This is a genomic window from Halomonas sp. GXIMD04776, assembly GCF_049808615.1.
Lineage (GTDB): Bacteria > Pseudomonadota > Gammaproteobacteria > Pseudomonadales > Halomonadaceae > Modicisalibacter.
On the sequence record NZ_JBNCAN010000023.1, the window covers coordinates 1 to 57671 of the forward strand.

The 57671-nt window shown below is 60.7% G+C and carries 51 protein-coding genes and 1 riboswitch (1 of these 52 running past the window's edge); of the genes, 41 read left to right on the top strand and 10 right to left on the bottom strand.

Annotation, left to right across the window (positions count from 1 at the left end; translation table 11 throughout):
• Window positions 1–140: 140 nt before the first annotated feature.
• Entirely contained in the window at window positions 141–2147 is a 2007-nt protein-coding gene (tkt, locus tag ACPF7Z_RS15030; protein WP_425194068.1) for a transketolase, read from the bottom strand.
• 368 nt (window positions 2148–2515) lie between these two features.
• On the opposite strand from tkt, the gene metK reads away from it, so the two are divergent.
• From metK to ACPF7Z_RS15090, 12 genes are all read left to right on the top strand, one after another.
• Window positions 2516–3736 carry a methionine adenosyltransferase gene (gene metK / locus ACPF7Z_RS15035; RefSeq protein ID WP_425194069.1) on the top strand — a complete coding sequence of 407 codons (1221 nt, stop codon included), beginning with the start codon at window positions 2516–2518 and terminating at the stop codon, window positions 3734–3736.
• Between the two features lie 211 nt (window positions 3737–3947).
• Window positions 3948–4331, top strand: coding sequence for a hypothetical protein (locus tag ACPF7Z_RS15040; protein ID WP_425194070.1), 384 nt, complete (start codon window positions 3948–3950; stop codon window positions 4329–4331).
• A gap of 183 nt (window positions 4332–4514) precedes the next feature.
• A riboswitch (S-adenosyl-L-homocysteine riboswitch) is annotated at window positions 4515–4599 on the top strand.
• Window positions 4600–4615: 16 nt separating this feature from the next.
• Window positions 4616–6025: an adenosylhomocysteinase gene (gene ahcY, locus ACPF7Z_RS15045; protein ID WP_425194071.1), complete on the top strand. Its 1410-nt coding sequence runs from the start codon at window positions 4616–4618 to the stop codon at window positions 6023–6025.
• Between the two features lie 116 nt (window positions 6026–6141).
• A complete protein-coding gene (locus tag ACPF7Z_RS15050) occupies window positions 6142–7383 on the top strand; it encodes a cation:proton antiporter (protein WP_425194072.1) in 1242 nt (413 codons plus the stop codon).
• Between the two features lie 118 nt (window positions 7384–7501).
• Window positions 7502–9043, top strand: a complete 1542-nt coding sequence (locus ACPF7Z_RS15055) for a phospholipase D family protein (protein ID WP_425194073.1) — start codon at window positions 7502–7504, stop codon at window positions 9041–9043.
• Window positions 9044–9114: 71 nt separating this feature from the next.
• A complete protein-coding gene (locus ACPF7Z_RS15060) occupies window positions 9115–10857 on the top strand; it encodes a copper resistance system multicopper oxidase (RefSeq protein ID WP_425194074.1) in 1743 nt (580 codons plus the stop codon).
• 13 nt (window positions 10858–10870) lie between these two features.
• Window positions 10871–11638 carry a copper resistance protein B gene (locus tag ACPF7Z_RS15065; protein WP_425194075.1) on the top strand — a complete coding sequence of 256 codons (768 nt, stop codon included), beginning with the start codon at window positions 10871–10873 and terminating at the stop codon, window positions 11636–11638.
• A gap of 52 nt (window positions 11639–11690) precedes the next feature.
• Window positions 11691–12179, top strand: coding sequence for a cupredoxin domain-containing protein (locus ACPF7Z_RS15070; protein ID WP_425194076.1), 489 nt, complete (start codon window positions 11691–11693; stop codon window positions 12177–12179).
• A 1-nt stretch (window position 12180) separates the two neighbouring features.
• Window positions 12181–12846, top strand: a complete 666-nt coding sequence (locus ACPF7Z_RS15075; RefSeq protein ID WP_425194077.1) for a response regulator transcription factor — start codon at window positions 12181–12183, stop codon at window positions 12844–12846.
• Window positions 12827–14167, top strand: a complete 1341-nt coding sequence (locus ACPF7Z_RS15080; protein ID WP_425194078.1) for a sensor histidine kinase — start codon at window positions 12827–12829, stop codon at window positions 14165–14167. Before ACPF7Z_RS15075 ends, ACPF7Z_RS15080 begins: the two co-directional genes overlap by 20 nt.
• Window positions 14168–14214: 47 nt before the next feature.
• Window positions 14215–14571, top strand: a complete 357-nt coding sequence (locus tag ACPF7Z_RS15085) for a copper-binding protein (RefSeq protein WP_425194079.1) — start codon at window positions 14215–14217, stop codon at window positions 14569–14571.
• A gap of 96 nt (window positions 14572–14667) precedes the next feature.
• A complete protein-coding gene (locus tag ACPF7Z_RS15090) occupies window positions 14668–15408 on the top strand; it encodes a TVP38/TMEM64 family protein (RefSeq protein WP_425194080.1) in 741 nt (246 codons plus the stop codon).
• Between the two features lie 59 nt (window positions 15409–15467).
• Here ACPF7Z_RS15090 and ACPF7Z_RS15095 read toward each other — a convergent pair whose 3' ends face one another.
• Both ACPF7Z_RS15095 and ACPF7Z_RS15100 read right to left on the bottom strand, forming a co-directional pair.
• Window positions 15468–15893, bottom strand: coding sequence for a hypothetical protein (locus tag ACPF7Z_RS15095; RefSeq protein WP_425194081.1), 426 nt, complete (start codon window positions 15891–15893; stop codon window positions 15468–15470).
• Between the two features lie 166 nt (window positions 15894–16059).
• Window positions 16060–16479, bottom strand: a complete 420-nt coding sequence (locus ACPF7Z_RS15100; RefSeq protein ID WP_425194082.1) for a c-type cytochrome — start codon at window positions 16477–16479, stop codon at window positions 16060–16062.
• A gap of 396 nt (window positions 16480–16875) precedes the next feature.
• Between ACPF7Z_RS15100 and ACPF7Z_RS15105 the strand changes: the two genes are divergently transcribed.
• The 24 genes from ACPF7Z_RS15105 to ACPF7Z_RS15220 all read left to right on the top strand — a co-directional run bounded on the left by ACPF7Z_RS15105 (window position 16876) and on the right by ACPF7Z_RS15220 (window position 42564).
• Window positions 16876–17601: a cytochrome c biogenesis CcdA family protein gene (locus ACPF7Z_RS15105; RefSeq protein WP_425194083.1), complete on the top strand. Its 726-nt coding sequence runs from the start codon at window positions 16876–16878 to the stop codon at window positions 17599–17601.
• Window positions 17602–17752: 151 nt separating this feature from the next.
• Complete coding sequence (locus ACPF7Z_RS15110) at window positions 17753–18364, top strand: RNA polymerase sigma factor (RefSeq protein ID WP_425194084.1); 612 nt, start codon at window positions 17753–17755, stop codon at window positions 18362–18364.
• 180 nt (window positions 18365–18544) lie between these two features.
• On the top strand, window positions 18545–19000 hold the full coding sequence (locus tag ACPF7Z_RS15115) for a YHS domain-containing protein (RefSeq protein WP_425194085.1): 456 nt from the start codon (window positions 18545–18547) through the stop codon (window positions 18998–19000).
• Window positions 19001–19009: 9 nt separating this feature from the next.
• A complete protein-coding gene (locus tag ACPF7Z_RS15120) occupies window positions 19010–19654 on the top strand; it encodes a methyltransferase family protein (RefSeq protein ID WP_425194086.1) in 645 nt (214 codons plus the stop codon).
• Window positions 19655–19841: 187 nt separating this feature from the next.
• Window positions 19842–20300, top strand: a complete 459-nt coding sequence (locus tag ACPF7Z_RS15125; protein ID WP_425194087.1) for a hypothetical protein — start codon at window positions 19842–19844, stop codon at window positions 20298–20300.
• A 194-nt stretch (window positions 20301–20494) separates the two neighbouring features.
• A complete protein-coding gene (locus tag ACPF7Z_RS15130; RefSeq protein WP_425194088.1) occupies window positions 20495–20749 on the top strand; it encodes an SHOCT domain-containing protein in 255 nt (84 codons plus the stop codon).
• 48 nt (window positions 20750–20797) lie between these two features.
• On the top strand, window positions 20798–23017 hold the full coding sequence (locus ACPF7Z_RS15135; RefSeq protein ID WP_425194089.1) for a copper-transporting P-type ATPase: 2220 nt from the start codon (window positions 20798–20800) through the stop codon (window positions 23015–23017).
• Window positions 23018–23019: 2 nt separating this feature from the next.
• Window positions 23020–23265, top strand: a complete 246-nt coding sequence (locus tag ACPF7Z_RS15140; protein WP_425194090.1) for a DUF2933 domain-containing protein — start codon at window positions 23020–23022, stop codon at window positions 23263–23265.
• The gene (locus tag ACPF7Z_RS15145) at window positions 23258–24958 is read left to right on the top strand and encodes a DUF3141 domain-containing protein (RefSeq protein WP_425194091.1); all 1701 of its coding nucleotides are present in this window, start codon (window positions 23258–23260) and stop codon (window positions 24956–24958) included. Before ACPF7Z_RS15140 ends, ACPF7Z_RS15145 begins: the two co-directional genes overlap by 8 nt.
• A gap of 38 nt (window positions 24959–24996) precedes the next feature.
• Complete coding sequence (locus ACPF7Z_RS15150) at window positions 24997–25332, top strand: cation transporter (protein WP_425194092.1); 336 nt, start codon at window positions 24997–24999, stop codon at window positions 25330–25332.
• 204 nt (window positions 25333–25536) lie between these two features.
• A complete protein-coding gene (locus tag ACPF7Z_RS15155) occupies window positions 25537–25977 on the top strand; it encodes a DUF411 domain-containing protein (protein WP_425194093.1) in 441 nt (146 codons plus the stop codon).
• 46 nt (window positions 25978–26023) lie between these two features.
• Entirely contained in the window at window positions 26024–27091 is a 1068-nt protein-coding gene (locus ACPF7Z_RS15160) for a PQQ-binding-like beta-propeller repeat protein (protein WP_425194094.1), read from the top strand.
• Window positions 27092–27388: 297 nt separating this feature from the next.
• Window positions 27389–27769 (top strand): hypothetical protein, encoded by a 381-nt coding sequence (locus ACPF7Z_RS15165; protein WP_425194095.1) that lies wholly within the window; start codon window positions 27389–27391, stop codon window positions 27767–27769.
• A 320-nt stretch (window positions 27770–28089) separates the two neighbouring features.
• Window positions 28090–29352, top strand: a complete 1263-nt coding sequence (locus ACPF7Z_RS15170) for a TolC family protein (RefSeq protein ID WP_425194096.1) — start codon at window positions 28090–28092, stop codon at window positions 29350–29352.
• 33 nt (window positions 29353–29385) lie between these two features.
• Window positions 29386–30747, top strand: coding sequence for an efflux RND transporter periplasmic adaptor subunit (locus tag ACPF7Z_RS15175; RefSeq protein WP_425194097.1), 1362 nt, complete (start codon window positions 29386–29388; stop codon window positions 30745–30747).
• 12 nt (window positions 30748–30759) lie between these two features.
• Window positions 30760–33879, top strand: a complete 3120-nt coding sequence (locus tag ACPF7Z_RS15180) for an efflux RND transporter permease subunit (protein WP_425194098.1) — start codon at window positions 30760–30762, stop codon at window positions 33877–33879.
• Window positions 33880–34102: 223 nt separating this feature from the next.
• On the top strand, window positions 34103–34450 hold the full coding sequence (locus ACPF7Z_RS15185) for an NADH-quinone oxidoreductase subunit A (RefSeq protein WP_425194099.1): 348 nt from the start codon (window positions 34103–34105) through the stop codon (window positions 34448–34450).
• Window positions 34441–35742, top strand: a complete 1302-nt coding sequence (locus tag ACPF7Z_RS15190; protein ID WP_425194100.1) for a hypothetical protein — start codon at window positions 34441–34443, stop codon at window positions 35740–35742. The genes ACPF7Z_RS15185 and ACPF7Z_RS15190 overlap by 10 nt, the downstream gene beginning before the upstream one ends.
• The gene (locus ACPF7Z_RS15195; RefSeq protein ID WP_425194101.1) at window positions 35739–36665 is read left to right on the top strand and encodes an NADH-quinone oxidoreductase subunit H; all 927 of its coding nucleotides are present in this window, start codon (window positions 35739–35741) and stop codon (window positions 36663–36665) included. Before ACPF7Z_RS15190 ends, ACPF7Z_RS15195 begins: the two co-directional genes overlap by 4 nt.
• Window positions 36665–37279, top strand: a complete 615-nt coding sequence (locus ACPF7Z_RS15200) for an NADH-quinone oxidoreductase subunit J (RefSeq protein ID WP_425194102.1) — start codon at window positions 36665–36667, stop codon at window positions 37277–37279. The genes ACPF7Z_RS15195 and ACPF7Z_RS15200 overlap by 1 nt, the downstream gene beginning before the upstream one ends.
• Before the next feature lie 215 nt (window positions 37280–37494).
• Window positions 37495–37800, top strand: a complete 306-nt coding sequence (nuoK, locus tag ACPF7Z_RS15205) for an NADH-quinone oxidoreductase subunit NuoK (RefSeq protein ID WP_425194103.1) — start codon at window positions 37495–37497, stop codon at window positions 37798–37800.
• Window positions 37800–39668, top strand: a complete 1869-nt coding sequence (locus ACPF7Z_RS15210; RefSeq protein WP_425194104.1) for an NADH-quinone oxidoreductase subunit L — start codon at window positions 37800–37802, stop codon at window positions 39666–39668. Before nuoK ends, ACPF7Z_RS15210 begins: the two co-directional genes overlap by 1 nt.
• Complete coding sequence (locus tag ACPF7Z_RS15215) at window positions 39665–41152, top strand: complex I subunit 4 family protein (RefSeq protein ID WP_425194105.1); 1488 nt, start codon at window positions 39665–39667, stop codon at window positions 41150–41152. The genes ACPF7Z_RS15210 and ACPF7Z_RS15215 overlap by 4 nt, the downstream gene beginning before the upstream one ends.
• Entirely contained in the window at window positions 41152–42564 is a 1413-nt protein-coding gene (locus ACPF7Z_RS15220) for an NADH-quinone oxidoreductase subunit N (protein ID WP_425194106.1), read from the top strand. The genes ACPF7Z_RS15215 and ACPF7Z_RS15220 overlap by 1 nt, the downstream gene beginning before the upstream one ends.
• A gap of 72 nt (window positions 42565–42636) precedes the next feature.
• Here the strand turns inward: ACPF7Z_RS15220 and dmeF are convergent, their stop codons facing one another.
• Complete coding sequence (gene dmeF, locus ACPF7Z_RS15225) at window positions 42637–43608, bottom strand: CDF family Co(II)/Ni(II) efflux transporter DmeF (RefSeq protein ID WP_425194107.1); 972 nt, start codon at window positions 43606–43608, stop codon at window positions 42637–42639.
• A gap of 171 nt (window positions 43609–43779) precedes the next feature.
• On the opposite strand from dmeF, the gene ACPF7Z_RS15230 reads away from it, so the two are divergent.
• On the top strand, window positions 43780–44061 hold the full coding sequence (locus tag ACPF7Z_RS15230) for a metal-sensing transcriptional repressor (RefSeq protein WP_425194108.1): 282 nt from the start codon (window positions 43780–43782) through the stop codon (window positions 44059–44061).
• Window positions 44062–44148: 87 nt separating this feature from the next.
• On the opposite strand, the gene ACPF7Z_RS15235 is transcribed toward ACPF7Z_RS15230, so the two are convergent.
• Window positions 44149–44628 (bottom strand): MerR family transcriptional regulator, encoded by a 480-nt coding sequence (locus ACPF7Z_RS15235; RefSeq protein WP_425194109.1) that lies wholly within the window; start codon window positions 44626–44628, stop codon window positions 44149–44151.
• A 69-nt stretch (window positions 44629–44697) separates the two neighbouring features.
• Between ACPF7Z_RS15235 and ACPF7Z_RS15240 the strand changes: the two genes are divergently transcribed.
• Window positions 44698–46899, top strand: coding sequence for a heavy metal translocating P-type ATPase (locus ACPF7Z_RS15240; RefSeq protein WP_425194110.1), 2202 nt, complete (start codon window positions 44698–44700; stop codon window positions 46897–46899).
• Here the strand turns inward: ACPF7Z_RS15240 and ACPF7Z_RS15245 are convergent.
• Window positions 46833–48422, bottom strand: a complete 1590-nt coding sequence (locus ACPF7Z_RS15245) for an ArnT family glycosyltransferase (protein WP_425194111.1) — start codon at window positions 48420–48422, stop codon at window positions 46833–46835. The two genes, ACPF7Z_RS15240 and ACPF7Z_RS15245, sit on opposite strands and share 67 nt — an antisense overlap.
• A gap of 612 nt (window positions 48423–49034) precedes the next feature.
• Here ACPF7Z_RS15245 and ACPF7Z_RS15250 point away from each other — a divergent pair.
• Genes ACPF7Z_RS15250 through iadA form a run of 3 tightly spaced genes read left to right on the top strand, consistent with a single transcriptional unit; the run spans window position 49035 to window position 53714 of the window.
• A complete protein-coding gene (locus tag ACPF7Z_RS15250) occupies window positions 49035–49883 on the top strand; it encodes a cyanophycinase (RefSeq protein WP_425194112.1) in 849 nt (282 codons plus the stop codon).
• Window positions 49880–52504: a cyanophycin synthetase gene (gene cphA / locus ACPF7Z_RS15255; RefSeq protein ID WP_425194113.1), complete on the top strand. Its 2625-nt coding sequence runs from the start codon at window positions 49880–49882 to the stop codon at window positions 52502–52504. Before ACPF7Z_RS15250 ends, cphA begins: the two co-directional genes overlap by 4 nt.
• A gap of 46 nt (window positions 52505–52550) precedes the next feature.
• Window positions 52551–53714, top strand: coding sequence for a beta-aspartyl-peptidase (gene iadA, locus ACPF7Z_RS15260; RefSeq protein ID WP_425194114.1), 1164 nt, complete (start codon window positions 52551–52553; stop codon window positions 53712–53714).
• A 143-nt stretch (window positions 53715–53857) separates the two neighbouring features.
• Here iadA and ACPF7Z_RS15265 read toward each other — a convergent pair whose 3' ends face one another.
• The 4 genes in view from ACPF7Z_RS15265 to ACPF7Z_RS15280 are tightly spaced (at most 37 nt apart) and all read right to left on the bottom strand, a layout consistent with a single transcriptional unit that may run on beyond the window.
• On the bottom strand, window positions 53858–55591 hold the full coding sequence (locus ACPF7Z_RS15265; RefSeq protein WP_425194115.1) for an ArnT family glycosyltransferase: 1734 nt from the start codon (window positions 55589–55591) through the stop codon (window positions 53858–53860).
• Between the two features lie 17 nt (window positions 55592–55608).
• Window positions 55609–55902, bottom strand: a complete 294-nt coding sequence (locus ACPF7Z_RS15270; protein ID WP_425194116.1) for a lipid-A-disaccharide synthase N-terminal domain-containing protein — start codon at window positions 55900–55902, stop codon at window positions 55609–55611.
• Window positions 55899–56669 (bottom strand): glycosyltransferase family 2 protein, encoded by a 771-nt coding sequence (locus ACPF7Z_RS15275; protein WP_425194117.1) that lies wholly within the window; start codon window positions 56667–56669, stop codon window positions 55899–55901. The genes ACPF7Z_RS15270 and ACPF7Z_RS15275 overlap by 4 nt, the downstream gene beginning before the upstream one ends.
• Window positions 56670–56706: 37 nt before the next feature.
• A protein-coding gene (locus ACPF7Z_RS15280; protein WP_425194118.1) for an NAD-dependent epimerase/dehydratase family protein crosses the window boundary here: on the bottom strand, window positions 56707–57671 show its 3' portion. It continues 64 nt past the right edge of the window; 965 of the gene's 1029 nt are visible here — the last part of the coding sequence; the start codon falls outside the window, past its right edge; it ends in the stop codon at window positions 56707–56709.

Below are 57671 nucleotides of genomic sequence, written 5' to 3' on the forward strand. Positions count from 1 at the left end.
TGGCGCGGAACTTGACGTTGGGCATGGCACTGTCTGGGTGAATGGCGATATTCGCTATATTGCCATGCAGTTCAGTAGGTTAGAAGCATTCCTGGGGGCCGGTCTCACGGATTCAGGTTTATAACTTTTCGATCACACCTCTAAGCGGTGGCGCTTTCTTCCAGCAGTTGCTCGACCTGCTCCACGACGTTGTCTACGGTGAAGCCGAAGTGCTTGAAGAGCGCTTCCGCCGGGGCGGATTCGCCGAAGCTGTGCATGGCGACAATGCGCCCGGTGAGCCCCACATACTTGTACCAGTAGGCGTAGTGGCTGGCCTCGATGGCCACCCGCCGTGTCATGGCTGGCGGTAGCACCGAGTCGCGATAGCTGGCGGGCTGGGCGTCGAACACATCGGTGGAAGGCATCGACACGACGCGCACCGCCTTGCCCTTGGCTTCTAGCGCGTTGGCGGCCTCCATGGCCAGGCCGACCTCGGAGCCGGTGGCGATCAGAATGACCTCGCAAGGCTCGTCGCTGTCCTTGAGCACGTAACCGCCGCGACGGATCTCCGCCAGCTGATGCTTGTCGCGCTGTTGGTGAGGCAGATTCTGCCGCGACAGTACCAGGGCCGTCGGCGCCCCTTGTCGTTTGAGCGCAATGCGCCAGGCTACGGCGGTTTCTACCGCATCCGCCGGACGCCAGGTCGATAGATTAGGGGTCGAGCGCAGCGCCCCCATCTGTTCGATCGGCTGATGCGTCGGGCCATCCTCGCCCAGACCGATGGAGTCGTGGGTGAATACGTAGATGGTCTGCAGGTTCATCAGCGCTGCCAGGCGCACGGCGTTATGCATGTACTCCATGAAGGTCAGGAAGGTAGCACCATAGGGGATGAACCCGCCGTGGGCGGCAATCCCGTTCATGATCGCGCCCATGCCGAATTCGCGCACCCCGTAATGCAGATAGTTGCCGTCGTGATGATCGCGATTGATGGCCCGAGCATCCTTCCAGAAGGTCAGGTTGGAAGGAGCCAGGTCGGCGCTGCCGCCGAATAGCTCCGGCAACTGAGGGCCAAGTTCGTTCAGGCAGGCCAGTGAAGCCTTGCGGCTGGCAATGCTCTCGCCACGCTCCTGAGTGTCCTCGACGAGTTTCTCGGTACTGAGTGTCGTGGGCAACTCGCCCTTGAGGCGCCGCTTGAGTTCCTTGGCAAGCTCTGGGTGCGCCTCCTGATAGCGCTCGAAGCGCGTGTCCCAGTCGTTCTCGGCTTGCTGGCCGCGGGCGCTAGCATCCCAGCCCTTGTAGATGTCTTCCGGGACGTGGAAAGGCGCATGCTCCCAGCCCAACTGTTCCCGGGCAGCGGCGACCTCGTCATCGCCCAGAGGCGCACCATGGGTCGCCTCGGTGCCCTGCTTGTTGGGGGCGCCAAAACCGATGATGGTCTTGCAGATGATCAGGCTGGGGCGATCGGTGTGAGTCCGCGTCAGTTCGATGGCGGCCTTGATCTCCTCGGGCTTGTGGCCATCGACGTTGGGCACCACGTGCCAGCCGTAGGCCTCGAAGCGCTTGGCAGTGTCGTCGGTGAACCAGCCCTCGACCTCGCCATCGATGGAGATGCCGTTGTCATCGTAGAAGGCGGTCAACTTACCCAGGCCCTGAGTACCGGCCAGGGAGCAGGCTTCATGCGAGATGCCTTCCATGAGACAGCCGTCACCCAAAAACACATAGGTTTGGTGATCGATAATGGCATGGCCCGGCTGATTGAATTGCGCCGCCAGGGTGCGCTCGGCAATGGCCATGCCCACGGCGTTGGCCAGCCCTTGTCCTAATGGCCCAGTCGTGGTTTCGACGCCCGGGGTGTAGCCCAATTCCGGGTGCCCTGGGGTCTTGGAGTGCAGCTGGCGAAAATTCTGCAGATCCTGAAGGGCAAGCTCGTAGCCGGTCAGATGCAGCAACGAATAGAGCAGCATGGAGCCATGACCGTTGGATAGCACGAAACGATCACGGTCGGCCCAGTGTGGATTGGCCGGGTTGTGCTTGAGGTAATCGTTCCATAACACTTCGGCGATATCGGCCATGCCCATGGGGGCGCCGGGGTGGCCGGACTTGGCCCTCTGTACGGCATCCATGGACAGCGCACGGATGGCATTCGCCAACTCGAAACGGGACGGCATCGTAAAGCTCCTAGCCTGAGGCAAATGAACAGAAGTAGCTGCTGATTGCCACTACCGGTTCGTCAGTGTGGTACCGACCACAGGCCGGCATGAAGGATTCGGGTGCTTATTGTCGCCGAGTTGTGAGTATCCATCAAATGCATGAGGTCGATTTTGATCCGGGTCGCCAGGCTGGCACAGACGTGACGCGCCGGTTTTGGGATCGCTAGGCAGCCGCCGAGGGAGCGTGTAGACTTTTTGCATCCAGGCCCAGCGCAGTCCAGCGGTCTTTGTCTGCGGTGACGTGATTCTCCGGCATCCGGCGCCGCAATATTGTTTGTTTGCTTTTTTCGTCACCCACAAGGGTGCCAAGGAGGGTCGAAGAGGCCATGAGCGAATACTCCCTGTTTACGTCTGAATCCGTGTCCGAAGGGCATCCCGACAAGATTGCCGATCAAATCTCCGATGCAGTACTTGATGCGATCATCGCCCGGGACAAACAGGCACGAGTCGCCTGTGAAACCATGGTCAAGACGGGGGTGGCGATCGTTGCCGGCGAGATCAGCACCAATGCCTGGGTCGATCTCGAGGAACTGGTGCGCGAGGTAATTCTCAATATTGGCTACGACTCCTCGGATGTCGGTTTCGATGGCGAAACCTGTGGCGTGCTCAACCTGATTGGCAAGCAGAGTGTGGACATCGCTCAAGGCGTCGATCGCGGCAAACCCGAAGATCAGGGCGCCGGTGATCAGGGGCTGATGTTCGGCTATGCGACCAACGAGACCGATTCCTACATGCCGGCGCCGATTCATTATGCTCATCGGCTGGTCGAGCGCCAGGCGGAGTTGCGAAAGAGCGGCATGCTGCCCTGGCTGCGCCCCGACGCCAAGAGCCAGGTGACCTTCCGCTATGGCGAGGACGGCAAGCCTCAGGGGGTAGAGGCAGTGGTGCTTTCCACCCAGCACGATCCAGAGATCGCTCAGGAGGATCTGCGCAAGATGGTCAGACGCGAGATCATCGAGCAAGTACTGCCGGCGGAATGGCTATCCGACAAGACGCAGTTCCACATCAATCCTACCGGCAAGTTCGTTATCGGTGGTCCGGTGGGGGATTGTGGTCTGACCGGACGCAAGATCATCGTGGATACCTATGGCGGCATGGCACGTCATGGCGGCGGGGCGTTTTCCGGCAAGGACCCCTCCAAGGTCGATCGCAGCGCGGCCTATGCGGGGCGCTACGTAGCCAAGAATCTTGTCGCGGCTGGGCTGGCCGATCGCTGTGAGATACAGGTCTCCTACGCCATTGGCGTAGCGGAGCCGACATCGGTATCGATCAATACCTTCGGTACGGGCCGCATTAGCGATACCAGAATCGTCGAACTGGTACGCGAACACTTCGATCTGCGCCCGTTTGCCATTGCCAACATGCTCGATCTGCAGCATCCGATGTATCGTCTCACCGCGTCCTACGGCCATTTCGGTCGCGAGCCTTTCGAACACAGTTATACCTGGAAGGATGTGCAGGGTGAAACGCACACCGAGACGTTCACCGCCTTCCCTTGGGAGAAACTCGACAAGGTCGAAGCGCTGCGCGCCGCCGCAGAACTCTGACGCTCGCAAGGAGCGCCTCTTGCCACAAGCCGTCAAGACGGCTTGTGGCGTTTTCAGGCTCAGGCGGCTGAGAATGTGCAAATTCAACGATGAGTCGCGCGCTTTATGGCACAAAAGTGCACTTGAGGGCGTTGTCCTGGACACTTCCTTGAAACCGGGTCCATAGTCATTGGCGAAGGAATCCGATCAAATGGACATGAGGATGTGAACCATGGAAAACCGCAAGATTATGTTGATTGCCGCGCTCACGCTTTCCGGCGCTCTGCTTGTCGGCTGCGGCGATGACGAGGCCGAGCCCGAGCAGTCCACCACCACGGAATCCGCCACCAATCAATCGGAACCAGCCTCGGAGAATGCGACTTCTACGTCCGGTAACACGAGTTCCGGCAGTGGCGGCGAAAGCTCTGACGACATGTCCGGTAGCGGAAGCAGTTCAAGTGAATCTTCTGATTCCCAGATGCAATCCGACGATACCAACGCCAGCGCTAGCGGCACGAAAACACCTCAGAACGATCAAGCTCAGCCGTCCGGCCAGGATAATCAAAGCCAGCCGGAAGCCAGCGCTGAAGGCACGTCGGAAGAAAGCACGAACTAAGATACTTCAGGTGTTTCAGCTTTCCAGACAAACGCCGATGTTCAAGAAGGTGGCTAGTGGATAGCCGCCTTCTTTCTTTTCGATGCTGCCCGAGATCGATGAATTGGCGCACCAACGTTGAAAAAGAACGCATAGTGTAGTGAACTTGCCCGGCGCCAATGCCTCATTGGCGCCTCGTTGCTGCTGTCCGAGGGGCGCTGCAGTGCATGACCAAACTCATGCACGAGGCTCGGACAGGATGGCGTAAACGCAACGGCGCCCATTCCCCGGAATGGAGTAAGACGATGACAGCCATGGCCAACCCCGACGCTGCCACTCAAGACTATAAAGTCGCCGATATTTCTCTGGCCGATTGGGGCCGTCGCGAAATTCGCATCGCCGAGACCGAAATGCCGGCGCTGATGAAGATTCGTGCCAAGTACCGTGATCAGCAGCCGCTCGCCGGCGCTCGCATTGCCGGTTGTATTCACATGACCATTCAGACTGCGGTATTGATCGAGACCCTGATCGAACTGGGGGCCTCGGTGCGCTGGTCCTCCTGCAACATCTTCTCGACCCAGGATCAGGCCGCCGCGGCGATCGCCGTCGCTGGCATTCCCGTGTTCGCCTGGAAGGGCGAGACCGAGGAGGAGTTCTGGTGGTGCATCGAGCAGACCGTGGAAGGCGCCGACGGCTGGACCCCCAACATGGTACTCGACGATGGCGGTGATCTGACTGCGCTGCTCCACGACAAGCGCCCGGAACTTCTGAAGAACATCCACGGCATCTCCGAGGAGACCACCACCGGCGTGCATCGCCTGCAGGAAATGCTGCGGGACAGCACTCTCAAGGTGCCGGCGATCAACGTCAACGATGCGGTGACCAAGTCCAAGAACGACAACAAGTACGGCTGTCGTCACAGCCTGAACGATGCCATCAAGCGCGGTCTCGACCATCTGCTTTCCGGCAAGCAGGCCCTGGTGGTGGGTTATGGTGACGTGGGCAAAGGCTCCGCCGCCTCGCTGCGTCAGGAAGGCATGATCGTCAAGGTCACCGAGATTGATCCGATCTGTGCCATGCAGGCCTGCATGGACGGTTTCGAGGTGGTCTCCCCTTATCGCGATGGCCACAATCAGGGCGTCGACAGCATCGATCATGATTTGCTGGGCAAGATCGATCTGGTGGTGACCTGCACCGGCAACGTCAACGCCTGCGACGCCCCCATGCTCAGAGCGCTCAAGAAAGGCGCGGTGGTATGTAACATCGGCCACTTCGATAGCGAGATCGATACCGCCTACATGCGCCGTCAGTGGCACTGGGAGGAGGTCAAGCCCCAGGTTCACAAGATCTACCGTGACAGCGATCCCGGCGACTTCGACCCCACCAGCGGCGACTACCTGATCCTGCTCTCCGAAGGGCGTCTGGTGAACCTGGGCAATGCCACGGGCCACCCGTCGCGGATCATGGACGGCTCCTTCGCCAACCAGGTACTGGCACAGATCCATCTTTTCGAGCGCCGCTTCGCGGACCTCACCGATGATGACAAGGCCGGAGGTCTTTCGGTCACCGTGCTGCCCAAGCACCTCGATGAGGAGGTGGCGCGCTACATGGTAGAAGGCTTCGGCGGGGTGATCACCCGCTTGACCGACGAGCAGGCCAAGTATACCGGCATGGCGGTAGACGGGCCGTTCAAGCCGGATGAGTATCGCTACTGAGTCGATTCGCTGATTCAACGTTACAGCGCCGCCTTCGGGCGGCGTTCTTGCATGCTACCCTAGTGCCTGGCGGCGTCATCACCGGTTAAGAACAACGACGGCACAAGGAAGGGCCCATGCTGGATCTCATTGCGATCATCGTCACGCTCACGGCGGTTCTTGCCTGGTTCAATCATCAGTTCATTCGCTTGCCTACCACCATCGGCGTCATGGCCATCGCCCTGGTGCTCTCCGCGGGAATGCATGGCTTGTCTTGGCTGGGCTTCACCGCTCTTGAGAATCGCGCCGAAAGCCTGCTGTCGCAGATCGACTTCAACAAGCTGCTGATGGACGGGATGCTGTCGTTCTTGTTATTTGCTGGTGCCCTGCACGTCGATCTGGACCGGCTCAAGCGCTACCGCTGGTCGATCGGCTTCCTGGCCACCCTAGGGGTAGTGATCTCGACCCTTGCCATTGGTTCCGCTGCCTATTTCCTGCTCGGTTTCTTTGGCTTCGCGGTGCCCTGGATGTACTGCCTGGTGTTCGGGGCGCTGATCTCGCCGACGGACCCCATCGCCGTGCTGGGCATCCTGCGCAAGGCCAATGCGCCGGTGGACCTGGAGCTGCGCATTGTCGGTGAGTCGCTGTTCAACGATGGCGTGGCCGTGGTGGTTTTTATCCTGTTGTTGGGGGCTGCTGCTGGCAGCGAGGCGCTAACCTTTACCCATGCCGGTAAGCTGTTCCTCCTCGAAGCCGGCGGCGGTATCGCCTTGGGATTGGTAGTCGGAGGCCTGGCCTATTGGTTGATGCGTAGCATCGACGAGTATCGCATCGAAGTGCTTATCTCCCTGGCGATAGTATTTGGGGGCTACGCTCTGGCACTGCACCTGCATGTCTCGGGGCCCATTGCCATGGTGGTGGCTGGCTTGCTGGTCGGTAATGAGGCCCGCAAGAGCGCCATGTCGGATACGACCCGTGAACAGCTCGATGCCTTCTGGGAGCTAGTCGATGAAATCCTTAATACCCTCCTGTTTGTGATCATCGGCCTCGAAGTATTGCTGATCCCCTTCGAAACGGGCCATCTATGGGTCGGTGCAGGGCTGATCGTGGTGCTGTTGATAGTACGTTTCGCGACCATCGGCGTGCCGGTACTGCTTCTGCGCGATCAACTGGGCTTCCGTCGCGGCTCTGCGCGCATCCTGACCTGGGGCGGCCTGCGCGGTGGTATCTCCGTCGCCCTGGCGTTGGCCATTCCCAGTGGCGAGACTCGGGACGTGCTACTCACGGTGACCTATTTGATCGTACTGTTCTCGATCCTGGTTCAGGGGCTGACCATCGGTCGTGTCGTCAGTGCGCTACTGGATAAGCCAAACAAGTAAGAACGCTGCAGAAATAGCATCTTCAATCTTTGTCGAGCGTTGATTGCGTGCTGGATACGTCACCCTCGCGATGCCTGGTTTTGGCGTAAGATGTCAAAAATTGTAACGTGGCGTGGCCGTGAAACCAGGCAAGCTGTTACTTCTGCTATTCCTGGTCGGAACATGGCTAGGGGGCTGCAGCACGGTCGAGGTGGCTCGAACGCCTTCCATGGCATTGACCTCCAAAGCAGCCGAGACAACCTATCTAGGCAACTGGGCCGGCCAGGCGACCAAGGAGCATCAAGGGCTGAGCGGTGTACAGCTGCTCAGTGATGGCCCGCGGGCCTTCGCCCTGCGAGCCGCACTGGCGGAGCACGCTCAGCAGACACTGGATGTGCAGACCTACATCCTTGAGAATGACCGATCCGGACGCGCATTGCTCAAGCGCATGCTGCATGCCGCCGAACGCGGTGTTCGCTTGCGACTGCTGTTGGACGATACCGCGAGCTTGGGTAAACAGCGCCTGCTGGCTGCGTTCAATTCTCACCCCAATATCCAGGTGCGGGTTTTCAACCCAGTCACCGCAGGGCGCCATAGCCCGCCGCTTTATTATCTGGCACTGGCCACGGATTTCGATCGCAAGCATCGGCGTATGCACAACAAGCTATGGGTCACCGATGGGTCGGTCGCCATTACCGGGGGGCGCAACCTGGCCAACCGTTACTTCGAGGTCGCAGACAAGCTCAACTTCAACGATCTGGATGTCCTGGCCATCGGGCCGGTGGTGAACGCGCTATCCGGCAGCTTCGATCGCTTCTGGAATCACCCCATGGCAGTGCCGCTACACTATTTCGAGCAAGCTGCCACAACCGCCTGGCGCGAGCTTCTTGTCGAGCTCAGTGACGATGCCAGGCAGGGCAATGCGCTCTCGTCACAACCGACGGCGCGACGTTTGGCGGGGGAACCCGCTCAGTCGTTATTGAAATCACTGGTCTGGACCCAGGCTATCGCCCTATGGGACCCACCCGAGAAACTCGAGGCCGAGGGATATCCGGCGCTCGAGATGACGCTGCTCGATCAGTTACGCGATGCCTTTCATCAAGTGGAGCACCGCTTGCTGATCATCTCGCCCTATATCGTGCCGACCCAGGCCAGCCTCGACTATCTGCAGTCGCTACGCGAGCGGGATGTCACGTTGACAATACTTACCAACGCCCTGGAAGCTACGGATCTACCTGTACTGCACGGCGCCTACGCCCCTCGGCGATCCACATTGCTGGCCAATGGAGTGCGGCTGTTCGAGCTGCAAGCGAAGCCTTCCGAAGAAACCGTTCAGCGTGGCAAGGGCGAGATCACCAGCCTGCATACCAAGGCCATCGCCTTCGATGATGAGCGGGTATTCATCGGCTCCCTCAATGCCGATCCTCGCTCGGTATGGTGGAACAGCGAGGTCGGCCTGCTGATCGATAGTCCTGTGTTGGGTGAGAAGTTGTGGGCATTGGCGAAGCAAGGAACGGCACCTGGGCGCAGCTATGAAGTTCTCCTGAGGGACGACGGTCATCTGCACTGGCGAACCGAGGTGGACGGGCGCCTGGTGATACTGGAAGAGGAGCCCGGAAGCACCTGGCGCCATCTCAAGGCCTGGATGCTCGAGGTGCTGGGTATCGAGCATCTGCTGTAGGGAGATCATTCAGCTTATTTTCAGTCTGCTGTGCCACGCTAGCGATCATTTGTTCGTCAGGAATTTAGTGCATGGCATCGCCAACATCGACGCTATCCCGTCGTCAGCTACTCAAGATCGCCTCCGCCCTGGGCCTGTCGACTGCTGCGCTGGGGCTGCGTCCCGCATGGGCAAACCCCAGTGGCATCAGTAACGTCTATCCCCATGGCGCCGTGCAAGGCCGTGATATATCGCTTGCGGTACGCCGTGAATCGTTGCCCATTGCCGGTAGAAAGGCTCGACCCATCACCCTCAATGGCACCAGCCCAGGGCCATTGATTCGCCTGCGTGAAGGACAGGACGCCTTGCTCAAGGTCGCCAATCTGCTCGATGAGGATACCTCGGTGCACTGGCATGGCCTGATTTTGCCGCCGGAGATGGATGGGGTGCCGGGAATCAGCTTCGCCGGCATCGCCCCCGGAGAAACCTTCACCGCGCGCTTTCCGGTCAATCAGAACGGCACCTACTGGTATCACAGCCACTCGGGGCTGCAGGAGCAACTCGGTCACGCCGGCCCGATGATCATCGACGCCGCGCAGCCCGAGCCGTTCTCCTACGATCGCGAGCATGTGTTGCTGCTGACCGACTGGACCCATGAAGAACCGGAAGCGGTGTTTCGCAATCTGAAAGTGGCGGAAGGCTATTACAACTACCAGGAGCGCACTATCGCCGATTTCTTTAATGATGTGGCGAAGAACGGTCTTGCCGATACCCTGGCGCAGCGCTCGATGTGGGAACAGATGCGCATGAGCTCCCGGGATATCGCTGACGTCACCGGGAGCACCTATACCTATCTGTTGAACGGCCATGCTGCCAACGACAACTGGACGGCGCTGTTCAGGCCCGGTGAAAAGCTGCGCCTACGGGTGATCAATGGCTCGGCGATGAGCTATTTCGATGTGCGCATTCCGGGACTCAAGATGACCGTGGTCGCCGCGGATGGCCAGCCGGTGCAGCCGGTGCCGGTCGATGAGTTTCGCATTGCCGTGGCGGAAACCTATGACGTGCTCGTCGAGCCCGAGGCGAATCATGCCTATACGATCTTCGCGGAATCCATGGATCGTAGCGGCTATGTGCGGGGCACGCTCGCGCCACGCCTGGGCATGGTGGCGCCCATTCCGGAGCGTCGCCGGATCGCCGATCGTGGCATGGAATCGATGGCCGGGCATGGCGGTATGGATCACTCGGCCATGACAGATAGGGACGACTCCGGCATGTCAGGCATGGGCCACTCGGGCATGCCGGGCATGGATCACTCGAGCATGCCAGAGGGCGGTTCCGGCGGCTTGTTGCCAGCCGGTACGGCACAGCCTGGGTCGCGCTATGACCAGCCGGGGATCGGTATCGACCCTCATGAGCGTCGCGTGCTCACCTACGGCGATCTGAAGGCCAACTCCCCTTGGCCGGATCAACGTCCGCCGGGACGCGAGCTGGAGTTGCAGTTGACCGGCAACATGGAACGCTACATGTGGTCCTTCGACGGCAAGAAGTTCAGTGAGGTCGATGGCCCCATCCTCTTCGAGCATGGCGAGCGGCTGCGATTGATCTTCTTCAATACCACCATGATGGAGCACCCCATTCACCTGCATGGCATGTGGATGGAACTGGAAAATGGCGCCGGTGAGCTGATTCCACGCAAGCACACCCTGAACGTCAAGCCCGGCGAGCGCGTCTCCGCCCTGGTCAGTGCCGATGCGCCGGGAAGCTGGGCGTTTCATTGTCATCTTCTCTATCACATGGATGCCGGCATGTTCCGGGTCGTCAGGGTCGCTTGAGGAGCTTTAGTCGATGCGGTTTATTGCAAAAGAATTAGCCGGTGCAAGCGTACTGGCGATGATGCTGGCAGTACCGGCACAGGCCGATGATTACGACGCGCCGCCCGGCTGGGGAGCGCCGATGACGGAGCACAATTTCGGCACCTTCCTGGTCGATCGTCTGGAATATGATTGGAACGACGAGAATGAGGAGGCCGTGGTCTGGGGCTTCCAGGGCTGGTACGGCGGCGACATCCAGCGTGTCTATATCAAGGGCGAAGGCACAAATGTACAGGGTGACGGCGAGGACGCCGAGTTCGAGTCTCTCGATCTGCTCTATAGCCACTTGATCGCCGACTTCTGGGAGTTGCAGGGCGGCGTCGGTTATCAAGGCGGCATTGCCTCAAACGATCATCCCGAACGTGGCTTCGCTGTGCTGAGTCTGTTCGGCCAGATGCCCTATCGCTTCGAGGTTGACACTTCTCTCAGAGTCAGTGACGAAGGCGATGTGTCCGCGGATTTCGAGGCCGAATACGACCTGCGCTTGACACAAAAAGTCTACATGCAGCCGCGTACCGAGATTACCGTAGCCGCCCAGGATGTGCCGGAATTCGGTGTGGGCGAAGGACTCAACTCCGCACGCCTCGGCCTGCGGCTTCGCTACGAAATTTCCCGCAAATTTGCCCCTTATATCGGCGGCTACTGGCAAAAACAATACGGTGATACGGCCGACATGTCTCGAGAAGTAGGCAACGCAACGGAAGGTACCGGCGTCGTTGCCGGTGTGAGAATGTGGTTCTAAATAAACCTGTGTAAACCACCATCCAACCCATGAATCTTTTTGAGGTAATACCATGCGTCATCTGTTGTTAGTGATCATACTAGGACTGACTACTACAGCCGCCTTGGCCGGCGCTGGTCATGGCGGAAGTGAACAGGACATACCAGAATCGGAAATCGACCGGACCATCAGCGTGACGGCGGGTGATCTCTGGTTCAAGCCCGATGATCTTTCCATTGCGCCAGGGGAAACAGTGAAGTTCGTCATCGAGAATGTCGGCAACATCGAGCACGAATTCGTCATCGGGGCTGCTGATGCGCAAAAAGAGCATCGCGAGATGATGCTAAATATGGCATCCGGCGACGGTGGACACCACGACATGTCAGCAGGCCATCACAGCGCGGGGAAAGACGTCATGCCAGCCGTCACGGTGGCCAGTGGTGACACCAGGACACTCGTCTGGACAGCGCCTGATACGGCAAATGGTGACCTTATCTATGCCTGCAATATTGCCGGCCATTTCGAAGGCGGCATGCACGGCAAACTGAGCGTAAAGGGTTGAGATGAGGCTATTGCTTGTCGAGGACGATGACCTATTGGCCGATAGTCTGTCGGAAGCACTGGAAGACGAAGGCTATCGGGTGGACGTTGCCGGTCTGGTGCGCGAGGCGGATGCCTTGATGAATAGTGAGGACTATAGCCTCGCGATACTCGACCTTGGACTACCGGATGGCTCGGGTCTCGAGCTGTTAAAACGGTGGCGACGCAATGGTCGCCATCTGCCCATTCTCGCCTTGACCGCCCGGGACAGCTGGGAGGACAAGGTGGAAGGCCTGCACGGTGGCGCGGACGACTACCTGACCAAGCCCTATCATGAGGCTGAACTATTGGCCCGACTGCATGCCCTGCTGCGCCGAGGCAGCCGCGCTGTGGAAACCACCCTGAATGTCAATGGCATCGCCCTGGATGAAGCGACCAAGCGCGTGTGCGATGTCGATGGCACCTGGCATATCCTGACCGCGACCGAATACTGCCTGTTGCGTTACCTGATGCGCCATCCGGATCGCGTACTCTCCAAGGGGCAATTGCTGGAACAGCTTTATACGCTGGAGCAGGATGCCGCCGCCCCTAACCTGGTCGAGGTGTATGTGGGGCGACTGCGACGGCTACTGGGCAAGAACCATATCCAGACGCGGCGTGGGCAGGGCTATGTCTTTCCTTCCCTTTGATCGCCGCAGCCTGCGCTTCAATCTACTGATCCGGCTAGGGTTGGTGGCACTGGTCATCGTGGGGATTACCTGGTTTCTGCATGGCATCCTGTTGCGGGATCTGGCCTGGGAGTTCTTGGGCGACCGGTTGCGTCAGGAGGCTCGCTACACGCTCGACCGGGTAGAGCGCCTGGAAGGGGCGCCTGGGCAATGGCTGGAATCGGACTCGCCGACCAGAGAGGTCTTTCATCATCTTTATGTCTTGCGCATCGGTGACCGGACCTACTCATCGCATCCGGACTGGCTCGCGTCCTTGGAGCCGTATCTGGACGATGGGGATGCACGGCTTTTCGAGGTGCAATGGCAGGGGCGCCAACTGCTCGTCTACCGAGACAGTCTCGAATTGAATGGCAAGCCTGGGGTGTTGCTGGTGGGGGAGGACTTCGCACAGGTGGAGGAAGGCCTGGGGGCGCTGCACTGGTGGGTGGGGGGTATTGCGGGTCTGGTTCTTATACTGCTGATCTTGATGAATCTGTTAGCGGTCAATCGTAGCCTTCGCCCCTTGGCGCGTTTGCAGCACCAGCTCACCGAGTTTCAGACAGGTCAACGCAAACGACTCGATCTTGACTGCCCCTCCGAACTGGACGGTTTGCTCATACAGCTGAACCACTTCATGGATGAATTACAGCGCCGTCTGCAACGCTCCCGGGAAGCGGTCGCCAATCTTTCGCATACGCTGCAAACCCCGCTGGCGGCCGTCACCCAAGTGCTGAGAGGGCGGCGACCAATCGACGATCAGCGACGCCAGCGCATGCTCGAGCGCCTTGAAGGAATGCAGGCTCAACTGGCCTCGGAATTGCGCCGGGCACGCTTCGCCGGCCCGGGCAGTGCCCAGCATGCAGTGGTCGCCCAGGAGGTGTGCACCCTGGTCGAGATGATGCGCACGCTCTATCCCGATAAGCACTTCGAACTCGACCTGGGGCTACCGCCGGAACACAGCGTCGTGGTGGAGCGCCAGGACCTCAACGAGATGCTCGGTATCGTGCTGGATAACGCGGGCAAATGGGCCCGGGCGCATGTGACCTGTCGCATAGGCCAGGGTTCGAATCAGGACCTGGTGTTCGAGGTAGAGGACGATGGGCCTGGGGTGCAGGCATCCGCACTATCGCAGCTCGGTCAACGTGGTAAACGCCTGGATGAAAGCATCCCCGGGTACGGGCTGGGGCTGGCGATTCTGAAGCAGATCGTCGTGCAGTATCGCGGCGAAGTGACGTTTTCTGCGTCACGTGAGGGGGGGTTATGTGTGCGTATCGCACTGCCCTTTTATAGAGGCACCGAATAAAAGCTGAACCCGTTGTACGACACCACTACCGAAACAAGGAAATTGATATGACCAACTCTATTCGCTATCTATTGACTACCGCTGCATTGTTCACCGCTTTTGTGGCACTGCCCGCCAGCGCCGATAGCAACCATGACGATCAGAAGCACGGCTCTGAAATGCACCAGTCGATGAATGCACAAATGGCGCAGGGGCAGGGCACCGTCAAGGCGCTACATCCTGAAAAACAAGAAGTGATCCTGACCCATGGCCCCATCGAATCGTTCGGCTGGCCGGCGATGACCATGCCGTTCAAGGTGGCGGACAGTGCCTCGATGAAGGAGCTTTCCGTGGGTGACGAGGTTCGCTTTGAAATCAAGAAGTCCGGCAACGACATTACCATCACCGAGATTTCGCAGCAGTAACCAGCCGAATTACAAGGTAAAGGCGGGTCGACCCAATGATTTTAAAAGGGTCCTTCTTCTGCTTACGTCAGGCGTGATTGCCAATGAGTAGCATCGATGCCTCTTGGTAGCGGGAATAGGGCTATAGAACGCCCTGCCAAACGGCCTTGGCGGCTCATCCTGTTGGGGATGGCGATACTAGCCATTTTTCTCGTAACGGCGCTGGTATTGTGGCGAACCGGTGTGCTCGAGGTCCTGCGGGATGGCCAGGAGCTTGAGCAGGTGGTGACACGACTCGGGCCCTATGGCCCGGCGTTGGTCATCGGGCTCATGACGCTAGCGATCGTCATGAGCCCGATACCCAGCGCCCCCATCGCTCTGGCCTCCGGCGCGGCCTATGGCCATGCTTGGGGTACGCTCTATGTGGCCATCGGTTCCGAAGCCGGTGCGCTGATCGCCTTTACCATCGCTCGCCTCATCGGCCACGATGCAATGAGGGCGTGGCTGGACTCGCGTCTATCCACCGGCTTTCTGCACCGCTTCATGACCTCGCAAAACGCCTTGATGATGGTTGTCTTTGCCACACGCCTGATGCCTTTTCTTTCCTTCGATCTTGTTAGCTACGCCATCGGCCTGACTCCCCTCAGGGCCTGGCGCTTTGCCATCGCAACCTTGTTGGGCATCCTGCCGGCAAGCTTTCTGCTGGCCCACTTCGGCGACGAACTCGCCTCTGGTGATTGGCAACGCATAGGCCTGACGGTGCTCGTCCTCGGAGGGATCACGCTTCTGCCCGTGGCTTGGAAAATGGCACCGTCCCGCTATCGAAGGGCCTTGAGGCAATGGTTGCGTTTGAGATGACAAACGAAGAAACGCCCCGGTGTTGTCACCGAGGCGTCACGAGGGTGGCGTGAGGAAGGCTATTCGCTGTCGTCCTGCATGGATTGCTGGGCCTGCATGTGCTCCATCATCTGCTGCTGCATGCTCTGCATCATGTCCATGCATTGCTGCATCATTTTCTGGCGTTGCTCGGGGTCCATGTTCTGCATGTTCTGGCCCATGCCGCCCATGGACTGATGCATCTGCTGCATTTGCTCCATGTGCTGTTGCATCAATTGCTGGCGTTGCTGCGGATCTTGCGTGTTGTGAAACTGCCGCATCGTGCCTTGCATTCCCTGCATGCGCTGCTGCATGTCACCCCGATTCATCATCCCCATGCCTTGCCCCATGCCATGATTCATTCCCGAGCCAGCATCTTGCTGGTTGGAAGAAGCATCCTGCTGGGCATAAGCCAGGGGCAAGGACAATAAGGCCGCCATAGCGACGGTAAATACGAGCTTTTTCATGACACTCTCCTTTGTATTGAATGGCTTGATAACCAAACACACTCAGGTTAGACATTATATCTGAAAATAAACTGAAAACACTGGATCAGAATCTTGCCTTAGGTCAAGGTTCAGTCAAAGCTATCAACCTTTGCCGTGCATTCCGTGAGTCGATTGTGCGTAGAAGCTAGAGTCCTCCTCTGTCGAGCCATGCCTCGTAGATCCGCTTGTTCCATTTGCTCTGGAAGTAGGCAATGGTGGCCTTCTTGTCATCGTCGGAAAGTTCGTCTTCGAACGCCGGCATTTGCCCGCCAATGGAAGCACCGCCCTTATTGATGGTGCGCATCAGCATGTCAAGGGAATGATGCCAGGCATGAGCGGAACCGTTGAGGGGTGGGGGAGGGTAGGAGCCATCTTCCAGCGGTGTCCTCCAGTTGAAGGTACCTTGGGCACTTCTGCCATGGCATTCGGCGCAGCTTTCCAAGAATACCGTCTTGCCCCGATCGACCTGAGACTGGGTATACCATCGCCCGTCCACTTTTTCTTCGCCACAGCCGCTGATCAATGCGACCAGAAGAATGCTCAATGAAACGTTTGCCAAACGCATCGTGTTCCGTGCTCCTTGATTTCTTGCGAGTGCCATAAGCCGACTCCGTCGGCTATGAGACGCCATGATTGCTTGCTGATGGCAAAACAGAAAAGGACATAATTATCATCTTTTGCTCACGGTTTTCAAAAGCATTTGAGGGCTTTCAAGTCGGATGTTTTTATTTTTAATGGTATTCAGAAAAGATTCAGCTTCAGCACGTAAACTTGCTGAATTTTGAAAAAGCATGATGGGCAATGCGCAGGTCCTTACCTTTGGCCAACTTACAGGTTTTATGCTTATTAGCCGACGCCTATCTTTTTTGACCGTTGGCAGCACGATACCTTCGGGTCGGGTGTTGCATGGAGTCATTGAGATCGCCTGTCGTCGACTGTTCCGATTTTAGGTGATACCGGCTTGGATACACTTTCCTCTATCGGTCTATTGGGTGCCCTTGTGGGTGGGCTGCTTTCCTTCTTCTCTCCCTGCACCTTGCCGCTGTTGCCGGCCTACTTATCGGTGGTCACCGGGGGTAGCGCCGGGAAACAGGACAAGCGCCTCGAGGCCATGATCCTGAGCATGTTTTTCGTATTGGGGTTCAGCGTGGTATTCATCCTGCTGGGTCTTGGCGCCAGCAGCATCGGCCAGTTGCTACGCGGCTATCGACAGGAATTGAACTGGGTCACCGGGTCCGTGGTGATCCTGTTAGGGTTATTCATGACCGGCGCACTGCGCATGTCGTTCCTGCAGCGCAACTTCCTGCAGTTCGCCCCGACTTTCCAGGGAGGTTCGCCCCTGTCGGCCACGGTCTTTGGTGTATCCTTCGCCATAGGCTGGACACCCTGTATCGGACCTATTCTCGGTGCCATCCTGATGGCGACCTCTACCGCTGCCAATGCCCAGTTGGGTATGATCTATCTCAGCGCCTACTCCTTGGGCATGGCGATTCCCTTCCTGATCAGCACGCTATTGGTCAATCGCTTCGCAAGGCACAGTAAACGGCTGGGCAGATGGAGCGCCTACGCTCGTCCTATCGCCGGCGGTATCCTTGTTCTCATGGGGCTGGCCATCGTCAGCGGCACCCTGACGCGCCTGACGAGCGTATTGACCGATTGGTTTCCGTTTCTTGCGACTATCGGCTGAGAGGAGGTCACTATCTTCGTCGGGCAGCAAGCCAATCCGCTGATCTACCGAATGATCCTCGAAGTTTCCCTATTTCGATGCGTAAGCTCAGTTTCCGCGCTGAGCGTCAGGCATCTCGTCTCATTCCATTGTGTTCATAACGGAAGCCAAAATGTCCCAGGATAACGACAGCAATGCAGCCAATGATGCCGTACACACGGTGATAGTAGAGGTGCACCAAAACCTATTGAAATTTTTGATATGTCGGCTGGGAAACGAGGATGAAGCCGCCGACGTTTTGCATGATTTCTACGTCAAGGTGCTTACACGAGTCGACGATATTCGCGACACACAAATGTTGCGCGCCTGGATGCATCGGGTGCTGGAAACGACCTTGGTCGATTATTATCGTACGCAAAGTAGTAGACGTCATATCGAAAGAGATTATTCGTATCAAGAATCCCTAGTGTCGACTGACGAAGACGATCTGGATTTCATTATTTGCGTCTGTCTCTACAAGTTGCTGCCGACCTTGAAAGCAGAGTATGCGAATGTCCTCTGGCGCGCCGACCTGGTGGGTGAATCTCGTGAAGGCCTTGCCGCCGCGCTCGATATCACCGTGAGCCATTTACGGGTACGTTTGCATCGAGCCCGTCAAGCATTACGACAGCGCCTGGAAGAAACCTGCCGAACCTGTCCTATGCACGGTTACCTGGATTGCCAGTGTGATTACAGCAAACATGCGCGAGCCGGAATCCAACAGGTCCCGGATGCACTGCCATAGCCATGCTACTGCAGCTGAAGCATCAAGTGGATTGATATTTTACGGCATCTACAAAAAGCTATCTATTAATGGCCGCCCTCTACTGTTCGAACGCATTTCCCCCTGGTTCCCCTTTGTTCATACCGTACCCCGAATTGCCATTCAGCGTTAATTCAGCCTGGCTGCATAGGCTGGAGACTGATGAAGATCAAGAGATACCCGCTTGCTTATTGGATGATCCATAGGTTTTGCCTGGCAACCAGTATCTCCGATGAAAAGCTGCGAAGGATAGATAGTAAAGGGGGAGATGTCATGGGAGAACTGGTTATGTACTTCATGCTCTGGGTAGGAGGCATCTTTCTAATGATGCGTTTTGGTCGTGGTGCTCACGTGATGGACCATGAGCGTAGTAAGGCTATGCACGGTGAGGGAGCATCAGAGGGACAGGTGACCACCGAGGGCCTGCGTTGGGTTCCACCAGCCGACGACGTGGATCCCGTGTGTGGCAAGACCGTCAGCACCGAAAAGGCCAAATCCAGCGTGCACGATGGCCTTGTCTATTATTTCTGCTCGCGTGACTGCCGGGAACGCTTCGAGGCTGCGCCAGCGCAATATCTCGTCATTGATGAGGACAAGCGCCTCAATCGAAATAACTGAGCCTAGGCCATGAACGAATCTATCAACCATACCGGGGCCTGGGGCCTTGCGCTCATCGTCATCGTGTTGGTGTCCTGGTTCTTCTATCGCTATTTCGCCCCGAAGAACTGGCGCGAATGGGCTGGTGCCGGCGCGGTACAGGCCTTCATCATCGCGCTCTACGCCGAGATGTACGGCTTTCCAATGACCATCTACCTTCTGGTGCGTTTCTTCGGCCTGGATAGCGAGTATGTCAGCGCCAGTCTCTGGTCGACGCTGGTGGGGCTGGGAGAAACCGGCATGCTGATCTCCATGTTGCTCGGTTACGGCCTGGCGTTTACCGGCATCGGGATATTCATCCAAGGCTGGCGGCAGGTGTACAAGGCGCGAGCCGATGATCGCCTGGTGACCGGCGGACTGTATGCCCTCGTACGCCATCCCCAATACACCGGTTTGTTCCTCGCCTTGTTCGGTGAGGGTGTGGTGCATTGGCCAACGCTCTTCTCGATCGGTCTGTTTCCGGTGATCGTGCTTGCCTATGTCTGGCTGGCCCATCGCGAGGAAAAGCAGATGCTGGCCCGGTTCGGCGACGCCTACCGCGCCTATCAGCGAAGGGTACCGATGTTCATTCCTCGCCGGGGCCAGTGGCGGGAACTGGCGGATACCTCGCGATGAGCCAAAGTTTCACTGATATTTACACAATTAATATCCAGCAAAAGCCGAACGCACTGTAACGCTCAGCACACTGAACCGTCTATTAGGTCACCAAGAACATTGCGAGCGACACGGGCGCTTCCGTAGGACACGTGTTTGAAATCTGGCTTTTGAAAACTGAGTGTTGAAATTCAAGTGGGAGACAACGATGCAAGTCGAAACATTGAGCGATGTCCTGGATTGGACCAAAGCGATCCACACCAACCTGGCGGATTGCCTGACCCACTGTGCCGAGGGCAGCGAGTGTGAACGGCTCAAGATGCTGCTGGATTATCTCGCCCAACATGAACGGGAGCTCAGCCGCGTCCTCACGCTGACCAAGCAGCATGCCACTCCTGCGGCGCTCAATACCTGGTGCTATGACTATTTCGAGAAGTATCCGGTCAAGCCCCATGAGGAGTGTCATGTCGAGTTTCGCGACATGGACACGCGGCAAGTTGTCGCCACCTTGCTCGCCGTGCATGAAAAGATCATTGGCTTATATCGCTACTTGCACCCACGCGCACAAGTGACGTCCTCCCGTGAGCTGCTCGAGCAGCTCTTGGAGCTTGAGGAACACGAAGCCATGCGTATTGCCCGGGATACGGCAAGGATGGAAGACCTGTAATGGCACCTCAGCGTCTCGCATCAACTCAAACGTTCAGAATTGCTTCATTCCCCTGGCAAAGAACCAAAAATTGACCAGGATCAAGAACAGCATGCCCTCACCGTTTCTTATCTTGACCTTTGGGTAACCCACAGGTTTTAGCTTGGTATCACGACTTGCCAACAGGGTTACCACGCATAAAAGGAGATCCAATCATGTGGGAAAATATGATGGCGCATATGGGGGATTACGGCTGGGCGCATATGCTCCTTGGCGGGCTGATGATGGTGGTGTTCTGGGGCGCCGTCATCGCCTTGGCTGTTTTCTTGGTGCGAAGTCTGATTCGAGGCCGGGACGATGGCGTTTCTCACCAGCGACCAACGGCACTGGATCTTCTGCAAGAGCGTTACGCCCGGGGCGAAATCGACCAGCAGGACTACGAGCAACGCAAGCGCGATCTTATGCATTGACGCTGTTTTATCCGCGCCATTGCGCCCACCAGAAGAGGGGGCTACCTAATGATACACCACGAGCACTGCCACCACGCTGAACGTGACGGAGTCGTCGCGCCGGTTCGCGGCGGTAAGTACGACAAGGTGCCGGCGGGGCATGCCGGCGCCGTCTACACCTGCCCGATGCATCCCGAGGTGCGCCAGACTAAGCACGGTGCATGCCCGCTGTGTGGCATGGGACTGGAGCTTGAATCGTCGGCGGTCGACGACGAGGGGCCGAATCCCGAGCTGGTGGATTTCACCCGCCGCTTCTGGGTCGCGGCCGCTCTCACGATCCCGGTGCTGGTGCTGGCGATGTCGCCCTATCTGGGCCTCACGGCGATCCGTGACTTCTTCGGTGAACGAAACGCGATGTGGCTCGAGCTGATGCTTAGCACCCCGGTGATCCTGTGGGCGGGCTGGCCATTCTTCGTGCGCGGCTGGAACTCGTTTCGCACCATGAACCTCAATATGTTCAGTCTGATCGGCATGGGAGTCGGCGCGGCCTATCTGTTCAGCATCGTCGCGGTGCTGGCGCCGGGCATCTTCCCCGAGGGCTTCCGCGATCCCGAAACCGGCCAAGTCGGTGTCTATTTCGAGGCCGCGGCGGTCATCGTCGCCCTGGTTCTGCTGGGCCAGATCATGGAGTTGCGCGCTCGTGAAGGCACCGGCAAGGCGATCCGCGCACTGCTGGACATGGCCGCCAAGACCGCCCGGGTGATCCGATCCGACGGCAGCGAGGAAGAGATCCCGCTGGAAGACGTGCAGGTGGGCGACCATCTGCGGGTGCGGCCCGGTGACAAGGTACCGGTGGACGGTGTGGTGGTCGAGGGCCGCTCTTCCATCGACGAATCGATGATCTCCGGCGAGCCGGTGCCGGTGGAAAAGGTCGACGGCGACAAGGTCACCGGGGCCACCATCAACGGCACCGGCAGTCTGGTCATGGAGGCCACCCGGGTTGGTGCCGATACCATGCTCAGCCAGATCGTCGAGATGGTGGCGAATGCTCAGCGCTCGCGAGCGCCAATTCAGAAATTCGCCGACAAGGTGGCGGGCAAGTTCGTCCCCGCCGTTATCGGCATCGCGATCCTTTCTTTCATTGCCTGGGCGATCTGGGGGCCGGCGCCGGCCTATGCCTATGCGCTGGTCTCGGCGGTGGCGGTGCTGATCATCGCCTGCCCTTGCGCCCTGGGGCTGGCCACGCCGATGTCGATCATGACCGCCACCGGGCGTGGCGCGCAGGCTGGCGTGCTGATCAAGAACGCCGAGGCGCTGGAGCGTTTCGCCAAGGTCGATACGCTGATGGTCGACAAGACCGGCACCCTGACCGAAGGCAAGCCGAAACTGGTGGCGGTGCTGCCTGAAACCGGGCACGACGAGACCGAGGTGCTGCGCCTGGCCGCAACGCTGGAAAAGGGCTCCGAGCACCCGTTGGCCGAGGCCATCGTCACCGGCGCCGAGGCGCGCGATGTCACGCTGGGCAAGGCCGATGATTTCGAGGCCGTGACCGGAATGGGCGTCAAGGGTGTGGTCGATGGCAAGCCGGTGGCACTGGGCAATGCCAGGCTGATGGCCGAACTGGGTCTCGACGGCGGTAAGCTGGCGGACACCGCCAATGCCCGTCGGGACGAAGGCGAGACGGTGATGTTCGTGGTGCTCGACGGCGCCATCGCCGGCCTGGTCAGCGTCGCCGACCCGGTGAAGGAGACCACCCCCGAGGCACTGAAGGCGCTGCACCAGCTGGGTTTCCGCATCATCATGGCCACCGGCGACAACGAGCGCACCGCAAAGGCGGTGGCCGGACGCCTGGGCATCGATGAAATCCGTGCCGATGTGATGCCCGAGGACAAGGCTCGCATCATCCGCGAATTGCAGGAGCAAGGCCGCAAGGTCGCCATGGCGGGGGATGGGGTGAACGATGCTCCTGCGCTGGCCCAGGCCGATGTCGGTATCGCCATGGGCACCGGCGCCGACGTGGCGATCGAGAGCGCGGGCTTTACGCTGGTCAAGGGCAACCTCGACGGCATCGTGCGCGCCCGCAAGCTGTCCCAGGCCACGATGCGCAACATCAAGCAGAACCTGTTCTTCGCGTTGATCTATAACGCGGCCGGCGTACCGATCGCCGCCGGGATTCTCTATCCATTCCTCGGCATCCTGATCTCGCCGATGTTCGCCGCCTTTGCGATGACCGCGTCATCCCTGTCGGTGGTCTTGAATGCGCTGCGTCTGCGTCGGGTGAGGATCTGACCATGGCCGACGACAAGCGCTGGTTGGACCGGCAGCCGAGTAAAGGGCGTTTCTTTCTGATTGTTGGGCTTTCGCTGGCCGCCATGGTCTTCCTGCTCTTCCTGCTCTGGGAGGAGCACAAGGTGCATCTGCTTGGCGCGCTACCCTGGCTGATTCTGCTCGCCTGTCCGCTGATGCATGTGTTCATGCACCGTGGGCACGGCTCGCATGGCGGCCATGATGATCACAATGGAGGGCGCGATGAGTAGTAATGTGTCGTCTTTTCCGATGCTTGAGTTGCTCACCTATCAAGTCGAGTTTTGGCAACGTAGCTTGCGCTACCTGAACACCCTGCGCGAGCGCGCAGACAACATGCTTGAGCATGAACGGATGGGCAAGCCACCACTGCTCGACTTCGACTACGAAACGATCCTGGACGGGCGCCGACTGGAACGCCCCGCCAACTACGCCCTGCTGCGCATCACCCGAGTTGGCGAGGAGTGTTTGGAAGACTGCCTCGACGAGACCAAGCCGCCGGTCATGGTCGTCGATCCGCGCGCCGGCCATGGCCCGGGCATCGGCGGCTTCAAGCGCGACTCCGAGGTCGGCATGGCTCTCCACGAAGGGCACCCAGTCTACTTCGTGATCTTCTTCCCTGAGCCCATCCCTGGGCAGACGCTGGAGGACGTGCTGCATGTCCTTCGGTGCTTCGTCGAGACGCTGGCCGAGCGGCACCCCGGCAAACCACCCGTGCTCTACGGCAACTGCCAGGCAGGTTGGGCCATCGCGCTGCTCTCCGCGGACTGTGAGGGCCTGGTCGGGCCGGCGGTGCTCAACGGCTCGCCGTTGTCCTACTGGTCCGGCGAATCCGGCGTCAATCCCATGCGCCTTGCCGGTGGACTGCTGGGCGGTGCCTGGCTGACCCATCTGCTGGCTGATCTAGGGGACGGGCGCTTCGATGGCGCGAATCTCGCCGCCAACTTCGAATCACTCAAGCCGGCGAATACCTTGTGGCAGAAGGATTATCAGCTGTTTGCCGACATCGACGGCCAGCGCGAGCGATTCCTCGAGTTCGAACGCTGGTGGACGGGCTTCTATAGCCTGAGCAAGCAAGAGATCACCGCTATCGTCGAGAATTTCTTCATCGGTAACAAGCTGGAACGTGGCGAACTCAAGCTCTGCCCCGGCTGTACCGTCGACCTCAAGCGCATCCGCAACCCCTTAGTGGTCTTTGCCTCCGACGGCGATAACATCACCCCGCCCCACCAGGCACTCAACTGGGTCCCGGCGGTATATCCGACCACCGAGGCACTCAAGGCCGCCGACCAGCGCATTGTCTACCTGCTCAACCCCCACGTCGGGCACCTGGGGATCTTCGTTTCCGCCAAGGTCGCACGCCTAGAACACCGGGCGATCCTCGAGAGTGTCGGCGATCTTAACGATCTCGCTCCGGGACTCTACGAACTGCGTATCGACAATCCCACCGGCGATTCCGATTGCCACAAGCCGCAGTTCCAGGTGCGGTTTGAGGAGCGCCGTGTAGAAGACCTGGGCTATCCCGACCAAGCGCCGGCGTTCGAGCAGGTACAAGCGCTTTCCAAGCACAACGTAGCCCTTTACGAGGCCTTCCTCGGACCTTGGGTGCGGCTATACACCACCTCCTGGTCGGCCGAGATGCTGCGTCAGCTGCATCCAGCACGTACCAGTCGGCTGATGTTCTCGGAGCGCTTTACTCCTTGGATGGGCGGCGTGAAGTGGCTGGCCGAGATGGTAGAGACCACGCCAACGCCGGTCGATAGCAGCAGCCCCTATCGGCAATGGGAGACGTTGATGAGCGACTCGATCGCCTCGGCGCTGGAGCTTGCCGGCACGACTCGCGATAGCTTTTTCGAGATGGCGTTTGAGGCGCTCTATGACGGGCCCTGGGCAGGTATGTCACGGGCAATGACCAGTCACGATTGATAGACGTTTTTTATTCACGAAAGGTCAGGAGGCCTCCCATGCACAACGAACATCGCCTTGGCGTCAGTGAAGCCAATCTAGTGATTCGGAAACTGAAGCTCGAGCCATGCAGCCAGCGAGGGCTCGAGATAGCGCTCCAGGAAATCGATCAGCTTTACGGTCTCGACAGAGTGGCTTTCGATGAAAAGAGGCGAATGCTTCGTCTGGACTACGATGCATCGCGGATCTGTATCGAGTGCGTCGAAGAGATCCTGAAAAGGCATTCGATCGACATCAGCCATGGTTGGTGGAATCGCTTCAAGGAAGAGCATTACCGGTTCGTCGATCAAAACATCAAGGACAATGCCGCCAAGGATCCCTGGAGCTGTCATTAGAGGCCATCCAATCATTTACGCATTTACTGTTCAGCTTCGATTCAGGGTTGAATCCTAGGTTAGAAGTATCTGCGGCGAAGGGGGATGCCATGTACGCCAAGGCGCCTTTACCTGGAATATTGGCCCATGCTCGAGTGGCATACATAGACTCCAAGCGCAGAGCTATCAGGAATCCATCTTTTTGCAAGCAGCCGAGGACATCTCATGAGAGCGACCTTCTCCACATTGTTCACCTCCACCTTGCTGCTGCTGGGCGCATCCGGTGCCCAGGCGGCGATCACCGACAGCGCCAGGCTTTACAAGAACCCCGCCTGTGCATGCTGCGATGGATATGCCCGACACCTGGAGTCCAAGGGAATCGATGTCGAGATCATCGATGATCAGGACCTCGGCCAGATTAAGATGGATGCGGGGATTCCACGAGGCCAAGGCTCATGCCACACGGTCATGCTGGGGGATTACATCATCGAGGGGCATGTACCTTTCGCGGCGATCGAGAAGCTGTTAGAGGAGCGCCCGGATATCGACGGGATCAGCCTGGCGGGCATGCCTCAGGGCACTCCCGGCATGCCGGGCACGCAACAGGCGCCTTACGAGATCATGAGTTTCGAGGGCAGTGAGACCTCTCCCTTTCTGACCCTTTAGGGGGCTAGGCGAGTTTCCGGTAACGATCGTTGGGAGTAATATTGGAATGAAGAGATTCGAACGTGCCCGACTGTTGAGTGCCATGGCTGGCTTGGCTGTCGCCAGCTTGGCCATGCCGGCCATGGCCGATGAATCGCGCGCCTATGTCCCGTTGGGCAGCGCGGATAGCATCGCCATCATCGATACCGATAGCTATCAGGTAAGCGGTCAGTCGCAAGGGGTCGTCAACTCCCACGGGTCCGACCTGACGCCGGACGGTCGATTCCTGGTGGCCGGTAGCCTGACTCCCAGCGCAAGTGGGGAAAAGCCGTCGAAGCCGGCGGGTGTCTCGGCGGACGAACACGCGGCGCACCATGGCGGCGGTGGTGACACAGCCTCCTCGTCGAGCACCCAAGGCACGCTGTACCTGATTGACACCGCAAGCAATGAGGTCGTCCGTCAATTCGACGTGCCAGGCCCGGTTCATCACGTGCTGGTGACCGCCGATGGGCGCTACGCCGTATCGACTCATCCCATGGGCGGCGGTATCAGCGTCGTTTCCCTGGACAGTGGGGAACTGGTCGCAAACCTGGCAACGGGTTCCGCGCCGAATTACATGGTTCAGCATCCGCAGGACCGCTCCCTCTATGTCAGCAACTCCGGCAACGGGACGGTCAGCGAGGTCGACACCGAGAACTGGTTCGTGCGCAAGAACATGCGTCTGGACGGGAGCCCCGAGCACATGGTGCTGGACAGTGATCGCGGGCGGTTATACGCCAACGACGCGGCCGGGGGGCAAGCGGTCGCCCTTGAACTGGAATCTGGCGACATGGTGGCGCAATACCCGGTCGGATCGGAGCCTCATGGCATCGATCTGTCGGCGGATCTTGGCACCCTTTACGCCACCAGTCAGGGGGAAAATCGTCTGGTGGCCGTGAGCCTTGCCGATGGCGCGATTCGAGAGAGGGAACTTGCTCCGGAACCTTATCACCTCGCCATCAACCCGGCCGATGGAAGGCTATTGATATCAAGTCGCGAGAAGCCCCAGCTCTGGGTGGTAGATCAGCGCACCCTGGATACTCTCGAAACGGTTCCGCTCGCGGGAATCGGCCACCAGATCGCCGTAAAAGAATAAGTCGGAAAAGATGCAAACCCCTTTTGAGATGAAGGGGTGATGCTTGCCAGTGTCATCTATCATTTCGATGAGGTTTTGGCGTGAGTATCGCTGCCACAAGCCTTGCAATATCGATCGAACCAAAACCTCCCTCGCTGCGTACTTTTCTTCTTGTTTCGTGTGTGATGCGGCCTCTTGTTAGAGGGCTTTCCTGAAAATAAGCTGAGTATAAAATTCACAAAAAAGTTTGATGTTTTCAGTTTAGTTTCAGGTAATGCATTCATAGTAGACACATATCCACAAAGCAGAGGAAGTACCATGAACGTAGTCAAGAAATCAGTTGCCTTGATCGTTGCCGTCGCCAGCCTTTCGTCCGTTTCGGTGGTGCTGGCATCGGTTGATTATGAAAACACTACAGGGCAGTCCGCGCAACTCAATAAAATCATGCAAAACCTGCCCAGCAATGAAGCCCTGAATCAGGATGGATGGCGCAATCAAAAGATAGATGAGAACAAGAAAAATAATGCCCTCAATATGTTCAGAGAACATAACATGCAAGGTCAAAGTGGTGGAATGTCCGAGACCAAGCCATACATCAATTTAAATAAAGAGCAAGCCAATGGTTCCTCGGATCGCGGAGGCGCAGCCCATTCCCCTCTTCATGAGCAACCCGCTGTTGGCAATCGTCTCGACAAGTGACGGCTAGAGAGCGCTGTCATAGGACTCAGGCGGTAGTTCTCATAGAAAGCCATGGCCAGCCTATCTCTCGGAGAGGCTGGCCATTTTATGAGGTCGTGATCCGTGATGCCCCTCGGAGCCAATGCTTGAGGCTCTCTGCCTCCTCTAGGCGCCTGCCAGAAGAAATATCCCACGCGTTCAGCTTCATTTCAGTAATAGCCAATATGCTAAGTCCAATACTCATAAAGGGTTGATTCATAGGCGACATTTTATCCCATCAGGTAACATCAGGAACAATACGAATGAGACAGGGTTGGCGAACATCCATAGTGGCGCTGTTGATGGGGACGGCCGCAATACCATCTGCCTGGGGCGAAGAGGCGGGGCTGGAATTGAACCAGGCGGTCCAGATGGCACAGTCTCGCGACCCTTGGCTCAGCGGCAGCCAATACACTCAAGAGGCACTGGAAGCCGAAGCGACGGCGGCGGGAACGCTGCCGGACCCGATGATTTCGCTTACCGCGGCCAATCTTCCTGCCGATACTTTCAATACCCATCAAGAGCCGATGACACAGTTCAGTGTCGGCGTCACCCAGATGTTTCCCCGCGGGAACAGTCTCGATCTGATGGAAAAGCAGAAAGAGCAGCTTGGACAACAGCACCCCTTCATGCGGCAGGATCGCAAGGCAAAGGTAGCGGCGACAGTGAGTCAGCTATGGCTCGAGGCCTATAAGTCGCAACAGACGATTGCGCTCATCGAGCAGGATATGGGTCTTTTCGAACAACTGGTGGATGTGGCCCAGATCAACTACTCCACGGCATTGGGCAAGGCGCGCCAGCAGGATGTGATTCGTGCGCAGTTGGAGCTGACTCGGCTGGAAGACCGCCTGACGTCGCTCAACCAGCAAGGGGAGGCCTCCCAGCAGCTCCTGTCGGAATGGATAGGCGATGCGGCCATTGCGCAACCCCTGGCGGGTGAGCTACCCGAGCTGACCCTGGCCATGCCGGAAATCGCCCAGGAATCGACAGCGCTCTCCCGGCGAGAAGCGGGTCAGATGCTGGTGCGTCACCCCGCCGTGAAAGCACTGGATATGAAGATCGAGGCGGTCAAGACCGGTGTCGATCTTGCCTATCAGAAATACTGGCCAGAATGGAGTGTCACGGCAAAATACGGCTATCGTGCCGATGATCCCATGGGAAATGATAGGGCCGGGCTTTTTACCGCCGGGGTGGCCTTCGATGTGCCTATTTTTACGGAAAAGAAGCAAGACAAGGAAGTGGTTGCCGCCGTTGCAAAAGCCGAGTCCACCAAGACGGATAAATCACTGTTGCTGAGAAATATGCTGGCCAATCTCGAGAAAAGCAAGGTCCAGCTCGTTCGTTTGAATGAGCGAATGGACCTCTATTCTACCCAGCTTCTTCCTCAGTTGGATGAGCAAGCAGAAGTCTCTCTCGAAGCCTATAACAACGACGATGGCGACTTTGCCGAGGCCGTCAGATCCTACATCGACGAGCTTGATACCAAGATCGAATTTCTGAATATCGCGGTCGAGCGCCAGAAGTTGATCGCGGCAATCAATTATTACCTTGCAGGTGTTGAGTAACCGCTTATTGTTTTCTTGGTTCAAGAGGCCGGTATGAAAAGAGTCGTGCTGTATGTGCTGCTGTTGCTAGTGGGTGCTGCGCTTGGCGTCGCGGGGTATGGCGCCTATGCGACGCTGATGAAGGAGCCAATGGCTGAGGAGCAGGATAGCCAGGAGCCCCTTTATTGGGTGGCACCGATGGATCCCAATTACCGGCGAGACCAGCCGGGTAAATCCCCCATGGGGATGGACCTGGTTCCCGTCTATGAAGAAGAAAATGCGGAGCAAGATGACGGGGCTGGCGTCGTGCGTATCTCGCCGGCCATCGAAAACAACCTGGGGGTTCGCACGGCCCATGTGAATAAAGGCGTTTTCGATTCGGAGATCAGGACGATCGGGTATGTGCAGTATGACGAAGATCAGTTGGTGCACATACACCCGCGTGTCGAAGGCTGGATAGAAAAGCTGTACGTGAAGTCGGAAGGCGATCCGGTCAAAAAGGGCGAGCCGCTTTACGATATCTATTCCCCCACCCTGGTGAATGCCCAGCAAGAACTTGTGCTGGCGATCAATCGAGGTAATTCACGATTGATTCAAGCCGCGGAAGAACGGCTGGAAGCGTTGCAGGTTTCTGCTTCCGCTATCCGGGCGGTCAAGAACTCGAAGCGGGTCACACAGTCCGTGACCATTTTCGCCCCGCAGGATGGCGTCATCGATAACCTGAACGTGCGTGAAGGCTTCTTCGTCAAGCCGGGTACCACCATGCTGTCGATCGGTGCCTTGGAGGAAGTCTGGGTGGTGGGCGAAGTGTTCGAGCGTCAGGCGGCCCTCGTTGAAAAAGGGGACGAAGTCACGCTCACCTCGGAATATCTGCCCGGCAAGACCTGGAACGGCACGGTGGATTACATCTATCCGACACTGAACAGCAAGACGCGCACGGCCCAGGTGAGAACGCGGCTCGATAACAAGGACCGGCTGCTCAAGCCTAACATGTTCATGCAACTGACGATTCATAGTCGTAGCGATAACACCGCCCAGCAGATCCCCCGTGAGGCGCTTATCCGTACCGGCGAGCAGAACCGGGTCGTCTTGGCCCTCGGGGATGGCAAGTTCAAGTCGATCGAGGTGAAGGTCGGTCGTATCGGCGAGGATGTCGTCGAGATTCTCGATGGATTGGCGGTGGGGGAGCGCATCGTCACCTCCGCGCAGTTCCTGCTCGATTCCGAATCCAGCAAGACATCGGATTTCATGCGCATGAATCATGACCAAAGCGGCAGCGGTTCGTCCCAGGAAATGGACCAAGGCGACCACGCGGGCATGAATCATGTCATGGAAGACGACCCCGCTCAGAACCAGGAAATGGCTCAGGACGAGCATGCGGGAATGGATCACTCCATGGAAAGCGACAGCGAATAAGGAAACATTGACATGATTGCCTCCATTATTCGCTGGTCCGTCAGCAACCGCTTCTTCGTGTTGCTGGCCACCTTCCTGGTGGTCGGCGGCGGGTTGTACTCATTGAAGAACACGCCGGTCGATGCGCTACCCGATCTGTCCGATGTCCAGGTGATCGTCAAGACGAGCTATCCCGGCCAAGCGCCCCAGGTGGTGGAGGACCAGGTCACCTACCCGCTGACCACTGCGATGCTGTCGGTGCCAGGCGCGGTGACGGTACGTGGCTACTCGTTCTTCGGTGACTCCTACGTCTATGTGATCTTCGACGAAGAGACCGATCCCTACTGGGCGCGCAGCCGTGTCCTGGAATATCTGAGTCAGGTGGCGCCGACGCTGCCTTCCAACGCCCGGCCGCAACTCGGCCCGGACGCCACCGGCGTGGGCTGGGTCTATCTCTACGCCCTGGTGGACAGGACCGGCGAGCATGACATCAGCCAGCTGCGCAGCCTTCAGGACTGGTTCCTCAAGTTCGAGCTGCAAACCGTACCGGGGGTATCCGAAGTCGCGGCCATCGGCGGCATGGTCAAGCAATACCAGGTGCAGGTCGACCCGGAAAAGCTACGGGCCTTCGACATTCCGCTGTCGAAAATCCAGGTGGCGATCGAGCGGGGCAATCAGGAAGTCGGCGCCTCGGTGGTGGAAATGGCCGAGGCCGAGTACATGATTCGCGCCACCGGCTATATCCAGAGCGTCGAGGATCTTGCCAGCATCCCCTTGGGGCTGGACGCCAACGGCACGCCGCTGCTGTTGAAGGACGTGGCTGACATCAGCCTGGGGCCCCAGATGCGTCGCGGCCTGGCGGAGCTCAACGGCGAGGGTGAAACCGTCGGTGGCATTGTGGTCATGCGTTTCGGCGAGAATGCGCAAACGACCATCGAGGGTGTCAAGGCCAAGCTCGAGGAGCTCAAGCAAGGCCTGCCCGAGGGCGTCGAGATCGTCCCGGTCTACGACCGCTCCGGCCTGATCGACAGCGCGGTGAAGAATCTCGGGTACAAGTTGCTGGAAGAGTTCGTCGTCGTCGCCCTGGTGTGCATGGTCTTCCTTTTCCATGTCCGCTCTTCCCTGGTGGCCATCGTCAGCCTGCCCGTGGGCATCCTGGCCGCCTTCATCGTCATGCACCTGCAAGGCATCAACGCCAACATCATGTCCCTCGGCGGCATCGCCATTGCCATCGGCGCCATGATCGATGGCGCCATCGTCATGATCGAGAACATGCACAAGCACATGGAGCGAAAGCCGCTGACCCGGGAGAACCGCTGGAAGGTCGTCGCGGACTCCGCCAGCGAAGTGGGCCCGGCGCTGTTCTTCAGCTTGCTGATTATCACCGTCAGCTTCGTGCCGGTGTTCACCCTGGAGGCCCAGGAAGGCCGCATGTTCTCGCCGCTGGCCTTTACCAAGACCTATGCCATGGCGGCCTCTGCGGCATTGGCCGTGACCCTGGTGCCGGTGCTGATGGGCTATTTCATCCGCGGCAAGGTGCTGCCGGAACACAAGAATCCGATCAACCGGCTGCTCATCGCCCTGTACATGCCGGTATTGCGCAGGGTCCTGCGCTTCCCGAAGTCGACCCTGCTGGGGGCGGTGCTAGTCACCGTGGTCGGGCTCTGGCCGGCGACGCAGATCGGCAGCGAGTTCATCCCACCCTTGGATGAGGGTGACCTGATGTATATGCCCACCACCTACCCGGGCATCTCCATCGGCAAGGCCCGCGAGCTGCTGCAGCAGACGGACAAGCTGATCTATACCGTCCCGGAGGTGAAGACGGTATTCGGCAAGATCGGGCGCGCCGAAACCGCCACGGACCCGGCGCCGCTCACCATGATCGAGACCTTCATCCAGCTCAAGCCTCGGGACGAGTGGCGCGACGGCATGACCACCGAGAAGCTCAAGCAGGAACTGGATAGCCTGGTCAAGTTCCCCGGGGTGACGAACGCCTGGGTGATGCCGATCAAGACGCGCATCGACATGCTGGCCACCGGCATCAAGACCCCGGTGGGCATCAAGGTGGCCGGCCCCGATCTGAAAACCATCCAGGGCATCGGTCAGCAGCTCGAGACGATCCTCGCCGACGTGCCGGGCACCGCGTCGGTGTATTCGGAGCGGGTCGCCGGCGGTCGTTACATCAAAGCGGATATCGATCGCGAGAAGGCTGCTCGGTACGGGCTCAATATCGCCGATGTGCAGCAAGTGGTCTCCACGGCGATCGGCGGCATGAACGTCACGCAAACGGTGGAGGGGCTGGAGCGTTATCCGGTCAACCTGCGTTATCCTCAGGATTACCGCAGCTCCCCCGAACAGCTCTCTTTGCTGCCGATCGTCACGCCGGACGGCCAGCGCATTTCGCTGGGCGATGTGGCGGAGGTCGTCGTGGAGGACGGTCCGCCAGGCATCAAGAGCGAGAACGCCCGCCTCAATGGCTGGACGTTCGTCGACATCGCGGATGTGGATATCGGTAGTTACGTCCGGCAAGCCCAGGACGTGGTGCGTGACGAGCTCGACCTGCCTGCGGGTTACTCCGTCACCTGGTCCGGCCAGTACGAGTACATGCAGCGTGCCAAGGCCAAACTGACCTATGTCGTGCCCCTGACCTTGGCCATCATCATCATATTGCTGTACATGAACTTCAGGAGCCTGGCCGAGGTGGCCATCATCATGGGTACCTTGCCGCTGGCGATGGTGGGCAGCATCCTGCTGATGTACCTGCTGGGCTACAATTTCTCGGTAGCCGTCGGGGTCGGGTTCATTGCCCTGGCCGGGGTGGCCGTCGAGATCGGCGTCATCATGCTGGTCTATCTGAATCAGGCCTACCGCGAGATGCTGGAGCGCTGTCAAAGCCACGATGTGGAGCCGCGGGCGGAGACGCTGCGTCATGCGGTTCTGCATGGCGCCGGGCTGCGCGTTCGCCCGGTGATGATGACCGCCGCCGCCGTCATCGTGGGCCTGCTACCCATCATGTATGGCTCGGGCACCGGCTCCGAGGTGATGAGCCGCATCGCCGCTCCAATGGTCGGGGGAATGATAAGCGCGGTGCTGCTGACTCTGCTGGTATTGCCGGCGGCGTATTTCCTGTGGCGCAAGGCCGCCCTGCGGTGAGCCAGTAGTGAACGTGTAGTGCGAACGTGCAGCAAGAGAGGCGCACCCATCGTGGGTGCGCCTCTGTCCATTCAGCTTATATTCAGGAAAGTGGGCTAGCGTTTACGTGGCGTACTTATTGGTCTAGTTTTATAGGCGACTGTCATATAACGGCTTTCTGCCGTACCAAAAAGACAGGGACGCACTGGCTATCGTTATCGTGCCAGCAAGGCGAGGGACTCGCATGGAGCTGCTTACACTCTTTTTCATCATGTCGATCGCTTTGGGTGGCGGGTTGTGGCTGCAGTGGTGGCCGCGTCGCCATCAACCGATGCCGACCTATCCCCAGCGGGCGCCCTTCCTGGGCGGTGGCCTGCCCGAGACCCACGCCTGGAGCCGCTTCCATGTCCGCTACTACCCCATGACGCTGCTGCTCATCGCCTTCGAGATGGAGATGATGTTCATGTACCCCTGGGCGGTGGTCTACGTCGAGCAGGGCCTGAAGGCGGTGATGGAGATGGGCATGTTCTTGGCCATCCTCTCCGTGGGTATCGTCTACGGTTGGCGCGAGGGGGTGTTCAAGTGGCAGTGAGTTGGCTGCAACGTTTGGCGGCACAAGCCACCGTACCGGTATTTCCGGTACGGGGCATGCAGGGCGAGCCTGCGCTGCACCGCCTGGCCCTGACACCGGGCATCACGCTGGTGGATTCCCCACGCCATGCCAGCATCCTGCTGATCGCCGGGGGGGTGCCACCGGATCAGCATGAGGCGCTGCGTCGGGTGCACGACCAGTTGCCTGGCCCCTTTGCCACCCTGTGGTACCGCAGCGAACCTCTGGATGAGCTTGCCGGTGCCACGCGACTCGACGATCCCGAGGCCTTGCCTGGGGCGCTGATGAGAATCCACCGCGAACTGATGAATGGAAAGCGCGGTAGTTCGCCGCGTCTATTGCCGGATGAGCCCCCCAACCCCTGGGAAGGGCTAGGCGACGATGGCCATGGCGGCGAAGGCATGATGGGCGGCGTACCCTACGGCCGGCCCATGGCCATGAACATGCACGACGATATCCGCGACGGGCTCACCCTCGATTCATTGACGTTTACCCTTGGTCCCTTCCTGCCCATGCTGCCCCCCGGATTGGGCGCGAAGGTGACCCTGCAGGGCGATCTCATTCAAAGCTGGGTCACCCAGCAATCCCCATATCCCATGGCCCTCGAGAGGGTGTTCCTGGAAGCCCGGCAGCGTCCGGCGCCCATCGCGAAACTCGAGCTGGCCCGGGCGCGTTATCATCTACATCGCCTGGCGTTCGCCCTGCGCCTGGCCGGCCTCGACCGTCTGGCACTGGAAAGCCTGCGCCTGGCCAAGGGAGTGAGCCCCGACAGCCGGTTGGAGGGGCTGCGCCGCCGCCTGGCACGCTGCGGCTTCTTTCATCTGACGACCACTGGGCGAGGACGACTCGACGAGAATCAGGCTCGCCGGGTGGGGGGCATTGCGGCCAGGGCCGCAGGACTCGAGGAGGATCTGCGCAGTCGGGACGCCGCCTATGGTCGATTGAAGTTCGCGCCGGTCGTTCAGAGCGACGGCGATACCAATGCCCGCTGGCGCCAGACCCTGGCGGAAATCGAGCAGTCCCTGCAGTTGGCGCGCCAGGCCGAGCAGGAGGAGCTGTACAGTGAGACGACCGACGCCATCGAGACGCCGCGCGGTCCCTGGGGCGAATACCGACCCGAGGATGCCAGTGGTGTGCTCGATGACCTGTTGCCCGGTCTGGAGTGGGACGAGGCGCTGAGTACCCTCGCGAGCCTGGATCTGGCGGCGGTCTCGGAATGGCCGCAGGAGGCACCGGGCGACGAGCCTGAATCTTCCGAGGAGCGTCGGGGATGATTTTCAACGAGCTCATTCTACCGGTCGCTCTGGTAATGGTCGTCCTCGTGGTCGGCGCCTATCTGGTGGCGGTGATCGACGAGGCGATCGCTGGTACGTTGGGCATGCCGCGAGCCAGCAGCGTCTGGATAGCGCCGCTGACCCAGGGCGCCTGGCTGCTCACACAGCAGACCAACGCCACCGAGGCGCCGGACTGGCGGGCCTGGCGACTGGCCCCGGCACTCTATCTGGCCCTGGCCGCGACCGGGCTGGCGGTGGTGCCCTTCTCGCCGACGCTGATTCCCACCGATCTGACGACCAGCGTGGTGCTGTGGGGCAGCGTCGAGGCCCTGGCCACGGTGGTGATCTTCCTGCATGGTTGGTCCGCGAATACCTTGCTGGCACTGATCGGTGCCTATCGCTACGTGGCCCTGGGGCTTTCCTACATCCTGATCAGCATGTTCGTGCTGATCGGCGTGGCGTTGCCTGCCGAGTCGCTGCAATTTTCCCAGGTGGTGGCCTCCCAGGAGGGGCTCTGGAATGTGATTCGCCAGCCCCTGGGGCTGCCGCTGTTTTTGATCGTCGGCCTGGGCATGACCTTCTGGGGACCGTTCAACCTGGCAGACTCCCGGGATCTGGCCGGGGGCACGGCGTCGGCGGTGTCCGGCCCGCCACGGCTGGTGTGGAACCTGGCTCGGGCGGCGATGCTGGTGGCCTTCAGCGGCGCGGCGGCGAGCGCCTTTCTCGGCGGCTGGCTGGGGCCCTGGTTGCCGGGCCCTGTGTGGATGCTGCTCAAGATGCTGGCGGTGCTCGCCGTGCTGTTGCTGATCGGTCGGCTGGTGCCCCACGTACAGCCGGAGCGCTGCGTCACCCTGATGTGGGTGGTGCTGTTGCCGCTATCTTTCGTCGATCTGATCTGGGCAGGCGTGGAGGCTCTTCTTTAATGGATTATCCGCTTATCGTCGATATCTTCTTTCTGCTGCTCGCCGCTCTGGCGGTGGTCTCCGGTTGGCGCGTGTTCGCAACCGATTCCATGGTGCGTGCCTCCTTCTTCCTGCTGGTGTCCTTCATCGCCGTGGGCGTGATCATGATCCTGCTGGCGGCGGAATACCTGGGGGTGGCGATGTTCTTCATGATGGCCGTGGAGATGATGGTCATGGCGATCTTCATGGTCATGTTCATGATGAACCCGGCGGGGCTCAATCCGATGATGATGGTGCACCAGCACAAGTTTTCCATCGCCGCCGGGGCGGCGATCTTCGTGGTGCTCGCCGCCGTGGCGCTGCTGGCCGAGTTTCCCGATAGTCCCTTGCCGGGGGATCTCGACCCGGTCAAATCCCTGGGTAATGAGTTGCTTGGCGATTCGATGCTGATCTTCGAGTCCGCGGGTATCGTGCTGCTGACCACCATGATCGGCGTGGTGGTGCTGTCGAGCCATCGCGGGCGTTATGGTGCCGCCGAGGAGGGCTCGATGCCACCGGGACTCGAGCCGGGCGGCGATCCGGCGGGCATGCCGGAAGAAGAGGATGAGGGCGGTGGTCATCACCATTGCCACTAGGCGCTCGTTATAAATCCTTAGAGATGGATAAAGACTGGCTCGGGGGTAGGCCACAGCGAAGGTCTTTTGCCATGGCCGGAAAAGGCTCCATGCAATTCCGGCATTTCCGCCATCCATGGCGGTCAGATGGCAAAAGTAGCGCCCAGGGAGAGGTTCACAGCGCCTTCGCGACGGCCTACCCGCGAGACCACTCGGCTTAACGCAAGGAGGCAAGAATGACGCTGGTAACTCTCTTATTACTCGCCGCCGCGCTGATCGGCATCGGCTTCTACGGCGCGCTCTCTCAGCAATCCTTCGTGATGCTGATGATGGGCCTCGAGCTGATCTTGAACGGCGTCATGCTGGCCGCCGTGGCCTTCTGGGCCCTGAGCGGCGCCGGTGCGCCGGAAGGCCAACTGCTGACCATCGTGGTCATGGCGGTGATGGCCATCGAGATGGCCATGGGCTTTGCCCTGGTGGTGGCGGTGTTCCGCACCAAGCAGGCCGACGTGACCGAAGGGATCACGGGGTTGAAGCACTGATGCTGTGGACGCTTGCGCTGTTTCCATTGCTGGGCGCGACCCTGCTCTATCTGGGCGGCCGACATCTGGGTCGTGGTGGGCTGACGCTTGCGGCAGCGCTTGTCCTGCTGATGACGCTTGCGCTGGCCGGTCTGGCGGTGACGAATGACTGGCAGGGCAGCGTTGCCTGGAGCGAGGCGCTGCGGCTGACGCTGGCGCTCTCCACCGCCAGTCGTGTCTTCGCCTTGACGATACCGCTGATTGCACTGCCCATCGTCGTCTATGCCGGGTATCACGAGGTGGCCCAACGCACCGGCTATCGTCGCGGCAGCCGCCAGGGCGCGCGCCTGGTCGGGCTGCTGCTGGGCTTCGTCGGTGCCATGCAGCTGCTGGTACTCGCCGATGATTTCTTGACGCTGCTGATCGCCTGGGAACTGGTCGGCGCCTGCTCCTGGGCGCTGATTTCTCACAAGTGGGGACAAAAGGAGGTGCCCAAGGAGGCGGCCCAGGCCTTCCTGGTCACCCGCTTCGGCGATCTGGGGCTGTATATCGCCGCGGCGGCGGTGTTCGCCGGCAGCGGCGGTTTCGGCTACGCCGACCTGGCGGCCCTGGACGGCGGCCTGTTGAGCGTGGCGGTGGCCGGTATCCTGCTGGCGGCGGCGGCCAAGTCGGCGCAACTGCCATTCTCCTCCTGGCTGTTCGCCGCCATGGCCGGCCCGGTGCCGGTGTCGGCGCTGCTGCATTCGGCGACCCTGGTGGCGGCAGGCATCTATCTGCTGGCGCGTCTGCAACCGACGCTTTCCGCCGTCGCCTGGTTCGCGCCGCTGGTCATCGGCCTCGGACTGGCCACCGCCCTGGTCGGGGGCGTGGTGGGGATGTTCCAGAATCACGCCAAGAAGCTATTGGCGGCCTCCACCTCGGCCCAGTACGGCTTGATGTGGGTCGCGGTGGGGGCAGGTTTTCCCGGCGTGGCCCTGCTGCATTTCGTCGCCCATGCCTTCTTGAAGGCCGGCTTGTTCCTGGCGGCGGGGCTCGTCGAGCGCCAGGCCGGCAGTTACAACCTGCACGCCATGCGCCAGGGGCGACGGTTGCCGGGTATCGCATTGGTTACCGCCGTGCCGAGTCTGGCCCTGGCAGGCATGATTCCCTTGGGGGCGGCCTGGAGCAAGGAGCAGATCGCGGCGGCGGCGGGTCAGCAGGCCGTCTGGCTGGCGCTGCTCGTGGCCCTCGCCGGAGGCTTGAGCGCATTGTATGCCACACGCTTTCAGTTGCTGGCCTACGGTCGTCCGTTGCGTCGGGAGCGTTCGGAACTGCCGCATGGTCCTCGACCGTCCCGGGCCGAAAGCGGGGCGCTGGTGGCGCTGGCCGGGGTGACGCTGTTGCTCTCCCTCGTCTGGTGGCCCGAGGTGCAGGTCTGGCTTGTCGAAGCATGGCCCCAGCGATTGCCGAAGGGCAAGCCCTGGGAGTTGATCGTTTCGCTCGTGCTGGTGGTGTTGGGCATCGCCGTGGGATTCGTCATGACGCGCCGTCGGCACCGCTCGAGTGCCTGGCAATCCTGGGCAGCCACCTGGTTCGGCTTGCCATGGGTGATTCAGGGGAGCGCGATGGGTGCCCTGCTGCTGGGTCGCGTTCTTGCCCGTTTCGATGACCGGGTCGTGGATGCCGGGCTGCGCGGCACGGCGCGCTTCGGCCAGTGGCTGGCGCGACGCCATGCCCGAGAGGGCGAGGCCTTTGCCGAGGGCGTGCCCGGTGTGATGACCCGCCTGAGTGAATGGGGCGGCCACTGGGCACGCCAGGCCCAGAGCGGCCAGACCCACCATTACTACGCCGGCATCAGCCTGGGCCTCGTCGTCATTTTCGCCATCCTGTTGATAGGAGCCTTGCTGTGATTCTCACCGTCGCCTGGATCGTCCCCCTGCTGGGTGCCGTCGCGCTTGCCGCTTTCCCCCGCTGGAGCGAGGCGCGGGCGCGGCAATGGTCGGCGGTGATGGCCGTGCTGTCGCTGCTGGCGCTGGTGGTCGCCTGGCTCGGCTTCGATCCGGCGGGGCCGCTTTTCCAGCATATCGACGAGTTGCAATGGGTACCCAGCATCGGGGTGGCCTATCGGGTCGGTGTCGACGGCATCGCCCTGGCGGTAGCGACCATGAGCGCGCTGCTGTTCGTCGCGGCCATCGTCTATCCGGTGGATACTCTCGGCCAGCCACGCCAGTACTACGCTTGGCTGCTGTTCCTGCAGGCGGTCTCCCTGGGGGTGTTCCTGGCGCTGGATCTGCTGCTGTTCTACGTGTTCTTCGACCTGACCCTGGTGGGGATGTTCTTTCTCATCGGCCGCTGGGGGCACGGCACGCCCCAGGTCTCGGCGCTCAAGTTCTTCCTCTATACCTTCGCCGGTTCGCTGCTGCTGCTGCTGGCGATCATCGGCCTGTATCTGTCGATCGAGCCGCACGGCTTCGATATGCGCGTGCTGATCGAACGCCAGCCCCTGGCCGGTACCGGCCTCTACGCCGGGTTGGTGTTCCTGGCGCTGATGCTGGGCTTTGCCATCAAGACGCCGCTGGTGCCGCTGCATACCTGGCTGCCCCAGGCCCACGTCGATGCCCCGGGCCCGGCCTCGGCGATCCTCGCCGGGGTGCTGCTCAAGATGGGCACCTACGGCATGATTCGTCTGCCGTTCGCGATGATGCAGGAGACCTTCGCCGAGTATTCGCTGACCGTCGCCATCGTCGCGCTGGTGGCCATCCTCTACGGCGCCCTGGTGGCGCTGGGGCAGAGCAACCTCAAACGCCGCATCGCCTACACCTCGATCAACCACATGGGCTATACGGTACTGGGCATCGCCGTGGCGGCGGCATTCTTTGCCGATAACCAGGCCGCGCGCCAACTGGCGCTGACCGGGGCGACGGTGGAGATGGTCGCCCACGGTCTGATCACCGGGGCGCTTTTCCTGATCTGCGGCTCCTTCTGGCAGCGTACCGGCGACTACGAGCTGGATCACTACGGCGGCCTGGCCCATCGGGCGCCCTTGCTGACCGGTTTCACGGTGCTGGCCGCCTTCGCGAGTCTCGGCATGCCGGGGCTGGCCGGCTTCGTCGCCGAGTTCCAGGTGTTCGCCGGTACCTTCGCCATTTACCCCTGGCTAGCGGTGCTGGGGGTGCTGGGCATCCTGATCACTGCGGCACTGTTCCTGGATATGCTGCGCCGGCTGTTCTTCGGTCGGCTGCCGTCGCATCTGGGCGGATTTAGCGAACTGAAACGGGCCGAGTGGGGCGTGCTGGGCGTGCTCTCCCTGGGCATCCTGGTCATCGGTGTCGCGCCGCGGTTCCTGCTGACCCTGATCGAGGCGTCTTCCGCGTTGCTGGTGGGAGTGCGCTGATGCCCATCGGTGACCTGCTGCCCGAGATCATCCTGCTGGTCGGCGCGGTGTTGATCGTGCTGTTTGCCTCCTTCGCGCCTCACCGGCGCCAGGCCTGGGCCGCCAGCCTGGCGCTGGTCGCCCTGGCGCTTGCGGCGGGGGTCGGCCTGCTGCAATGGCGCGAGCCCCCGGCCCTGACCTTTTCCGGGGTCTGGGCACTGGATACGGCTGCCGTCGTCACCAAGCTGCTGGTGCTGCTGAGCGGAGCGATCGCCGTGGCACTGTCGCCGGACTGGATGCGCAGCGACCGCCGCCATGGCGAGTACTACGCCCTGTGCCTGTTCACGCTGCTCGGCGTGATCATGATGGCCTCGGCCAACGACAGCATGGAGCTGGTGGTGGGCATCCTGCTCTCTTCCACGGCCAGCTACCCCTTGGTCGCCTACCACCGTGGCTTCGCCCCGGCGCTGGAAGCGGGCATGAAGTACTTCCTGATCGGCGCGTTGACCAACTCGCTGCTGGTGGTCGGTGTGGTGCTGTTGTTCGGCCTGGTGGGCGATACCGATTACGCACGCACGGCCGCCGTGTTGAGCGCCGCGCCCGATGCGGCGCCGCTGGCATTGAGCGTGGCGGTGGCCTGTATCGTGCTCGGGCTGACCTTCAAGCTGGCGGCGTTTCCCGGCCATGCCTGGATGCCGGATGTTGCCCAGGGCGCTCCGGCGCCGGTCGCCGCCCTGCTCACCGTGGCGCCCAAGATCGGTGCCGCGGTGGCCCTGGCGCGATTTGTCTCGCTGCTGCCCGAGTCGCAGCTCTGGCCGATCATCGTCGCCCTGATCGCCGTGGTGACCATGACCCTGGGCAACTTGGCGGCTTTGCAACAGACCGATGTACGGCGCCTGCTCGGCTGGTCCTCGGTTTCGCAATCCGGCTATGCGCTGATGGCGGTGGTGGTAATCGGTGCCGAGCCCCAGGCGTTACCGGCGCTGCTGGTGTTTCTTGCTGCCTATGCGCTGGCCAATCTCGCTGCTTTTGCGGTGGTGACCCATCTGCGTGGCCGCACGGCGCTGGCGGATTACCATGGGCTGGGCCGTACCCAGCCCGTCGTCACGGCGGTACTCATCCTGGCGCTGCTGTCGCTGGTGGGCATCCCGCCGCTGGTGGGCTTCTTCGGCAAGTTCCTGCTGTTCAAGGTGACCATCGCCGGCGGCTATGCCTGGCTGGCGGTGGTCGCCGCCATCAACACCGTGCTGTCGCTGTTCTATTACCTGCGGGTGATCGCGGTGACCATGTTCAAGCCCTTGGAGGGCGAGGTGCACGTTCTCGGCCGCTGGTCCTGGCTGGCGCTGTTGTTCAGCGCGGTATTGCTACTCGCGGCGAGCCTAGGCGTGGAGGGCGGCCTGGGGTTGATGGAGGCGATACGGCTGGCAGGGTAGGCTGGCCCCAGGCTGACTCACACGAGCAGTCCCTCGCCCATGCTGGAGCCAATTATCGCGGCGCGTTCACGCTCAGCTAGCTAATCTTACTTCGGTGTCGGTCTCCGGGGCGTCGATGCAGTGCTGTGTCTCGATGGTCACGTGCACCAATGATGGGCATCGAGCCTGGATGCGCCGCTTGTAGACACCAGGCGTTTCCGGGTCATGCGATACGACCGAGACGATGGCGGCATGAATATTGGGCCCAATCGACCAGAGGTGCAGGTCGCTGATTCGCGCATCGCCATTCTCGATAGCGTGTCTGACGTCTTCCTCCAAATCACTGCGCTGCTGATCGAGCAGCACGCGGGAGGTGTCCTTCAACAGATGCCATGACCAGCGGGTGATGAGTACCGCGCCAACGATACCCATGATCGGGTCCATCCAGTTCCAACCTGCATACTTTCCGGCCAGCAAGGCAGCGATCGCCAATACTGAGGTCAGGGCATCGGCGAGTACGTGGAAGTAGGCGGCTCGCCGGTTATGATCATGATGCCTGTGATGATGGTCATGGGCATCGTGACCATGATTATGACCATGGCCGTGATCCTCTCCGCCGAGTATCCAGGCCGATACGCCGTTGACGATCAGGCCGATGATGGCGACGACGATGGCCCCATCGAAGGAAATCGCGACCGGGTGGATAAAGCGATCAATACTTTCGAGCACCATGTACAGCGCGAAACCGGCCAGCAAGATGGCGCCGGCAAATCCGCCCAGCGCGTTGACCTTGCCGGTACCGAATGAGAACTGCACGTTTCCAGCGTTTTTACGTGCGTACGCATAGGCGAAAACCGCGATGCCCAGGGCGACCGCATGAGAGCCCATGTGCAGGCCATCGGCCAGGAGGGCCATCGAGCCGTAGAGGATGCCGGCCAGAATCTCCCAAACCATCATGACGAGCGTCAGGCCAACGACGATAAGGGTGCGTGTTTCACCGGAGCGTTTTTGGTCTTGGCCGAAGGTATGGTCATGCTGCCATTCTTCGAGTCGATGATGATGCATTCTGTAATGCTCCGGATTGATAGTTGTTAGCGCCGGCTTCGAAAGAGTTTCATGGCCATCCTGGTTATGAATGGTAATAGTAAGTATTCATTATAAAACGCTATTTTGATCTATCCTTACCAGGGGGATAGGATAAGGATCCTATCCTAGACGAACGGCAGTCACAACAATATGCAGGAAGCCCTCCAGCGACATCAAAGCCATGATGAGATTATCAAGCGGCTCAAGCGGGCCGATGGCCATCTGCGCCGCGTGATCACCATGATCGAGGAAGCACGCCCCTGCGTGGACATCGCGCAACAGTTGTACGCCGTCGAAAAGGCGGTGTGTCAGGCCAAGCGAACCCTGATCCACGATCATCTGGATCATTGCCTGGAGCACAGGGTAGAAGTCATTGCCGAGGGAGAAGCGGCTTCGCTAGACGAGTTCAAGCAAATCGCGCGGTATTTGTAGATAGCCGGCTCGCACTGTTGCCGTGAGCAAGCACTAGCGGCCAGATCCCACGGCAGGGGTACTTTCGGCTTGGCGAATCATGGAAGACTACCTTAGCGCGCTGCTCCCCCCATGCTCTCCTCGTTGGTGACAGAGGCGATGATCGCTGAGCATCTCGATGATGCGACAGCTTTCGACCCTGCCCCCAGCACATTGGCTTACCATGCGCTTTAGCTCATCACGCAGTGCTGCAAGTCGCTGCAATCGAGCCTCCACCTCTGCCAGGTGGCGCTTGGCGACGGCGTCGACCTCGTCACAGGGCATCTCCGGGTGATCCGCCATCTCCAGTAGCTCACGAACGGCCTCTATGGAGAAGCCGAAATCTCGGGCATGGCGGATGAACGTCAGCCGCCGGACAGTCCGCTCGTCATAACGTCGCTGACCTCCCTCGCTGCGCGTCGCATCGGGTAACAGCCCGATACGCTCGTAATAGCGTACCGTCTCGGGCTTGCAGCCAGAGTGTCGCGCCAATTCACCAATGCCGATCGGAGGGCTAGTCGTGGCTTGGCGTGTCGCATCATCAGACATGGCTTGAACCTATAGTTGCTACAGGGATTAGGATCAACGGCACGATAGCTCAAGCTTGGGAGCGATGCCATGAGTGAGTCAACGCATCACCACGCCTCCTCTGTTCTGATCCTGCGAATCGAGGGCATGGACTGTGGCGGCTGCGAGCGCAAGGTAGAGGCAGCACTGGGCCGACTGAAGGGCATCGAGGCGGTGTCGGCCAGCTCGGTCACCGGGTCAGTGAAGATCCACCCTCAACAGAATACAACGCCTTCTCATGAGGTGATCGAACGGACCCTTAACGAGCTTGGCTACCAGATTGCCGCCGATGAGGAAGGAGATGAGGCGGAGTCCTCCCCGGCACCCTGGTGGCGGTCCGCAAAGGGGCGCCTGGTGCTCGTCACTGGAGGGCTGCTGGCTCTGGCCTTTGTTCTTCGCCTTGTCTGGCCGACCCTGGGTAACTGGCCCTTCGTGGCGGCCACCCTGGCGGGGCTGGTGCCCATCGCACAGAGCGCCTGGGGCTCGTTGAAGATGCGCAATCCCTTCACCATCGAGATGCTGATGAGCATCGCCGCCTTGGGCGCCCTGGCCATCAATGCTGCCGCCGAGGCGGCGGTGGTGGTGTTTCTGTTCGCCGTGGGCGAGTTGCTGGAGGGCATGGCTGCGTCTCGGGCGCGGCGCAGTATCTCGGCCCTGTCAGACCTGACCCCGTCGACCGCGAGATTGATGGAGAATGGCGAGGTTCGCGAGGTGTCGGCGGCCTCGCTGCAGATTGGTCAACGTGTACTGATACGCCCCGGGGATCGCGTGCCCTGCGATGGCCGCATCCTGGCCGGACAGTCCGACCTGGATGAGTCACCGGTGAACGGCGAATCCGTGCCGCGATCGCGTGCTCCCGGCGATGATATCTTCGCCGGTACGGTGAACCTCGACGCCGCCCTGGAGGTGGAGGTCACCCGGGGCGCCGAGGACAACACCATCGCCCGGGTCATCCGCCTGGTGGAGGAAGCCCAGGCCGCCAAGGCGCCGGTGGCCCGCTTCATCGACCGCTTCGCTTATTACTATATGCCGGCGGTCATAGGCCTGGCCCTGTTGATGGCGGTGGTGCCGCCGCTGGTCTCGACCATGGCCTGGTCGGAATCGGTTTACCGTGCCTTGGCCCTGCTGCTGATCGCCTGCCCCTGTGCCCTGGTGATCTCGACACCCGCGGCAATCGCTGCGGGCCTCTCGACGGGCGCACGCCATGGGCTGCTGATCAAGGGGGGCGCCGTGCTCGAGCAGCTGGGCAAGCTGCGCCTGGTGGCGCTGGACAAGACCGGCACGCTTACCGCCGGTACCCCCAGGGTCACCGACGTGGAAAGCTGGACGCGCGAACAGGATGAGAACGACATCCTGAGGCTCGCGGCGAGTCTGGAGCGTGGCTCCAGCCATCCCATCGCCACGGCGATCCTGGCGCGCGCCGAGCAGCTTGGGCTTTCATCCGCCGAGGTGGGTGAAGGGCGCGCCCTGGCCGGACGTGGGGTCACCGGGCGAGTCGAGGGGCGCGACCTGAGCTTGATCACGCCTCGCCACCTGCAGGTACTGTCGACGTTGCCCGATGAACGATTGCAGCGTATCGCGGCGCTGGAGCAGGCGGGCAAGAGCCTCGCCGTCCTGGTCGAGGGCGAGAATCCGCTGGGCTTCATCGCCGTGCGCGACGAGCCTCGCGACGATGCCCATGAAGGGCTCTTGGCCCTGTCGCGCCTCGGTGTGCAGGCGGTGATGCTCAGCGGCGACAATGCGCGTACCGCTGCGGCCATCGGTGGCACCCTGGGAATCGAGGCTCATGGCGAGCTGATGCCCGAGGACAAGGCCCAGCGAATCCGCGAGTGGCAAGCGGCGGGGCGCGGGCCGGTCGGCAAGGTGGGTGACGGTATCAACGACGCCCCGGCACTGGCCGCGGCGGAGGTGGGTATCGCCATGGGCGGTGGTACCGATGTGGCGCTTGAAACCGCGGATGCGGCCCTGCTCAAGAACCGCGTCACCGGCATTGCCGAGCTGATCGACCTGTCCCGGGCAACCCTGCGTAACGTCAAGACCAACGTCGCTCTAGCATTGGGCCTGAAGGCCATCTTCCTGGTGACCACGGCGCTGGGCATCACCGGCATGTGGATCGCGGTGATGGCGGATACCGGCGCCACCGTGCTGGTGACCCTGAACGCCATGCGGCTGCTGGGCTATCGCTTTCAAGGAGGAACGGTCACGGCACCGTCTGGTTCCTCTGTCCCGGCGGCCGGTGAAGCATCCAGATAGCGACGGGCCTCGCGCAGTATCAACCAGCGCCCCCGATAACGAAACGCCTGAGCATCGACGGGGATGACCGAGGCCTTTCTCGCCGTGGTGACGATAAGACCCTCCGGATGGTGCTCGCTCCAGACCGGGATATTCTCCTCGTCGATCTCCTGCAAGGGGGCCGTCAGGCGTCCGGCAAAGCCGAAGGTGGCCTGATAGTCCATGTCAATGGCCACGGCCCTGCCCGCGCCCTGCCAGTCAGCGATGACGCGCGCCGGTGCGCTGACGTCATAAGCGTTCCACAAGGGACCCAGCATGACATGCACGGTCACGACCCAGGCCAATACATTGAACAGCACCAGAGCGCGCAGCATCGCCATCGTTGAGCGCAGCCGCAGGTAGAGACTGCCGATGGCCAGGGTGAGCAACAGCAGCGCGCCGACCGGATCAATGCCGTCGCGCAGCGGCGGTCTGCCCGCGATACCGAGCAGCAAACCGGCCATGGCCAGCAGCCCCCAGCCCATTGCGAACCCCCAGAGACGCGGAGGTGGCGCGTCACCCGCGTTCAGCCCGCGGGCGCCGAGGAGCGCCAGGGCCGGCAGCAGCGGCATCAGGTAGTGCAGCTGTTTACCGCTGACCAGCATGAAGACTCCCAGCGTGCCCAGTGCCCAGCACCAGACGAGGCGATGCCGTCGCTCGTTGGGCCCGCAGCGTGGCCAGAGCGGTGGCCATGTCCAGATGGGAAAAAGCAGCACCGGCAGCCACACAAGATACCAGTACCAGGGCCGCGCATGGTCCATGGCCTGGACCAGCCGATCGGCGGTCTGGCCCCACAGCAACTGCCGTGCGAAGGCCTCGCCGCCCAGCCAGGCCGCCGGCAAGGCCCAGACCAGCAGCATCAGCAGCGCCAGTCCCAGCGCCAGGCACGCGCCTCGCCACCAGGCAAGAGACACCTGGCCACGCCAGTAGGGCGTGCTCAGCAAGATCACGCCCCAGGCCACCAGTGCCGTGGGCCCCTTGGCGAGCAGCGCTAAACCCAGCCACACACCGGCCCTGAGCCACTGGTTTCGTGCAGGAAGCGAATCGCTCGAGACCAGTGGCGCGATCGCGCCGAGCACGCAGGCGGTGAGCAGGACATCGAACATCAGGACGCCACTGAAGGTGATCCACAGCAGCATCGCCGCCAGTACCAGGCTTGCCTGCCAGGCATACTCTGAACCACCAAGGCGGCGGGCGATGCGGAAAAGATGGAGCTGTGCCAACAGTGCGGCCAGCGGCGAGATCAGCTTCGGCCAGGCGTCATTGACGCCGAAGAGTGTCCAACCAAGATGAATCAGCCAGAACAGCAGTGGGGGTTTGTCCGAATAGGGTGTGCCGTTCATGTGCGGCACGAGGAACTGATGCTGTTGCCACATCTCCCAGGCGACGCTGATATAGCGGGTCTCGTCGATGGGGATGTAAGGACGCCCCAAGGCCGCCAGGCTGATCAGCAGGTAGATGACCGCCAGCGTGAGCGCACTGGGAGCATGTGCAGACAGCTTCATCGGATGATCGTTATCGAGCCACGCCATCGAACCTCGACGTTCCAGGCGGCAGCGATCGGCGTCCGTTGTCCAAGTCAGAAAAACGCATAAAGCAATACGATGCTCGAGAGGACCAGAACGGATAGGGGCACCGGGCTCCTCCGCGGACGATATGCCGCGACGACGATCGCTGCCTCGAGAAGCAAAAGTGTCGTTCTATTCATGCAGCGCAGACTCTCTGTGGCTCAGAACTCTCAGGGAGTCAGTATCGACCCGCCACCTTAATGTTTTCTTACCGCGGCCATCCTGGGCCGAGGCCGGCGAGGCGTCGCCGCGGCGCTGGTTGTGCTGATGGTGGGGTGGTATAAGGGAAGGCATGGGGTCAAAGCGTTAGGGAACCACTGACTAAATGCCTGCACGGATGAATCACTGCGTTACGCGGTACTCAAAGACTCGCCTAACCCCGTGTTATGTCTCGTCTTTTGTGTTCCGTGCGCCTTGTTCTTCATTCCGTTCGGCTATTTATTCAGTGATTCCTTCGGCTTCATCCTAGGCCATTCGGCGATCTTCATGTGCAGGGACTTGAAGCCGTGGCTTCCTTAAAAAAAAGCGTCGCTGGGCGACGAAGAGGATATGACGTCTCAACCTCCTGTTTCACCTGGCCGCATCGTGGCCATCGGCGGTGCCGAAGACAAGACCTCCGATCTCGAGATTCTGAAAAGGGTTTTCGAGCTGGCGCCCGTGGCCAATGCCGAAGTCGCCGTCATCGCCTCGGCGAGTGGCATCCCCGACCAGATACTTCCCGCCTATCAAGCAGCCTTTGAACGTCTGGGTGCGAGCCGCGTCCATGCACTGGATATACAGGATCGAAAGCAGGCAGCCGACCCAGGCAATGTCCAGTTAATCCACCAGAGTGGCGTCATCTTCTTCACCGGCGGCGACCAGTTGCGCCTGACTAACGTGATCGGCGGTTCGGCGGTGCTGAACGCCATCCGCGAACGCTTGATGGCCGGTGCCGTGGTGGCGGGCACCAGCGCAGGGGCGGCGGCTTTGCCGAGCACCATGATCTATAATGGTGCTTCTGCTGATGCGTTGCGCAAGGGCAGTGTCAACATGACTTCCGGCCTCGGCTTCATCGACTATCTCATCATCGACAGCCACTTTCTTGAACGCGGTCGCTTCTCGCGTCTAATGCAGGTCGGCGCCACCAACCCAGAGTATTTAGGAGTAGGATTGGGCGAGGATGCCGGCGTGATCGTGCATCCGAACCGGGTCCTCGAAGCCATTGGCCCCAAGCACGTCATCATTATCGACAGCCGGAATCTGGCACGCTCCAACATCGCTGATCTGTCGATGGGGGAGCCAGTGGCCGTCGAGAACATGATTCTCCATGCCATGGTCAGCGGTCACGGCTTCGATATCGAGGCGCGTCGCTATCTCGTCGCCGACGAACTCAAAGCTCTACTGGCGGATAATCAATGAACATCCTGGAACATAGGGCACTGAGAGGACCGAACTACTATAGCCGCTATAGAGCCATCTACATGCGTCTGGACATTGGAGAACTCGAGGAACGACCGAGCGACACCATTCCCGACATCGTCGAGCGCATCAGTGAGCTATTGCCGACACTGCAGGAGCATCGCTGCTCGGTCGGCCGGCCCGGGGGCTTCCTGGAGCGTGTGGCACGTGGCACCTGGGCGGGGCATATCGTCGAGCACGTGGCGATCGAGCTGCAGAACCTGATTGGCTTTTCTGTGGGATACGGCAAGACGGTGGATTCCTACGAAAGCGGCATCTATAACGTCGTCTACCGCTACAGGGACGAGGCATGCGGGCTGGCGGCCGGTGTCGAGGCGGTGGCGTTCGTAGAACGATTATTCAACGGTGACGATATCGACATGCCGGCGATCATCGATCGACTGAAGGCGGTGCGCGATGCCCACATGCTGGGACCGTCCACCGCCGCGATCGTGAGTGCCGCAGAAAGGCGCAGCATCCCCTGGACCCGTTTGAACGAGAACAGCAGCTATATTCAACTGGGTCACGGCCATCGGCAGCAGCGTATCCAGGCAACGGTGACCGGCCGCACAGATCTGATCAGCCATAGCATCGCCGGCGACAAGGACTGGACCAAGCAGGTGCTCGGCGATGCGGGCGTTCCGGTACCTCATGGATTTGTATGCAGTTCATTCGACGAGGCCCTCGAGAGCGTGGGACTCATCGGCTATCCCGTGGCGGTGAAACCGCTGGAAGGCAATCACGGCCGCGGCGTGAGTACGGATATTCAGAACGACGCCGAATTGCGGGAGGCCTTTACCATTGCATCCCGGCATAACCCGGAGGTGATCGTCGAGCAATTCATCAAGGGCGAGGACCATCGCCTCCTGGTGATCGACGGCAAGCTGGTGGCCGCGGCGCGGCGGCGCCCGGCGCATGTGATCGGTGATGGCAGCACCAGGCTGCAGGCGTTGGTGGATCAAGAAAACCAGGACCCGCGTCGCGGTATCGGGCACGAAAATCTGCTCACCCAGATCGAGCTGGATGAGCAGTCCCTGCGGCTGATCGGCCAGCAAAACCTGACCCTGCAAAGCGTCATCCCCAAGGACGAAATCGTCTACCTGAAGCCCACCGCGAACCTCAGCACCGGGGGCACCGCCACAGACGTAACCGACGATGTCCATCCAGAGGTACGCTATATCGCGGAGCGCATCTCACGCTTGATCGGTCTCGATATCATCGGCATCGATCTCCTGGCCGAAACCCTGACCCGGCCGTTGGAGGAGCAGTCCGCCGCGGTGGTCGAGGTCAATGCCGGCCCGGGGTTTCGCATGCATCTGTCACCGACCCACGGCAAGGAGCGCGACGTTGGTCAACCGGTGATCGACATGCTGTTCCCGGTCAGCGACGACACCGGACGCATCCCCATCGTCGCGGTCACCGGCACCAACGGCAAGACGACCACGGTACGCCTGCTCTCGCATCTGCTGCGCCAGGCAGGGCGTAACGTCGGCATGGCCTGTACCGGTGTGATCGAGATCGACAACCATGTCATCCTGCGCGGCGACTACAGCGGGCCGCAAGCGGCGGCGATCGTCCTGCGTGAGCCCACGGTCGAGTACGCCGTCCTCGAGGTGGCGCGAGGCGGCATCATACGACGCGGACTCGGTTTCGACGAATGCGATGTTGGCGTGCTGCTCAACATCGCCAGCGATCACCTGGGTGAGCACGATATATATACCCTTGACGAACTGGCCCGCTGCAAGACCGTGGTGATCGACGCCGTGCGCCCGGGGGGTACAGCAGTGCTCAATGCCGACGATCCCCGGGTGCTCGACAGCCGCGAATGGGCTCGCGGTGATATCGTCTTCTTCACTCTCGACCCCGACTCGCCTGCCGTTCGTGAGCATGTTGCGGCGCATGGCGTCGTCTTCACCGTCCATCACGAGCGACTCGTGATGCGCCAGGGCCAGGTCGAGGCGGAGGTGATTCCAATCGTGGATGTGCCGATCACCTTCGAAGGCCACGCTCACTTCAACGTCGCCAATGCACTGGCCGCCAGCGCCGCCGCCTATGCGCTGGGGCTCTCCATCGGCGACATCCAGATGGGCTTGCAGACGTTCCACCCGACGCCAGGACAGAACCCTGGACGTACCAATCTCATCGAAGTGGACGGCATGCAGGTGCTGATCGATTACGGGCACAACGTGCCGGCCCTCGAGGCGCTCGGCGAACTCGTGAGTCGCATTCCGGCGAAGCGCCGCATCGGCGTGGCCAGCGCCCCGGGCAATCGTCGCGACGAGGATCTCTTCGACCTGGGGGCGCAGCTCGCCAAGATGCATGACAGGGTGTTCATCTACGAGACCGACCCGCGTGGGCGTGCCATTGGAGAAGCCGCTGCGCTGCTGCGCGATGGCGCCGAGTCGGTGCCAGGGGGCTGCCGGGTCGAGGTCGTCCTGCAGGAGGATCGGGCCGTTGAGAGGGCGCTGGAAGAGGCAGACGAGGGCGACCTGTTGGTGTTGCTGATCGACGATATCGACGGCGCCATCGAACGCCTCAAGGGACGTCGCTTCTCGACGCCCCAGGCGAGCAGCGGTAATTGAATACCCAGGCATTCTATCCACCCGCCGCCACAGGTGACCCTTCGCGATGACCCGACATGCACACGACGCCCCGCTGATGACCCTGCTGCGGGTCGGTCGCATCCTTGCGCCGGAGCCGCGCGAAGAAACCGACATCCTGATCGCGAATGGCCGAGTCGCTGCACTCGGGCGCGATCTTGCTATCCCGGAGGGGTGGCCGGTGGCGCTGATAGAAGCTCCTGAGCTTACCGCCGTGCCGGCCTTCATCGACCAGCATGTGCATGTGACCGGCGGCGGCGGCGAGGGGGGCTGTGGCACCCGTTGCCCCGAGATCACCGCTCATGAGATCGCGAGCATGGGTATTGCAACGGTCGTGGGGGTGCTCGGCACCGACGGCATCAGCCGTTCGCCGGCGGATCTCTTGGCCAAGGTTCGCGGGTTATGCGCAGAAGGCGTCTCGGCCTATATGTACACCGGGTCCTATCGCGTGCCGCCGCCGACTCTCACTGGAGATCTGCAGCGCGACCTGGCCTGGATTCCCGAGATCATCGGCCTAGGCGAACTGGCGATTTCGGATCATCGCTCGAGTCAACCGCGCCAGGACGAGATCGCGCGGCTGGTCAGCGACACGCGGGTGGGTGCCATGCTGGCGGGCAAGCGTGGCATCTGCCATTTCCACGTCGGCGATGGCAAGCGTGGGCTGGAGCCGCTGCGCCGCTTGCTGGCGGAGACCGAGATTCCCGCCGATCAGGTGATTCCTACCCATGTGAATCGTCACCGCGCCTTGCTCGAAGAAGCTGTCGACTATGCGCTGACCTTCCACGCCTGCGTGGATGTGACCGCCTTCGAGGACGCCGGCGAGGACGGTCTTTCGGCCTTCGACGCGGTCTCATTGTTGCTCGATCGTGGTGTTCCGAGAGGGCAAATCACCCTGAGTTCCGATTGCAACGGCAGCCTGCCGGAGTTCGACGCCAAGGGCGAATATCTGGGCATGAAGGTCGCGCGCAATACCGCCCTGATCACGGACTGGCAGCGACTTGTGCGTGAGCAGGTGCTGCCGCTCGAGGAGGCCTTGGGCCTGATCTCCGGCAACGTGGCCCGGGTACTCGGGTTGCACGACCGCAAGGGGCATCTGGCCGTTGGTTTCGATGCGGACGTGACGCTGATTAACGATGCGCTGCAGCCGCAATGTACCTTTGTGGGTGGTCGTTGTCTCTACGACGGGCGCTAGGGAATCACTGCATAAATGCCTGCGCAAGCGAATTGCTGCGTTGCGCGGTGCTGGTGCGCCAGCCCGGTTGAAGATCGCCTAACCCCATGTTATGTCTCGTCTTCTGTGCTCCGTGCGCCTTGCACTTCATCTCGCTCGGCGATTTATTCAGCAATTCTGTAGTCTTCACTTAGTGTCGTGGGCGCCACGTACAGCGGTGCCGCCTCCTCGTTGCCGCTGCAACGCGTGACAGCGCTCCCCGGGATCAGCCACCAGTCGTCGCTGTTCTGATGACCCATGTCCTGGGCCTGGCTCAGGTCGATACAGGGATAGCCGCTGGTCCGCCGATGCTCGGTGAGCATCCAGCGCCGATTCGGGGCTTCCTGCAACCAGGCGAAGGCGCGGCCGAACTGCGCATCGAGCGGTGTCCTGTCGCCGAAGTGAACGCTGGGCTGGCGGGATTGCAGCAAAAACTCCTCGTCGAAACTCGGCAACGCCAGCCAGGCATCATCACCGGTGATCGTGACGATCTCCTGCATCATGCGACGCGGTGAGCGCGTCTCGTTCTGCAGCGCATAGCCCCAGGTCGACCAGGTCACCCAGAACACCACCAGCCATAGCGGCAGAGCCAGCATGCCGCGTCGTGGTCGCAGCCAGGCCAGCAACCCCGCGGCCGTGGCACCAAGCAGGACCCACCAGGCCCAGGGCACGATGTCGTGACGCTCGGCGAGCGTGGTCAGCGCCGGCAGCCCCAGGGCGCCGAGCAGGCCGGCAGCCAGCAGGACCCCGCCCAGCAGGACCAGTACGCCGGTGCCGAGCCAATGGAGGCCTCGTTTGCCCAGCAGGCCCGGCAGGAGGGGGGCCAGCGCAAGCACCAGCAGCGGAATTGTCGGCAAGACGTAGACGCCGCGCTTGCCCGGCGACAAGGAGAAGAACACCAGGATCAGGATCACCCCGCTCAGCGGCAGCAGCAGGCGTGCATCGTGACGCCGGGCCCGGCGCCACCAGGCGGGTATCGCCCAGGGTAGCGCCAGCACCAAAGGCATCCAGGCCCAGGGCAGCACCTCGACCAGGTAATAATACCAGGGCTTTAGATGGTGCCAGGAATCGGCATAGCGCTCGCCGGTCTGCTTGAAAAGGATGTTGTCGCGATAGGCCGCAAGATTCGGGTCGTCACCGAAGGTGGCAACCAGGATCATCGGCAGCGCCCACAGGGCGACGACGGCGATCATAAGCGTCAAGCCCGAGCCCAGATCCTTCCAGGTGATTTTCGTGGCCTGACCGCGCCAGGCCAGCCATAGCCAGGCCGGTAATAGCAGCAAGGGCAGAAAGCCGACGCCCTTGGTGATGATGCCGAGCCCCATCGCCGCGAAGCCGATGAACCACCAGGTTCGCGCCGGCCCGAGTAGAGCGTGGCGTAGTAACCCATAGGCGCCCAGGGTGGTGAAGAAAGTCAGCAGCATGTCGATCTGGGCGGCCTTGGCCTGCAGCACGAACTGCAGGGTGGCGAGTAGCGCCAGGCCTGCGAACAGGGCAATCCGCTGACCATGCAGGCGGCGTGTCAGGTCCATCACCAGCGCTAGAGTACCCAGGGCGGCGAACAACGAGGGAAGCAGGAAACCCAGTCGCACCGAGCCGGTGATGGCGATGGAAAGCGCCGATGCCCACATGAACAGCGGTGGCTTGTCGGGATAGGGTTCGCCGCCGCGATGGGGAAACCAGAATTGGCCGGTCTTGAGCATTTCGAGCGCATTCAGGGCGAAGCGCGGCTCGTCGGCGGGCCAGGGGTCGCGCAGGCCTATTCCCAAGCCCAGCAGCACCAGGGCAAAGATCATGACGAGAAGCCATGACCAGCGATAGTCGTGGCTCAAGTGACGCAGATAAGCAGGGCGATGCATGGTGATGCGAATCCTGGTCAGGAGGATGTGTCCGAGGTTTCGGCGCGCTGGCGTGTTTCGCGACGAATCAGCATCAGGTTGCGGACATAGATGAACAGCCCGGCGCCCTGGCCGGCGATGAATACCGGGTCGCGGCGATAGAGGGCATAGGCCAGAAGGGTGGCGCCACCCCCCAGGCTTAAAAACCAGAATGCCGTGGGCACGATGCTGCGCTTGGCGCGTTCACTGGCCAGCCACTGCACGAGAAAGCGTGCCGAGAAGAGGGCCTGCCCCAGAAAGCCGATGCCCAGCCAGAGCCATTCAGTGGTCATGGGTGCTCCTTGGTGTGCAGGCCGGATGTATCGTGCTCCAAGGCCTTGGATGCTTCGCTTTCGAGGGGCGCGGGAAGCCGGCTGCGCCGACGCAGCCACATGACGCCGATGATATCCACCAGTCCTACCCAGAGGCGGTTGTTCAAGCCATAGTGGGATTTCCCCGCGCCCCGGGGGCGGTGATTGACCGGTACAGAGACGCACCGGCCGCCCTGGGCCAGAATCAGCGCGGGGATGAAGCGGTGCATATGATCGAAATAGGGCAAGGCCAGGAAGGCGTCGCGGCGGATGACCTTGAGGCCGCAGCCGGTGTCCGGGGTGTCGTCCTTGAGCAGTGTCGAACGCACGCGGTTGGCGACCCGGGAGGAGAATTTCGTGAACCAGGTATCGCGCCGCAAGACGCGGTGCCCGTTGACCAGGGTGATGCCTTCCTGACGCGCCTTGTCGTAAAGGCGCGGGAGGTCGGCGGGATCATTCTGGCCATCCCCGTCCAGGGTCGCCAGCCAAGTGCCGCGAGCGGCCCAGGCGGCCTGCCATAGCGAGGTGCTCTGTCCGGCGCTGCGCATGTGGCGCAGAGGTCGCAGGCGTACATCGCTTGCAGCGCGTTGGCTGAGTAGCGTCCATGTAGTGTCCGTCGAGCCATCGTCGACGACCAGGATTTCGTATGCCTCGTCGGAGAGAGCGGCATCAATTTCATCCAGCAGCTGAGTCAGATTGCCCGCTTCGTCCTTGGCCGGAATGAGGATGGAGAGTGATGGCTGCGGCATGGGCAGAAGTTCCATGAAGTAATGTCGCAATGTGTGTTTAACCTAGTCTCGAACAAGGCGGCTTGGCGTTGACCGGCTGGACGACGCCATTGTAATAGTGACGATACCAGTCGACGAAGCGTCGCACTCCCTCGGCCACGTCGGTGCGTGGTCGAAAGCCCGTGGCGGTGAACAGGGGTTCGGCATCCGCCCAGGTGTGCTGCATGTCCCCGGGCTGCATCGGCAAGTAGTCACAGCGGGCCTCGATCCCGGTCGCCTCTTCGAGGGTGCGTACCAGCGTCATCAGACTGATGGGGCCGCCATGACCGATATTGTAGAGCCGATAAGGAGGCGCGTCGTCCTGTGCTCCATGTCGCGGCACGATGTCCATGATGCGCGCGATACTTTCCGTGATATCGTCGATATAGGTGAAGTCCCGAGACATGTCGCCCTGGTTATAGAGCTCGATGGGCCTGCCTTCTAGAATGTTACGGGTGAACTTGAACAGGGCCATGTCCGGGCGACCCCAGGGGCCATAGACGGTGAAGAAGCGCAGCCCCGTGGTCGGCAAGTCATAAAGATGGGCGTAGGAATGGGCCATCAGCTCGTTGGACTTCTTGGTAGCGGCATAGAGGCTGACGGGCTGATCGACATTGTCCTCGACGGAAAAAGGCACCTTGGCATTGCGGCCATAGACTGAACTGGAGGATGCGTAGACCAGATGCCCGACCTTCTGTCGACGGCACCCTTCCAGCACGTTCAAATGGCCGATCAGATTGGATTGGCCATAGACCTCGGGGTGATCCAGTGAGTATCTCACCCCTGCCTGAGCCGCCAGGTGAACCACGCAGTCGAAGTGCGTGCCGGCGAATAGGCGCTGCATGCCCTCGGCATCGGTGAGATCCAGGCGCTGGAAACGCACGTTGGCGAAGCCCGACAGGTCGTTCAATCGCGCCTGCTTGATGGCGGCATCGTAGTACTCGTTGAGGTTGTCGATACCCAGGATCTCATGACTCGCATCTT

What these genes read in the sequence shown, in the direction of transcription:
- tkt (WP_425194068.1), bottom strand. Translation starts at nt 2,147, where the DNA reads ATGCCGTCCCGTTTCGAGTTGGCGAATGCCATCCGTGCGCTGTCCATG.
- metK (WP_425194069.1), top strand. Translation starts at nt 2,516, where the DNA reads ATGAGCGAATACTCCCTGTTTACGTCTGAATCCGTGTCCGAAGGGCAT.
- ACPF7Z_RS15040 (WP_425194070.1), top strand. Translation starts at nt 3,948, where the DNA reads ATGGAAAACCGCAAGATTATGTTGATTGCCGCGCTCACGCTTTCCGGC.
- ahcY (WP_425194071.1), top strand. Translation starts at nt 4,616, where the DNA reads ATGACAGCCATGGCCAACCCCGACGCTGCCACTCAAGACTATAAAGTC.
- ACPF7Z_RS15050 (WP_425194072.1), top strand. Translation starts at nt 6,142, where the DNA reads ATGCTGGATCTCATTGCGATCATCGTCACGCTCACGGCGGTTCTTGCC.
- ACPF7Z_RS15060 (WP_425194074.1), top strand. Translation starts at nt 9,115, where the DNA reads ATGGCATCGCCAACATCGACGCTATCCCGTCGTCAGCTACTCAAGATC.
- ACPF7Z_RS15065 (WP_425194075.1), top strand. Translation starts at nt 10,871, where the DNA reads ATGCGGTTTATTGCAAAAGAATTAGCCGGTGCAAGCGTACTGGCGATG.
- ACPF7Z_RS15070 (WP_425194076.1), top strand. Translation starts at nt 11,691, where the DNA reads ATGCGTCATCTGTTGTTAGTGATCATACTAGGACTGACTACTACAGCC.
- ACPF7Z_RS15075 (WP_425194077.1), top strand. Translation starts at nt 12,181, where the DNA reads ATGAGGCTATTGCTTGTCGAGGACGATGACCTATTGGCCGATAGTCTG.
- ACPF7Z_RS15080 (WP_425194078.1), top strand. Translation starts at nt 12,827, where the DNA reads ATGTCTTTCCTTCCCTTTGATCGCCGCAGCCTGCGCTTCAATCTACTG.
- ACPF7Z_RS15085 (WP_425194079.1), top strand. Translation starts at nt 14,215, where the DNA reads ATGACCAACTCTATTCGCTATCTATTGACTACCGCTGCATTGTTCACC.
- ACPF7Z_RS15090 (WP_425194080.1), top strand. Translation starts at nt 14,668, where the DNA reads ATGCCTCTTGGTAGCGGGAATAGGGCTATAGAACGCCCTGCCAAACGG.
- ACPF7Z_RS15095 (WP_425194081.1), bottom strand. Translation starts at nt 15,893, where the DNA reads ATGAAAAAGCTCGTATTTACCGTCGCTATGGCGGCCTTATTGTCCTTG.
- ACPF7Z_RS15100 (WP_425194082.1), bottom strand. Translation starts at nt 16,479, where the DNA reads ATGCGTTTGGCAAACGTTTCATTGAGCATTCTTCTGGTCGCATTGATC.
- ACPF7Z_RS15110 (WP_425194084.1), top strand. Translation starts at nt 17,753, where the DNA reads ATGTCCCAGGATAACGACAGCAATGCAGCCAATGATGCCGTACACACG.
- ACPF7Z_RS15115 (WP_425194085.1), top strand. Translation starts at nt 18,545, where the DNA reads ATGAAGATCAAGAGATACCCGCTTGCTTATTGGATGATCCATAGGTTT.
- ACPF7Z_RS15120 (WP_425194086.1), top strand. Translation starts at nt 19,010, where the DNA reads ATGAACGAATCTATCAACCATACCGGGGCCTGGGGCCTTGCGCTCATC.
- ACPF7Z_RS15125 (WP_425194087.1), top strand. Translation starts at nt 19,842, where the DNA reads ATGCAAGTCGAAACATTGAGCGATGTCCTGGATTGGACCAAAGCGATC.
- ACPF7Z_RS15130 (WP_425194088.1), top strand. Translation starts at nt 20,495, where the DNA reads ATGTGGGAAAATATGATGGCGCATATGGGGGATTACGGCTGGGCGCAT.
- ACPF7Z_RS15135 (WP_425194089.1), top strand. Translation starts at nt 20,798, where the DNA reads ATGATACACCACGAGCACTGCCACCACGCTGAACGTGACGGAGTCGTC.
- ACPF7Z_RS15140 (WP_425194090.1), top strand. Translation starts at nt 23,020, where the DNA reads ATGGCCGACGACAAGCGCTGGTTGGACCGGCAGCCGAGTAAAGGGCGT.
- ACPF7Z_RS15145 (WP_425194091.1), top strand. Translation starts at nt 23,258, where the DNA reads ATGAGTAGTAATGTGTCGTCTTTTCCGATGCTTGAGTTGCTCACCTAT.
- ACPF7Z_RS15150 (WP_425194092.1), top strand. Translation starts at nt 24,997, where the DNA reads ATGCACAACGAACATCGCCTTGGCGTCAGTGAAGCCAATCTAGTGATT.
- ACPF7Z_RS15155 (WP_425194093.1), top strand. Translation starts at nt 25,537, where the DNA reads ATGAGAGCGACCTTCTCCACATTGTTCACCTCCACCTTGCTGCTGCTG.
- ACPF7Z_RS15160 (WP_425194094.1), top strand. Translation starts at nt 26,024, where the DNA reads ATGAAGAGATTCGAACGTGCCCGACTGTTGAGTGCCATGGCTGGCTTG.
- ACPF7Z_RS15165 (WP_425194095.1), top strand. Translation starts at nt 27,389, where the DNA reads ATGAACGTAGTCAAGAAATCAGTTGCCTTGATCGTTGCCGTCGCCAGC.
- ACPF7Z_RS15170 (WP_425194096.1), top strand. Translation starts at nt 28,090, where the DNA reads ATGGGGACGGCCGCAATACCATCTGCCTGGGGCGAAGAGGCGGGGCTG.
- ACPF7Z_RS15175 (WP_425194097.1), top strand. Translation starts at nt 29,386, where the DNA reads ATGAAAAGAGTCGTGCTGTATGTGCTGCTGTTGCTAGTGGGTGCTGCG.
- ACPF7Z_RS15180 (WP_425194098.1), top strand. Translation starts at nt 30,760, where the DNA reads ATGATTGCCTCCATTATTCGCTGGTCCGTCAGCAACCGCTTCTTCGTG.
- ACPF7Z_RS15185 (WP_425194099.1), top strand. Translation starts at nt 34,103, where the DNA reads ATGGAGCTGCTTACACTCTTTTTCATCATGTCGATCGCTTTGGGTGGC.
- ACPF7Z_RS15195 (WP_425194101.1), top strand. Translation starts at nt 35,739, where the DNA reads ATGATTTTCAACGAGCTCATTCTACCGGTCGCTCTGGTAATGGTCGTC.
- ACPF7Z_RS15200 (WP_425194102.1), top strand. Translation starts at nt 36,665, where the DNA reads ATGGATTATCCGCTTATCGTCGATATCTTCTTTCTGCTGCTCGCCGCT.
- nuoK (WP_425194103.1), top strand. Translation starts at nt 37,495, where the DNA reads ATGACGCTGGTAACTCTCTTATTACTCGCCGCCGCGCTGATCGGCATC.
- ACPF7Z_RS15210 (WP_425194104.1), top strand. Translation starts at nt 37,800, where the DNA reads ATGCTGTGGACGCTTGCGCTGTTTCCATTGCTGGGCGCGACCCTGCTC.
- ACPF7Z_RS15220 (WP_425194106.1), top strand. Translation starts at nt 41,152, where the DNA reads ATGCCCATCGGTGACCTGCTGCCCGAGATCATCCTGCTGGTCGGCGCG.
- dmeF (WP_425194107.1), bottom strand. Translation starts at nt 43,608, where the DNA reads ATGCATCATCATCGACTCGAAGAATGGCAGCATGACCATACCTTCGGC.
- ACPF7Z_RS15230 (WP_425194108.1), top strand. Translation starts at nt 43,780, where the DNA reads ATGCAGGAAGCCCTCCAGCGACATCAAAGCCATGATGAGATTATCAAG.
- ACPF7Z_RS15235 (WP_425194109.1), bottom strand. Translation starts at nt 44,628, where the DNA reads ATGTCTGATGATGCGACACGCCAAGCCACGACTAGCCCTCCGATCGGC.
- ACPF7Z_RS15240 (WP_425194110.1), top strand. Translation starts at nt 44,698, where the DNA reads ATGAGTGAGTCAACGCATCACCACGCCTCCTCTGTTCTGATCCTGCGA.
- ACPF7Z_RS15245 (WP_425194111.1), bottom strand. Translation starts at nt 48,422, where the DNA reads ATGAAGCTGTCTGCACATGCTCCCAGTGCGCTCACGCTGGCGGTCATC.
- ACPF7Z_RS15250 (WP_425194112.1), top strand. Translation starts at nt 49,035, where the DNA reads ATGACGTCTCAACCTCCTGTTTCACCTGGCCGCATCGTGGCCATCGGC.
- cphA (WP_425194113.1), top strand. Translation starts at nt 49,880, where the DNA reads ATGAACATCCTGGAACATAGGGCACTGAGAGGACCGAACTACTATAGC.
- iadA (WP_425194114.1), top strand. Translation starts at nt 52,551, where the DNA reads ATGACCCGACATGCACACGACGCCCCGCTGATGACCCTGCTGCGGGTC.
- ACPF7Z_RS15265 (WP_425194115.1), bottom strand. Translation starts at nt 55,591, where the DNA reads ATGCATCGCCCTGCTTATCTGCGTCACTTGAGCCACGACTATCGCTGG.
- ACPF7Z_RS15270 (WP_425194116.1), bottom strand. Translation starts at nt 55,902, where the DNA reads ATGACCACTGAATGGCTCTGGCTGGGCATCGGCTTTCTGGGGCAGGCC.
- ACPF7Z_RS15275 (WP_425194117.1), bottom strand. Translation starts at nt 56,669, where the DNA reads ATGCCGCAGCCATCACTCTCCATCCTCATTCCGGCCAAGGACGAAGCG.